The following is a 57,671-nucleotide window of genomic DNA, read 5'->3' as shown; positions in this document are numbered from 1 at the left end:
TCGAATACCGCACCGTGCGCGAGAACATCGTTAACGGCAAGCCGCGTATCGACGGTCGTGACACCCGCACTGTGCGTGGCCTGAACATCGAAGTCGGGGTTCTGGACAAGACCCACGGCTCGGCACTGTTCACCCGCGGCGAAACTCAGGCGCTGGTCGTTGCCACTCTGGGTACTGCCCGTGACGCGCAACTGCTGGACACCCTGGAAGGCGAGAAAAAAGATCCGTTCATGCTGCACTACAACTTCCCACCGTACTCGGTAGGTGAGTGTGGTCGTATGGGCGCCACTGGCCGTCGCGAAATCGGTCACGGCCGTCTGGCGCGTCGTTCGGTGCAGGCCATGCTGCCGGCCGCTGACGTGTTCCCGTACACCATCCGGGTGGTTTCGGAAATCACCGAGTCCAACGGTTCCTCGTCGATGGCTTCCGTCTGCGGTGCTTCCCTGGCGCTGATGGACGCTGGTGTGCCGATGAAGGCGCCAGTGGCCGGTATCGCCATGGGTCTGGTTAAAGAAGGCGAGAAATTTGCCGTTCTGACCGACATCCTGGGTGACGAAGACCACCTGGGCGACATGGACTTCAAAGTAGCCGGTACCGCTAAAGGTGTGACCGCGCTGCAGATGGACATCAAGATCCAGGGCATCACCGAAGAAATCATGGAAATCGCTCTGGGCCAAGCCCTGGAAGCGCGCCTGAACATCCTCGGCCAGATGAACCAAGTGATCGCCCAATCCCGTAGCGAACTGTCGGCTAACGCGCCGACCATGATCGCCATGAAGATTGACCAGGACAAGATCCGCGACGTTATCGGTAAAGGCGGCGCCACCATCCGTGCGATCTGCGAAGAAACCAAAGCTTCGATCGATATCGAAGACGACGGCTCGATCAAGATCTTCGGTGAAACCAAAGAAGCTGCAGAAGCGGCTCGTCAGCGCGTTCTGGGCATCACCGCTGAGGCCGAAATCGGCAAGATCTACGTCGGTAAGGTTGAGCGCATCGTCGACTTCGGTGCCTTCGTTAACATCCTGCCGGGCAAAGACGGTCTGGTGCACATCTCCATGCTCAGCGATGCGCGCGTAGAGAAGGTCACCGACATTCTCAAAGAAGGTCAGGAAGTCGAAGTACTGGTACTGGACGTGGACAACCGCGGCCGTATCAAGCTGTCGATCAAAGACGTGGCGGCGGCGAAAGCTTCCGGCGTCTAAGTCGCTAGTGCTAGCAATGGCCTATGGCCTTGCTAGCACAGACTGATACACCCTTAAAAAATGGCCCTTCGGGGCCATTTTTTTTGCCTTTTTAGCGGGTAAATGCGTGCAGATTGATCGCCACCAAGCTAAGGCTGAAGTGTCGTGCAATATGCCTTAGCGGATAGGGCTAAACATGCAGATTGCACGGTTAAAGCTGCTGAGGGATATTTTTAACTTATTGATTTATATAGGTTAAAAATGATTTTGTGAGTTGGCATAAGGCTTGCGCTAGTACTTTAGCGCTGCCGCTCATAAGAGCAGTGGCTTGTTCACTATTTGCAGGAGGCAATACCTATGAAGAAGTCCATTAAGCAGGTTTTTACCGCTACCGCTCTGGGCCTGCTGCTGGCCGGTCCTGTTCTGGCCCAGCCGACTACCGTGGCTGCTAACGAAACCCTGAACAAAGCTGAAGATGCAGTGAGTGATACCTGGATCACCAGCAAGGTTAAGTCGACGTTCTTGGCTGACAGCCAACTGAGCGGCATCGACATCAAAGTCGAAACCAACAAGGGTGTGGTCAGCCTCTCGGGTGTGGTGAAAAACTCCGATGAGCGTGATCTGGCAGTCGCTAAAGCCAAAGAGATCAAAGGCGTCCGGGCGGTATCTGCCGAGGCGCTGAAAACCGCTAACTAACGCTTAACCGGCGGCTGGGCGCTTGCGCGCTTGGCCGTCGGCTGAGGGGGTAACTGTATGAATGCCGATATTGTGAAAGGCAAGTGGAAGCAAATCAGCGGTCGGATTAAAGAGCGCTGGGGTGATTTGACCGATGACGATCTGAATGTGGCTGAGGGCCATAGCGAATACTTAGCCGGCAAGCTGCAAGAGCGCTACGGCTGGAGCAAGGAGAAGGTGCAAGAGGAGCTGCGCGACTTCACTAAGGATCTCTAGGCTGTACACCTGACAAGCCCCAGGCCATTGCCTGGGGTTTTGCTTTTAACGCTTAGCCAGAACTCTAGAATTAAGGCCCAAGCCAGCAGGGGCGAAGCGAGGAGCCCCCAGCGCCTAGTTGCCGCGCTTGCTGTCGATTTTGACCAGGCGGTTACCCTCAAAGCGCAGGTAGTGGTACATGCCATTGTTAGGCCCGTAACTCCACTCCTGCACCTCGACCTCATGGCGAAAGCCGTAGTCGTCGCTGATTTCGCGATAACCGACCAGCTCTTGGCTACGTGGCTCGCCACATTTGTTGGCGACTTGCCCTGCCGTGTCATTGAGGCTCACCAAGGCACTGCCGCAGCGCCAGGTGGAGGAGGCTTGGCTAGTGACCGGCAACGCCACCAGCAGGGCGCTGACCAGCCACAGCTGGGATTTAACGGCGGCCATTAACGGCTGCGCCGGCGTTCGATGGCGCGCAAGCGCGTGCCTTCGAAGGTGAGGATGCTGAACATGCCGTTGTCCGGGCCGTAGAGCCATTCTTCAAGCTGATATTCGCGCCGGTCGTAACTGCCCAAGGTGTAGCCGACGAGATCGCGGGACACCGGCTCGCCGCATTTTTCCTGCACTTCGAAGCGCCGGTCGCCCAGGCTGATCAACTGACTGCCACAGCGCATGCTGCTGTCGGCTTGGGCTACCGCGCTAAATGCGGCGAGCAGCCCGAGGCTTAGCAGAGGTGCAGCCTGCATGGCTTACTCGCTGTCCAGGTGCAGGGCGGTGGCTACGCTGCCATCGGCTGCGGCCTCCGCCTTGCCGGTGTCGAGTAGATACAGGCGCTGGTCGGCCAGGCCGCCACGCTCAACCAGATAGCTCTTGATCTGTCCGGCGCGGGCTTGGCCCAGCTGGCGCAGCAGGGCGTCGCTGGCTTGCCAAGACTGCAGGATCGCCTCGCGCATTTTGCCGCGCCGTTCATCGTCTTTAAGCTGCGCCCACTCGGCTGGCGGTTGTTGTTTCAGACGGCTGCGGTAGATGCCTTCGAGCAGAATGGCTTTGTCACCATCGGCCACTTCCAGCTCGCTGGCACTGGCCGGGACTTTATCGCCACGGCGCTGCAGCATCTTGTACCAAGTGGTCTGGTATTCGCGCTCCAAACGCTCGGCCGCGAGCAGCGGGCCGTCGCTGCTGACCGCGCTCATGCCTTCGATTTCCAGACGCAGGCTCGGACGCTCTTTGAGGGCGCTGGCCAGGGTGTCCAGAGTGCTTTGCGCAGGCCCGTCCAGCTCGCTGCTGCCTGGGCCGAAGCGCACGCTGCTGAGGTCCACATCCGCACCGCCGGCGACCAGGCCGCCGATAAACTTGAAGGGCGCCTGCACGGCGCGCAGCAGCAGGTTGCGCATGGTCTGCCAGACGATGGGCATGACGCTGAACTCTGGGTTGTTCAGGTCGCCTTTGACCGGCAGCTCAATTTCGATATTGCCCTTGGTGTCTTTCAATAGAGCCACGGCCAGACGGATCGGCAGGTCCATGGCGTCTTTGCTGTCGACCTTCTCGCCGAGCTGGAGGTTTTCCAGCAGCAGTTTGTTCTCGGCGTTGAGCTGACCTTTCTCGATTTGATAATGCAGGTCGAGGTTCAGGCGACCCTTGCGGATGCGCATGCCGGCGAACTTACCGGAGTAGGGGGTGAGGGTGGTCAGCTCGACATTCTTAAAGCTGGTGGCGATGTCCAGGCTGTTGAGCGGATCAAAAGGCGTCAGCTTGCCCTTGATGGTCACCGGCGCGTACTTATCCACCTTACCGTCAATCGACACCGTGGCTGCCTGCGGGCTCTGATTATCCAGTGTGCCGATCTGGCCGTTGAGTTGGCCAATGGCGGTCGCGAAGTTCGGCGTCAGGCTGAAGTCGGCAAAGTTGGCCGAGCCGTCTTTGATGCTGATGCCGCCAATGCGAATCGGCAGTGGCTTGCTCGAAGACGCCGCCTTGGCAGCGGGAGCTGGAGCTTTGCTCGGCGCCGCACTGGTTTCATCTTTGACCAGCAGGTCATTGACGTTGGTAGTCAGGTCTTCGTTGATGATGAAGCGCACATAGGGCTGTTGCAGCTTGATCTGGCTGATGGCCAGGCCTTTCTCATGCTGGTAATTCAAGCCTTCGACCAGCACTTGATGCCACTTGAGGAAGTCACGGTCTTTCAGGGTGTCGAGGGTGTGCAACTGGTTGATCTGGGCATTACCGGTGATACCGAACGCCAAGGGCTCAACGCTGGCTAGATCGACGTTCAGGTCGCTGCCCAGTTTGCCGCTACGCAGCTCCAGGTGGACGAAGGGCGAGATGTAATCTTGCGCCACGCGCAGGTCGAGATCGCGGGTTTGTACTTTGAGTTTGGCGGTGGTCGGCGTCAGTTGCACCTGACCTTCGGCGCCGAGCTGGCCGGTTTTGTTGACCTTGGTATCGAGCTTGAGTTTAAACGGCGAGGTACCGAGGCTGTCGAAGTCGCTGAGGTCGAGATTAAGCGGGGCCAGATCGATCTTCACATCGGGACCGGCCGCACGGTCGGCCAAATGGATGCTGTAGTCGCGCAGCTGGACATCCCGCAGCAGCACTTGCCACGGCTTGCTCTCGGCGGCTGGCTCTGCGGCAGGGGCAGGGGCAGGGGCAGGGGCTGCGCTGCCGTCGGCAACGGTGGCTTTATCGGTCGCCGGGGTTGCCGTTGCTGCCGGGCTTGCCGGAGCCTGCGATGCGGCTGGTGTGGCGGCCACTGCTGCGCTGGCTTCAGGCTGGCTTGGTGCAGGAGCAGGAGCAGGAGCAGGAGCAGGCTTAGCTTTAGGTGGCTGGCTGGCAAACAGCTTCTGCCAATCCAGTTGGCCATCGGCCTCACGGGCGGCCCAGGTTTCCAGTTGGCTGCTGCGCACCTTGCCAATCACCACTTGCTGTTTGGCCAGGTCCAGGCTGGTTTCGCTGACATCCAGGCTGGCGACGCGCAGCAGGGGTTTATCGGCTGGGTTCTTGATGGCGAAGTTACGCAGGTTGATCTGGGCGTTGTTGAGCAGCAGTTCGGTGCCTTTGCTCAGATCGAGCTGGTAGTCACTGGCTATGTCCACACTGCCGTCTTCCAACACCAGCGGCACGGCGTCGCGCACATAGGGCCAGAAGGCTTTAAGTTTGCCGTCGGTAACCTTCAGGCTGCCGCTGGATGTAAAGGGAATCAGGCTCAGGTTGCCTTTCCAATCGATCCGCCCACCGGCCGGGCCGTTGGCGATCAGACTCATTTCGGCGTTGTCGTCGGGCAGGGTGCTGAGATTGAACAGCTCAAAGCTTAGGTCGTCGTAGAGGAACTCGATCGGCTCGCTAGGGCGCAAATCCTGGAAGTGCACGTTGCCGGCACTGAGCGCGATGCGGTCGATGCGCAGCGGAAACGGCTCGCTGGGCGGCGCATTAGGATCTTCCGGCGCACTGGGCGGCAGGTTGAACAGCTGGGTGAGATTGAGCGTGCCGTCCTTGTTAAACAGGATTTCGCTGTGCGGCTTGTCCAGCTCGACGTCGGCCAAGTGCAGCAGGCCCTGCCACACGCTGTCGATTTGCAGGTTGGCGTACAGTCGCTCAAAAGCCACCTGCTCTTGTTCGGCCTCGCCAATGCGCAAGCCCCACAAACTTAGCTCAAGGCTAAAGGGGTTGAACTGGATGCGTTGCAGGCTGGCTGGCACCGCCGCGTAGTTGGCTAACTGTTGGTTAGCGATACGCAGGCCGATGCCCGGCACGATCAGAAAGCCCAACAAGCTGTAGAGAATGAGGGCAATGGCGGTGGCGCTCAACGCGCGCTTTAGTCCTTTAAGCATATGGGCGTCATTTGTCCGACTGTAAATGCCTTGGAGTATGGCATGCAGACACAGTTCCGCGCAGGCTAGAGCCTCAGATTCGCAGTGACCGATTACTCAGAATTGCAGAATGAGGGTCTTCAGCGGTGGTTGACCGTCATGGGAAGGGAAGTCCGCCGCCGGTGGTAACACCTGCCACTGACGCACGGGGCGACCGAGTTTGTCGGCGCAGCGCAGCACTTGCTCGCGCCAGTCGTCCATGGCCACTTTCGCCAGGTTGTTGCAGCAGATCAGCACGCCATCCTCGGCGGTGGCGAGGATGGCCGGCTTCAGCAGGCTTTGGTAGTCGCGCAGCAGGTCGACCGTGCCGAAGGCGCTCTTGGCCCAGGCCGGTGGGTCGAGTAGGACTAAGTCGAATTGGCGCTGCTGCAAACGTGGGTAATGCGGCAGCTTTTGCCCACGGCGTGCGGAGATCGACAGGCCGGCTAGCTGGCGAATCGCCGGGAAGTAGTCGGACTGCACAAACTGCATGGCTGGCAGTTGCGGATTAAGCAGGCCGTTTTCTTTGCCGACGGCTAGGTTGCCCTCGGCGAAGTCCAGGTTCACCACCTCTTGGGCGCCACCGGCAGCGGCGCACAGACCGACGCCACAGGTGTAGGCAAACAGGTTGAGTACCGTCTTGCCGGCACTATGCTGTTTAACCCAGCCGCGGGCATTACGCAGATCGAGAAACAGCAGCGGGTCTTGTCCGGCGTGGCGGCCGCGCACCCGGTAATTGAGGTCCCACTCGCGGCCGACCATATCTTCCAATGCCGCCGCCTCTGGCTGATAGACGCTGTCTGTGCGATCAACCCGCGAGTTACTGCGCGAGCGGTCGTTGTAGACCAGCAACAGGGGCAGATCGAGATGCGCGCGGCATTGCTCGGCGACCATCATCAGCTCATCGTTGCTCAGGCTCTGATGGAAGCTCTGCACCATCAGCTGTGGGCCGTAACGGTCGACGGTCAGGCCGCCGGCACCTTCTTGGCTGCCGTGGAACAGGCGGTAACAGTCGGTGCCTTGTGCATGCAACTCGCCCAGCAAGCGGTCACGGTTCAGCAGGGCGGCGCGCAGCGCCTGATTCAACGAGGGCATGCAAGGCGCCTTGGGGGAGAAGAATAAGGGCCGCGCAGTTTAGCAGAGTCGCTAGCGGCGTAAGCTTTGCCGGTAAAACCGGGGGGATTTGCAACCAGACTGAAGTCGCCAGTCATTTCTGCTAGACACGTGCGCAGCATTGCCGTGCAAGTCGTAGGGGGCAACCGCGCAGCGTTTGCACCGATGGTACTGCACGGTGTTACCGCAGCGGTTGTGGTGGGGCGGTCTTTACTTTTTCGGCTCCCGGATTACGCCGCTGCGCGGCTAATCCAGGCTATGGGGGGATTCAGGCTACGGGCAGGTATGTTCCATAAAAAATGCCGGCGACTAAGGCCGGCATTTCTCGTGGCAGCCTGGGTTTAACGCTCGATGGCCAGGGCTACGCCTTGGCCGCCGCCGATGCAGAGGGTGGCCAGGCCTTTTTTCGCATCGCGTTTGATCATCTCGTGCAGCAGGGTTACCAGCACGCGGCAGCCCGAGCCGCCGATGGGGTGGCCCAGGGCAATGGCGCCGCCGTTGACGTTGACCTTACTGGCGTCCCATTGCAGTTCTTTGCCTACGGCCAGCGCCTGGGCGGCGAAGGCTTCGTTGGCTTCGATCAGGTCCAGGTCGCTCAACGCCCAACCGGCTTTGCTCAGGCAGCGCTGGGTGGCGCTGACCGGGCCGATGCCCATGATGGCTGGATCAACGCCGGCGTTGGCGTAGCTGGCGATTTTCGCCAACACCGGCAGGCCCAGCTCAGCGGCCTTGCCCGCGCTCATCAGCAGCACGGCGGCGGCGCCGTCGTTAAGGCTGGAGGCGTTGCCGGCGGTAACGCTGCCGTCTTTCTTAAAGGCCGGTTTAAGTTTGCCCAAGGACTCGGCGGTGGTGCCGGCGCGCGGTTGTTCGTCGGTGGCGAAAGCCAGCGGGTCGCCTTTGCGCTGGGGGATCAGGATCGGCGTGATCTCGTCGGCAAAACGCCCGGCTTCGATGGCGGCCACGGCTTTTTGCTGGGAAGCAGCGGCGAAAGCATCTTGCTCCTCACGGCTGATGCTGTACTTGTCCACCAGGTTCTCGGCGGTGATGCCCATGTGGTAGTCGTTGAAGGCGTCCCACAGACCGTCGGTGATCATGGTGTCGATGACTTTGCCATGGCCCATGCGCAGGCCGGTGCGGGCGCCGGGCAGGACGTAGGGCGACAGGCTCATGTTTTCCATGCCGCCGGCAATCACGACTTCGGCATCGCCGCAGCGGATGGCTTGGGCAGCCAGGTGCAGGGCTTTCAGGCCCGAGCCGCAGACCTTATTCAGGGTCAGCGCGGGTACGGCGTGGGGCAGGCCGGCCAGGATCGCCGCCTGACGCGCCGGGTTTTGCCCCGAGCCTGCGGTCAGCACTTGGCCGAGGATCACTTCGTCCACTTGCGCGCCATCAATACCGCTCTGCTCAAGCAGGCGGCGGATGACCGCAGCGCCTAACTCAGGCGCTGGGATAGAGGCCAGCGAACCTTGAAAGCTGCCAATGGCAGTGCGGGTGGCAGCAACGATAACGACGTCTTGCATAACGCGATCCTTAAGCTAATAAGCGCCTGGCGGCGCAGGAAAAGCCAGTCAGCCAGCGGGGCTGGGCCAGGCTCGAAACTCATTTCAGCGCAGCGCCGGTAAACCCAGGCGAATACGCGCGTGGTGCGCCGCACCGTTGCGCACGGCCCAGCGCAAAGTCGGCGCCAAACCATTCACGGTACGTTGAATCAGCCGGCTGCGCAGCGCGCCAACCGGTTCACCAAACAGCTGTTGCGCCCAGCAAGGTAACAGGTCGAATCCGGCCTGCATAAAAACTTTACCGGCCTGTGCAGCCATTGCACTGGGCGCGGGGGCGCGGCGCAGAATCTGCAGGATTTCTTGGGAGCGCTCATCGCACACAAGCTCTGGGCGCACACGCTCGATATAGGCGGCGATCTGGGCGCGGCTTTTCGGCACATCTTCGGCGCCTAAGCGCTCAGCAATCAAGGCCACTTCGGCGTAGTAACGATCCTGCTCGGCGCCGGCAAGTTTAGGGTTGCGGTAACGCAAATGGGCTTGGAGAAAACTGAAAACTTCCGCCACATGCACCCAGGTCAGCAACTCGGGATCACTGGCGGCATACGCTCGGCCATCGGGGGCGGTGCCGGTGACGCGCAAGTGAATGGTTTTGACTTTGTCGATCAGCCAGTCGGCATCGGCCCGGGCGGCGAAAGTGGTGCCGGAAATAAACTGGCCGGTGCGGCGCAGGCGCCCAAGCAAATCTTCACGGAAATTGGAATGGTCCCACACCCCGGCTAAGGCCAATGGATGCAGGGCTTGCAGCAGCAAGGCGCTGACCCCGCCGATGAGCATGCTGGTGAAGTCGCCATGCACCTGCCAGCACATGGACTGGGGGCCAAACAGGCCGGGATCACCCTTGGGGTTTTTAAAATCGATTTGTCCCAAGGCAATGCCACTTAGGCTCAGCACTTGGTTTTCAATGCGGCGGCGCAGCAGTTCCATACTCAACCAGTTCAGGAGGCTGACGCCGGGCCGGGAGCGCACTCCCGGCCACCACGTGCAGCGGTTTTAGCGATTTAGGCGCTGCTCGACCAGGCTGTCGACCACGCTGGGGTCGGCCAGGGTCGAGGTGTCGCCCATGTTTTCCAGTTCGTTGCAGGCGATCTTGCGCAGGATACGCCGCATGATCTTGCCAGAACGGGTTTTGGGTAGACCGGGGGCCGATTGGATCAGTTCGGGCTTGGCGAAGTTACCAATCTCCTTGCCGACCAGAGCCAGCAGGTCTTTCTTCAACTCATAGGTTAGCTCCACGCCGTTCATCGGCGTGATAAAGGCGTAGATGCCCTGGCCCTTGATGTCGTGGGGGTAGCCGACCACCGCGGCCTCGGCGACGGCATCGTGCAGCACCAGCGCGCTCTCCACTTCGGCGGTACCGATACGGTGGCCGGAGACGTTGATCACGTCATCCACCCGTCCGGTGATCCAGTAGTAACCGTCTTCATCGCGGCGTGCGCCGTCGCCACTGAAGTAGTAACCGGGGTAGGGCTTGAGGTAGGTGTCGATCATCCGTTGGTGATCGCCGTAAACGCTGCGGATCTGGCTCGGCCAGGTGCTCTTGATCGCCAGCACGCCGCTGCCGGCGCCTTCGATGACCTTGGCTTGTTCATCCAGCAGCACCGGCTCCACGCCAAAGAACGGCCGGGTCGCTGAACCGGGTTTGAGGTCAGTGGCGCCGGGCAGCGGGGTGATGAGGATGGCGCCGGTTTCGGTCTGCCACCAGGTATCGACGATCGGGCAACGGCACTCGCCGACTACCTGGTAATACCATTCCCAGGCTTCCGGGTTGATCGGCTCTCCGACGCTGCCGAGCAAACGCAGGCTGCTGCGCGATGTGCGCTTAACCGGCGCGTCACCCTCACGCATCAAGGCGCGCAGGGCGGTGGGCGCGGTGTAGAAGATATTGACCTGATGCTTGTCGATCACCTGCCAGAAGCGCGAGGTGTCCGGGTAGTTCGGCACGCCCTCGAAGATCAAGCTGGTGGCGCCGTTGACCAGCGGGCCGTAGACGATATAGCTGTGGCCGGTGACCCAGCCCACGTCGGCGGTGCACCAGTAAATATCGCCGTCGTGGTAGTCGAACACGTACTTGTGGGTCATGGCCGCCATCAGCAGGTAGCCGCCGGTGCTGTGCAGCACGCCCTTGGGTTTACCGGTGGAACCCGAGGTGTAGAGGATAAACAGCGGGTCTTCGGCGTCCATCGGCTCGGCCGGACAGTGACTGCTGACCTCGGCAGTTGCTTGGTGATACCAGAGGTCACGGCCTGCGACCCAGTCGATCTGGCCTTGGGTACGCTGCACCACGATCACGCTGCGGACATCCGGGCAGCTGTTTAAGGCTTTATCGACATTGGCTTTCAGGGCAATGTGCTTGCCGCCGCGTACGCCTTCATCGGCGGTGATGACTGCCCGGCAATCGGCATCGAGAATACGGTCACGCAGGGCATCCGGGGAGAAGCCGCCGAACACTACCGAATGCACGGCGCCGATGCGGGCGCAGGCGAGCATGGCGTAGGTGGCTTCAGGAATCATCGGCATGTAGATGCAGACCCGGTCGCCCTTGCTCACGCCCCGGGCTTTGAGCACGTTGGCCAGCCGGCAGACCTGCTCGTGCAACTGGCGGTAAGTGATCTTGGCCGAGTCGTTGGGGTTATCGCCTTCCCAGATAAACGCCACTTGCTCGCCCCGACTGGCCAGGTGGCGGTCGATGCAGTTGTGGCTGACGTTAAGCTGGCCGCCGGCAAACCAAGCGCCTGCGCCTTGCAGCAGATTGCCGCTGCGCACGCTGTGCCAAGGTGCTGACCAGTCGAGAAATTGTTTGGCTTGCTCGGCCCAGAAGCTGTCCGGGTCGCTGATGGAGTGCTGGTACAGGCGCAGGTAATCATCGTTATTCAGATGGGCACGCTGGCGCACGGCGTCAGTCACGGGGTGGCGGGAGATCTCAAACATGGCGGCTCCTTTATTGTTGTGTTCCGCAATGCTCACAAGGTTGAACCAAGCAAGCGCTTGGTTCAAGTGTTGTCTCAGGCTATTCCTTGTATTTAGCCTCTGTTAGCCACGATGACGATCACGGAAGTGATCAATCAAGCCTTGGGTCGAGGCATCACTGGCTGGCTCTTTCAGCTCGCCGGTGAGGCGCTGATAGACACCTTTACCCAGTTCTTTGCCCAGCTCCACACCCCATTGATCGAAGGCGTTGGTGCCCCAGATGGCGCTTTGCACGAAGACCTTATGTTCATACAGGGCAATCAGGGCGCCGAGGGTGAGTGGGTCGACACGGTTGAGCACCAGCATATTGCTGGGGCGGTTGCCTGGAATCACCTTATGCGGGGCCAAGCGCTGCACGTCGGCTTCGCTTAAGCCCTGCTGGCGCAGTTCGTCTTCGGCTTCGGCGCGGTTTTTGCCGTGCATCAGCGCCTGGCTTTGCGACAGGCAGTTGGCGAACAACCACTGGTGGTGGTCGGCCAGCGGGCTAAAACTGTTAGCCGGGACGATAAAGTCGGCCGGGATCAGCTCGGTGCCTTGGTGCAGCAACTGGTGGTAGGCGTGCTGACCGTTACAGCCAACGCCACCCCAGATCACCGGACCGGTGCTGAAGTCGACACTGCTGCCGTCCTGGCGCACGGATTTGCCGTTGGACTCCATATCCAACTGCTGCAAGTGCTTGGTGAAGTTACGCAGGTAGTGGTCGTAAGGCAGGATCGCCTGGCTCTTGGCGCCCCAGAAGTTGCCGTACCAAATGCCTAGCAGCGCCAGGATGACGGGCATGTTTTGCCCCAGCGGCGCTTGGGTGAAGTGCTGGTCCATGGCGTAGGCGCCGGCCAGCAGCTCTTTGAAGTTGGTGATGCCGATGGCCAGGGCAATCGGCAAACCGATGGCCGACCACAGCGAGTAACGCCCGCCGACCCAATCCCACATGGGGAAGATGTTCTCGGCCTTGATGCCGAACTCAATGGCCGCCGGAGCGTTGCTGGTCACCGCAATAAAGTGTTTGTGCAATTCATCGCGCGGGCCGCCCAAGGCCAGGTACCAATCGCGGGCGGCGAGGGCGTTCTTCAACGTCTCCAAGGTGCCAAAGGATTTCGACGAGACGATAAACAAGGTGGTCTGCGGGTTGAGGCGGGCGGTCAGTTCCCGGAACTCACTGCCGTCGATATTGGCCAGGTAATGGCACCACACACCGCGCTGGGTGAAGGGGCGCAGCGCCTCGGAGACCAGCTCCGGGCCTAGGAACGAGCCACCGATGCCGATGTTGACCACGTCGGTGATCGGCTTGTCGGTGTAGCCGCGCCACAGGCCGCTGTGGATGCGCCCGACCAGCTCGGTCATTTGGTTGAGGACACGGTGGACTTGTGGAATCAGATCCACGCCATCGAGCTTTAAGGTCCGCCCGATGGGGCTGCGCAGGGCCGTGTGGAGTGCGGCGCGACCTTCGGAGGCGTTGACCTGCTCGCCTTTGAACAGGCTTTGGATCGACGCCGGTAGCTGGCTTTGCTCAGCTAGGTCGATCAGCAGTTGCAGGGTTTGCTCGCTGATCAGGTTTTTCGAATAGTCCAACAGCAGGCCGCATTGGTTGAGCGAGAACTGCTCGAAGCGCTGCGCGTTATTGGCAAAGGCATCGCGCATGCTGAAGCCAGCCATTTGCTGGCGATGCTCGCGCAAAGCTTGCCAAGCTGGCAGGCCAGTCACGTGATGCGGCTGTTGGTAATAGGCCATGATGGGGTGGTCCTTGTCCTTATTCGACGGTTAAACAATTGTACGGTTTGGCATAAAAAAGCCCGGGTTGACCCGGGCCTTGAGTTTAACTGGCAGGTGTAGGGGGCTGGCAACCTGCCTAACGCCTGACTTAGACCGACTTGGACAAATCCACGCTCAAGTTATCGATCAGGCGGGTTTTGCCCAGGTAGGCCGCGAGCACAATCACCACTTGCTGATCATCGGCAGTGGCCGGTTGCAGGCTATTGGCTTCACGAATTTCCAGGTAGTCAGGGCTAAAGCCCGCCGCAGTCTGTTGCGCCTGCGCGTGTTGGATCAGCTTTGCGTAGTCACGATCTCCCGCGCTGAGCGCCGCAGCGATCTCTTGTAGGGTGCGATACAGCAGCGGCGCGACGGCGCGCTGCTCAGCCGTCAGATAGCCATTGCGCGACGACAGCGCCAGGCCGTCTTCGGCGCGTACCGTGGGCTCGCCAATGATCTGAATCGGCATATTGAGGTCGCGCACCAAGGTGCGGATCACGGCCAATTGCTGGAAGTCTTTCTCGCCAAAGAAGGCCAGATCCGGCTGGACCATGTTGAACAGCTTGCTCACCACCGTCGCGACGCCCTCAAAGTGCCCGGGACGGCTGGCGCCGCACAGCCCTTCTGAGACGCCGGGCACGCTGACGCGGGTCTGGCCGTCCATGCCGTGGGGATACATCTCCTCCACGTCTGGGGTGAACAGCAGGTGGCAGCCGGCATTGACCAGTTTCTCCTGGTCAGCCAAGAGCGTGCGCGGGTACTTGTCGAGGTCTTCGCTGGCGCCGAATTGCAACGGATTGACAAAAATGCTGGCGACGACAAAGTCAGCGCGCTGCACCGCCCGCTGGACGAGGGCGGCGTGGCCGGCGTGGAGGTTACCCATGGTCGGTACTAAGGCGATTTGTTTGCCTTCGGCGCGGGCCTGGGCAACGGCGGCGCGTAGCTCGCGCACGCTTTTTACAGTGTTCATGCACTAAATCCGTGTTCAGCCGCGGGGAAGCTTTGCTCTTTAACGGCCTTCACGTAGGCGCTCATGGCCCCGACGATGCTGCCTTGGCCATGCATAAAGTCTTTGACGAACTTCGGCGTGCGACCGCTCAGGGACAGCCCCAGCATGTCGTGCAGGACCAGCACTTGGCCGTCGGTGGCGCTGCCGGCACCAATGCCAATCACCGGGATTTTTACCGCTTGGGTGATCTCTGCGGCCAGTTCACTGGGGACGCATTCGAGCAGCAACATGGCGGCGCCGGCTTGCTCCAGGGCCATGGCGTCGGCACGCATCTGGCGGGCTTGGGCGTCCTGGCGGCCTTGGACCTTATAGCCACCGAGGATATTGACCGCTTGTGGGGTCAGACCCAAGTGGGCACACACGGGTACACCGCGTTCGGCCAGTTGCCGAATCGGTTCGGCCAGCCAAGCAGCGCCTTCCATCTTCACCATATGGGCGCCGGCCTGCATCAAGGCCGCGCTGTTGCTCAGGGTCTGCTCCAGGGTGGCGTAAGCCATAAAGGGCAGGTCGGTGATGATAAAGGCGCCTTGGTTGCCACGTTTAACACTGGCGGTGTGGTAAGCCATGTCTGCCACGCTGACAGGCAGCGTGCTGTCGTGGCCTTGCAGAACCATACCCAGGGAGTCACCGACCAGTAGCACATCAACCCCTGCTTGGCAGGCAGCGTGGGCGAAGGTGGCGTCGTAACAAGTGAGCATGGCGATTTTTTCGCCGCTCTGCTTGAGGCTTTGCAGGGTGGTCAGGGTTATATCAGGCATCAAAACTGTCCTCACTCAGGCGTTCAGGCGGCAGTTGTACTGCTTCAAAGTGGCCTGCCTTGGCCTAGGATTGCACCGGTGCGGGGCAACGGGACGCCTATAGTCGTGATGGGGGGGCTTGAAGTCAATTGCGGGTGTTACTGCTTTGTTACTGGCGTTACCGCCAAGACGGCGGGCGCACGGCTCTATTTTGCGGCTTAGGCCTGTGTTGCCAAGCGCTCAAGGCCGACATAAGGGCACTGCGCTAGCAACTGGCTGAGCGGGCGACCATCGGGTAACACCAGCTCGGCGGCGATCTCGGCTAAGGGATACAGGACAAACGCACGGGCGTGCATGTGATAGTGCGGCACCTGCAGGCGCGGCTCATCTATTTGCCGATCAGCGAACAGCAGAATATCCAGATCCAGCGTGCGTGGGCCCCAGCGTTCATCTTTGCGCACGCGGCCTTGTTCCAGCTCGATGCGCTGTAAGGCATCGAGTAACGCCAGGGGCGTGAGCTCTGTGTCCAGCGCGGCCACGGCATTGACGTAGCGCGGCTGATCCGGCGGACCCAGCGGGTCGCTGGCATATAAAGAGGACTGGGCGACTAGCTGGGTGTGCGGCAGCCCCGCCATGGCGGCGAGGGCGCTACGCAGTTGCTGCGCCGGGCTGGCCAGATTGCTCCCCAGGCCGATATACACGCGTTCCATTATTCGCCTGCGCTGTTACTGCCAGTGGCGCTTTTACGCTTGGGGCTGCGTTTGCGCTTGCGCGGGGCGCCGGCGCTGTCGTCTTTGCTGCTCAGATCGCGGATCATGCTGCGTCGTTCGCTGTCGCTGACATCTTGGTAACGCGTCCACCACTCACCCAGACCATGGGTTTGCTCGCCCGCGCTTTCGCGCAGAAGGAGGAAGTCGTAACCGGCGCGAAAGCGTGGGTTCTCCAGCAGCAGATCGGCGCGTTTGCCGCTGCGCCGCGGCAGGCGCTCCTGCATATCCCAGATTTCCCGGATCGGCATCGTGAAGCGCTTCGGCACGGCAATGCGTTGGCATTGTTCGTGGATCAAATCGTGGGCGGCTTCCTGCATGGCCGGAATCGGTGGCATGCCACGCTCCTGCAGCTTCAGCACGCGTGCCGGTAGCGCAGGCCAGAGCAGGGCGGCGAGGAGGAAGGCGGGAGTGACAGGCTTGCCTTGGGCAATGCGCTCGTCGGTGTTGTGCAGCGCATTACGGATCAGTTGATCGGTGTACTCAGGGTTGTACTTCAGCGCTTCGGCGCTGGCCGGGAACAGTTGGCCAAACAGGCCGTAGTCCACCAGCAGGTCGTAGGTGTACACCGCGTAACCGGCGAGGAACAGCTTGAGCACTTCATCAAACAGGCGTGCGGCGGGGATTTCACGCAGCAGTGGGGCCAGTTTGTAGATCGGCGCGGCCGAGTGTTTCTCGATGTCGAAGTCCAGTTTGGCGGCAAAACGCACGGCACGCAGCATGCGCACAGGGTCTTCTTGATAGCGCTGGGTCGGATCGCCGATCAGGCGGATCAGATGATTGCGGATATCGTGCACGCCGTTGGCGTAGTCGAGGATACGTTCGCTGCTCGGATCGTAATACAGCGCATTAATGGTGAAGTCGCGGCGCTGGGCGTCGTCTTCTAAGGTGCCATAAACGTTATCGCGCAGAATGCGGCCGCTCTCGTTACGCGAGGCGAGGTTGCTGTTTTCTTCTTCATCACCTTGCGGGTGGTTGGCGCGGAAAGTAGCGGTTTCAATAATTTCGCGGCCAAAGTGCACATGCACCAGCTTAAAGCGCCGGCCAATTACCCGCGCATTACGAAACTCGGCACGTACTTGTTCCGGCGTGGCGCTGGTGGCCACGTCAAAGTCCTTAGGTTCGATATCGAGCAGTAAGTCGCGTACACAACCACCGACCAAATAGGCTTGATAGCCCGCTTGTTGCAGGCGTTCCACCACGCTGATGGCGTAACGGCTGATCTCGCCGCGCTCGATCGGATGTTGACTACGGCCCAGCACTTCAGGGCTGCTGTGGGCATGGTTGCCACGGCGAATGGGCTTACGAAAGGACTTGAACAGCTTTTTCAGCATGGGAGGCACTGTTTAACGAAATGACTGACCAGAGTATATGCCGGCCGCAGGATTGGCGCGGATTCTAACATTGAGTGGGGAAAAGTTGCAGAAAAGGCTGGGAAATGAGTACAGGAGGGGAGTTTGAAGGCACTGGGGGAGCCGAAGCTCCCCCTTAAATTGATGCGTGCTCTTTTTTTATTATTATTGCGGGCTTATTGTTTTTGTTCAGTTGCCCGTTCCATATAGTCAAAGACTTAGGATTGACCGCCGAGGTAGGGGTCGAAGAGCAAACGGATTGCTTTGGATGCTGACTTTGCCATGATCAATATGCGATCAAACCAGTTCGGGCGCTGTCTTAGGACAGTTTTATTGTTCTCGGCCTGGTCTTGGGTCTAACCCCTAAGGCAATTCCTTTCCAAAAGAATCAGTTAGCTGCGCCTCCACAGTTTTGTTTTTATTGTGCTGGAGTCGATATGTCTTATTTTTGTTATTAGGCTCATGCTTATTATTGTTGTTGTGCAAGCTATAAAGCATTTGCCGTGCCAGTTTTTCAAAACCCTTTAAAATCAACGGCTTGAGTTTTTTGTCTGTTGGCGACGGGCATAAAAAAGCCGGGTTCTCGTTACCTTTAAACCCGGCTTTTGTTACTAGCTGCTATGTGGGGTAACAGGTGCTGGAACCAACTGCCAGCTTGTCTGTCACCTTTGCGGTAACGCTCTAGTCCGCGGTTATCCCGCTGGTCTTGCGTCGTGGAATGCCCAGGCGCTGACGACGTTCCCACAGGCATTTACGGCTGATGCCCAGTTTGCGTGCCAGTTCGGTCTCGGTCATATGGTCTTGGTGCTCCAAGACGAAGTGCTGGAAGTAGTCTTCTAAGGACAAATCTTCGGTTGGCTCGCTGGCCTCGTGGCTAATCCCGCTGCTTTGTGGCGGCAGACCGGCAAAGGCGTCATCCAGATCATCGACTTCTATATCAATGCCCAGTAGCTCCGCAGAAATGCTGTTGCCCTCGCAGAGGATCACGGCGCGCTCGATGGCGTTTTCCAGTTCGCGTACGTTACCTGGCCAGGGGTACTGGCGAATCGCTTGCTCGGCGCTCGGGGCAAAACCCAGCTCCGGGCGCCCTTGCCGGGTGCGCTGGCGCACTAAGAAGGAGCGAGCGATTTCCACCACGTCTTCACCGCGCTCGCGCAGGGCGGGCAGCTTGAGGGCGATGACGTGCAGGCGGTAATACAGGTCTTCACGGAACTGGCCAATTTTCGCCAGGGTTTTCAAATCGCGGTGAGTCGCGGCGATCAGACGCACATCGACCTTTTGCGATTGCACCGAACCCACGCGGCGGATCTCACCTTCTTGCAGCACGCGCAGCAGGCGCGCCTGGGCTTCCAATGGCAGCTCGCCGATTTCATCGAGGAACAAGGTGCCACCGTCGGCCGCTTCGACTAAGCCGGCGCGGCCCGCGTTAGCCCCGGTAAAGGCGCCTTTTTCGTGGCCGAACAGTTCAGATTCAATCAGGGTTTCCGGAATGGCTGCACAGTTGACCGAAATCAACGGCGCCTTGGCCCGTCGCGAGAGGTTGTGCAGGGCGCGGGCGACCAGCTCTTTACCGGTGCCGGACTCGCCTTGCACCAGCACGTTGGAGTCCGTCGGCGCGACCTTGCGGATCTTGCTATAGAGATCCTGCATGGATGGGCAGGAGCCGATAATGCCAATCTCGCCGTTACTGTTAGCGCTGCCTTTGTCTTCACTGACTTTGCTGACGCTGGCCGGGCTGCTTGCGGCCTGCTGATGGTCACGCAGAATGCGCGCCACGGCCTGGAGCATTTCGTCATGGTCAAACGGCTTGGCGATGTAATCGACGGCACCCATCTTCATCGAGTCAACCGCTGAGCGCAGGCTGGCATAGCTGGTCATGATCAACACCGGCGTGCCTTGACTGTGCTTGATCAACTCGGTGCCAGCTGCGCCAGGCAGGCGCAGGTCGCTGACAATCAGATCAAAGCTGGGAATATTGAAGCGCTCTTGAGCTTCCTGGACCGAACCGGCTTCGCTAACTTCATATTGATTGCGTTCCAGCAAGCGACGCAGGGCAGAGCGGATAATAGTTTCGTCTTCGACGATCAGAATATGAGGCATCAATTCGGTCTCTCACAGTTTCGGAGCAAGTCGCTAAGCAATCGCTCTGCAGGCCTGCTGTTCACTGGTTTAAGTCGCAAGGGGCGCATCGACATGCCGGGGCAAACTGACCCGAATACGGGTCCCGGTTTGCTCTGCGAAGTTAGTCGGGCTGTCGATTGTTATGTGTCCATAATGCTCTTCCACGATCGAATAGACCAGTGCGAGGCCAAGGCCGGTGCCCTTGCCCGGATCTTTGGTGGTCAGGAAGGGCTCAAACACGCGGTCTTGGATCGATTTGGGGATACCACTGCCTTCGTCCTCGACTATTAAGTCCACTGTGTGCTCAAAGGCTTCGCTCTTCACCCGGATGGCGGAACCGGCTGGTGACGCATCGCGAGCGTTGGACAGTAAATTGATCAGCACTTGGGCGAGGCGCTGTGGATCGCCAATGACCCAATGCTCGGCATCGCACAGATTGAAGAAGTGCACTTCATTGCTGCGCCGATTCAGCGCCAGCAGGCCAATGGCATCCTGCGCCACCTCGGCCAGGCACACCGGCTCTTCACTGTGCTGATGACTGCCGGAGTGGGCGAAGCTCATCAGCGACTGGACGATGCGCGAAACCCGCTTGGTTTGCTCGATGATCTGCTCGCTGACCTCCGTGATCTCGCCATCCTCTTCGCGTTCTTCGCGAAGATTTTGCGCCAAGCAGGCGATGCCGGTGATGGGGTTGCCAATCTCGTGGGCCACGCCCGCAGCCAGGCGACCGATGGACGCCAGGCGTTCGGAGTGGATCAGTTTGTCTTCCAGTAACTGGGTTTCTGTGAGGTCTTCGACCAGTACCACAAGGCCGCTGTTACCGACCGCCAGCGGTTCATCGATGGCGGCTTTGTGCAGGTTGATCCAACGGGTTTGCCCATCCAGCGGCAGGCGCTGTTTGTGCAAGTGCTCATCGGGCAGTTCGATAAAATTCTGCAGCATGCTGCGCCATGGCTCGCTGAGGGTACTCAGGCGTGAGCCGACCACCCGTTGCGCGGGGATATCGGTGAGTTCCTCCATGGCCTTGTTCCACATCAGCACTTCTTGGTCGGTGGCCAGCGAGCACACGCCCATGGGCAGATCCTGCAGAGTCTGCCGGTGGTAACGGCGCAGGGTGTCCAGCTCGGCAGCGAGGCCGGTGAGACGCGATTGGTAATCCTCTAAGCGGGTCTCAATAAAGTGGATGTCTTCGCTGACGTAAGTTTCGCTGGCGGTCTTATAAGGCAGAAAGGTTTCGACCAGATCCTGTGCCACGCTCGGCCCCATCAGGCCGGAAAGGTTGGCTTCGATGCGGTCGCGCAGGCGCCGCAAGGCATAGGGGCGCGCCTCGTCGAAGGGCATATGCAGGTCGCGCAGGGCTTGTTCGATTTCATGCTGGGCAGTTTTCGCCCCCAGCGGCTTGGCCAGTTGGGTAGCAAATTCCTGCGGTGAGGCGGCGAGCAATTCACGCCGTTGCGGCCGGCGTACGTTATCCACGGCGCAGGCTTCGGCGGCGCTGCGCTCTTCGCTGCTGGCTTCGGTGAACAGCGAGATCAGGGTGAAGACGATGACGTTGGCCGCCAGCGAGCCGATGGCCGCAAAGTGCCAGCTGCTGTCGTCCATCACATAGATGATGTCCAGCCATGGCACGTACAAACCCTGCAAGTTGCCCAGCATCGGCAGGAGCATAGTCACTACCCAGACGCCGATCCCGGCCAGCAAACCGGCGATAAAGCCGCGCCGGTTGGCGGTCGGCCAATACAGCACCGACAGCACCCCAGGGAGGAATTGCAGGGTGGCGACAAAGGCCACGATGCCGAGGTTGGACAGGTCCTGCTCCGCGCCTAGCAGCAGGTAGAAGCCGTAGCCGGCGAGGATGATCAGCACGATCAGAGCGCGCCGCGTCCACTTCAGCCAGCGGTAAATATTGCCTTCGGCAGGCGGTTGATACAGCGGTAACACCACATGGTTGAGGACCATGCCTGACAAGGCCAGGGTGGTTACGATGATTAAACCGCTGGAGGCCGACAGGCCGCCGACATAGGCCAGCAGGGCCAAGGTCGGGTTATTCAGGGTCAGCCCCACACCTAAGGTGAAGTACTCCGGGTTGGTGGTGACCCCAAGCTTTAAACCGGCCCAGAGAATCACCGGCACGGCCAGGCTCATCAGCAGCAAGAACAGCGGCAAGCCCCAGCTGGCGCTGACCATGGCGCGGGGGTTGAGGTTCTCGGTGAAGGTCATGTGATACATGTGCGGCATCACCGTGGCCGAGGCGAAAAACACCAGCAGCAGGGTGCGCCACGGGCCTTCTTGCAGCGGCGTGTGCAGGTTGCTCAATGACGCTTGGTTATGCACCAGCCAGGCTTGTAAATCCTGCGGGCCATCGAATACCCCATATAAGGCATAGAGGCCGATGGAGCCGATGGCGAACAGCTTAACCACCGATTCAAAGGCAATGGCGAATACCAGACCTTCGTGTTTTTCCCGCGTGGCGATATGCCGTGCACCAAACAAAATGGTGAACAGAATGATCAGGGCGCAATAGGCCAGAGCCACTCGCTCCTGCACGGGTTCACGGGTGAGGATGCCGATGGAGTCGGCCACCGCTTGAAACTGCAAGGCCAGCAGCGGCAGCACGGCGATCAGCATAAAGACCGTGCTCAGGGCGCCGGCCCAGGTGCTGCGAAAGCGGAAGGCAAACAGGTCGGCCAGAGACGACAGCTGATAGGTGCGGGTGATGCGCAGAATAGGATAGAGCAGCACCGGGGCGAGCAAGAACGCACCGGACACGCCAAGGAAGCAGGCGAGAAAGCCATAGCCATATTGATAGGCCAAACCCACCGTGCCGTAGTAAGCCCAGGCGCTGGCGTAAACGCCCAGGGACAGGGTGTAAATCAGCGGGTGCCGGATGATCCAGCGCGGGATCAGGCCGCGCTCACTGATCCAGGCTACGCCGAACAGCAACAACAAATAGGCGGCGCTGATTAGCATCAGCTGGCTAAGGCTAAAGCTCATCAGCATCACGTTGACTCTGCAAAATAAAGGTTACGACGATCAGGATCAGCCACAGCAAATAGGGGCGATACCACGCGCCATTGGGGTCGACCCACCAGTCCATGATGGCCGGAGAAAACAGGTAGATCCCCACCACCAGGATCAGCACCAATCGATAGATATACATGCCGCATCTCTTCGCCTATATGCCGCGATGGTAACGGATGCGCACCGCGAAGCGTAGATCGGTAGATGGCCAGGGCAGTCGTCTGGTGGCACAGGGCTACGTATGGCCGTGTACGGGTGCGGGCTTTAGCGGTTTTTCAAGGCGCTGAACTGTTGTGGTGCGTAGCGCCAAACGCGGCTGCGCTCTGGCGCTGTTGTGGTGCGTGCCGGCCGCACATTTGCCGGCGCAGCCGCGCTGGCGCGGGCTGCGGCCACTGGCATAAGTCTTGCGCGGGGAGGTTATCGCCATACTCCGCAGGAGGCCCGCTGTGTCGATCCATATTGCCTTGCACCATGTCAGCCACTACCGCTACGACCGTGCGGTCAATCTGGGCCCGCAAGTGGTGCGCCTGCGCCCGGCACCGCATTGCCGTACGCGCATTCTGTCCTATGCCTTGCATGTCGAGCCGGGGCAGCACTTTATTAACTGGCAGCAAGACCCTCAGGGTAATTATCTGGCGCGCTTGGTGTTCCCGGAGAAAACCCACGAGCTGAAAGTGGAAGTGGATTTAGTCGCTGAGCTGGCGGTGTTTAATCCCTTTGATTTTTTCCTTGAGCCCTATGCGGAACAAATCCCCTTTGCTTACACCGCGGCCGAGCAACTGGAGCTGGCGCCGTATTTGCGCAAATTGCCGGCCACGCCGCTGCTCAGTCGTTACCTGGCGACGATCGAGCGCAGCCCAATGCCGAGCATGGATTTTTTGGTGGCGCTCAATCAGCGTTTAGCCGCTGACATCAATTACCTGATTCGTCTGGAGCCCGGGGTACAGAGCCCGGAGCAAACCCTGGAGAAACACTCCGGCTCCTGTCGCGATTCGGCTTGGCTGCTGGTGCAGTTGCTGCGCCATTTGGGCTTGGCCGCGCGTTTTGTGTCCGGTTACCTGATCCAGCTGACGGCCGATGTGAAGGCCTTGGACGGCCCGTCCGGCACCGAGGTGGATTTCACCGACTTGCACGCCTGGTGTGAGGTGTATCTGCCCGGCGCCGGCTGGATCGGCTTAGACGCCACCAGCGGGCTGCTCGCCGGCGAAGGTCATCTGCCCTTGGCCTGCAGCCCGGAGCCAACCTCCGCGGCGCCGATCAGCGGGGCGGTGGATGAGTGCGAGTGTGAGTTCAGCCACAAGATGTGGGTCGAGCGCGTGTGGGAAGCGCCGCGGGTGAGCAAGCCCTATAGCGAGGAGCAATGGCAGGCGATCCTGGCCTTGGGCGATAAGGTCGATGCCGACCTGCAGAGTCAGGACGTGCGCCTGACCATGGGTGGCGAGCCGACCTTTGTCGCCCTCGACTATCCCGATGATGCGGAGTGGAACACCGCCGCGTTGGGGCCGAATAAACGCCGTCTGGCCACTGACTTATTCCAGCGCCTGCGCGCGCACTACGCCGAGCACGCGCAGGTGCACTTTGGTCAGGGTAAGTGGTACCCCGGTGAGCAGTTGCCGCGCTGGTCACTGAATGCCTTTTGGCGGCGCGACGGTCAACCGATCTGGCAGGACCCCAGTCTGTATGCCGATGAGCAGCAGGACTATGGCGTCGATGCGAGCAAGGCGGCGGACTTTCTAAGCCTGCTGGCGGAGCGCTTAGGGGTGGATGCGCAGTACCGTGTGCCGGCCTATGAGGATCGCTTCTATTACCTGTGGCGCGAGGGCAAGCTGCCGGATAACGTCGGCCCGGAAGATGCGCGCTTAACCGATGCACAGGAGCGGGCGCGTTTGCGTCAGGTGTTCAGCCAAGGCTTGGATAAGGTGGTCGGCTATCTGCTGCCACTGGCGCGTAATCCCAAGCAGCAGGGTTGGCAAAGTGGCAGTTGGTTTTTGCGCGATAAACACTGCCGCCTGATCCCAGGCGACTCAGCCATGGGCTATCGCCTGCCGCTGGATTCGCAGCCCTGGGTCAATGAAGCCGACTTCCCCTATGTGGTCGCCGAGGACCCCAGCCAGAGCTTTGCGCCGCTGCCCAGTGCTGCGCAAATCAAGGCTCAGGCCCGTGGCGTGTGGACTAACCAACAACACAGCAGCAAGCGCCCCGGTTACGGCCAGTCGGCGGCGGGCATTGTGCGCACCGCGCTGTGCGCCGAGCCACGCGGTGGCCGCCTGTATCTGTTCATGCCGCCGTTGGTGCGTTTGGAAGATTATCTGGAGTTGCTCTCGGCCATCGAAGCCACCGCCGCTGAGCTGAAGTGTCCGGTGTTACTGGAAGGCTATGAACCGCCTTTGGACCCACGCTTGCAGTGGTTCCGCGTAACCCCGGACCCAGGGGTGATCGAGGTCAATATCCATCCGGCGCAAAGCTGGCGCGAGCTGGTCGAGCGCACCGAATTTCTCTATGGCCAAGCCCGTGAATGCCGCTTAAGCAGCGAGAAATTTATGCTCGATGGCCGCCACACCGGCACCGGCGGCGGTAATCACCTGGTGCTCGGTGGCGCCACGCCGGCCGATTCACCGTTTTTACGCCGGCCTGACCTACTGCGCAGTTTGCTCAGCTATTGGCACAATCATCCGTCCTTGTCGTATCTGTTCAGCGGCCTGTTTATCGGCCCCACGTCTCAGGCGCCACGGGTCGATGAGGCGCGTAACGATGCGCTCTATGAACTGGAGATCGCCTTCGCGCAAATGCCCGAGGCAGGTCGCGATTGCCCGCCGTGGTTGGTTGATCGATTGCTGCGTAATCTGTTGGTGGATGTCACCGGTAACACTCACCGCGCCGAGTTCTGCATCGACAAGCTCTACTCACCGGATTCCGCCTCCGGGCGCTTGGGCTTGCTGGAGCTGCGCGCCTTTGAAATGCCGCCCCATGCGCAGATGAGCCTGGCCCAGCAACTGCTGCTGCGCGCCTTGCTCGCGCGTTTTTGGCGTAAGCCCTATCAGCCGGCGCGCTTGGTGCGTTGGGGCACCGAGCTGCATGACCGCTATATGCTGCCGCACTTTATTGCGCAGGACTTTGCCGATGTGCTGCAGGAACTCACGGACTGTGGTTATCCGATGCCAGTCGAGTGGTTTGCTGCCCATCTGCAATTTCGGTTTCCGAAAATTGGCGACTTCAACGTCAAGGGCATCGAGTTGGAGTTGCACCAAGCCCTGGAGCCTTGGCATGTGCTGGGCGAGGAGGGCAGTGGCAGCGGCACGGTGCGTTATGTCGATTCATCCCTGGAGCGCTTGCAGGTCAAGCTCAGCGGTATGGCCGGCGAGCGCTATGTGCTGAGCTGTAACGGCGTGCCGGTGCCGCTGCGGCCGACGGGCAAGGTCGGCGAGTATGTTGCCGGCGTGCGTTACCGCGCCTGGCAACCGGCTAACTGTTTACACCCGACCATCGAGGTGCATGCGCCGTTGGTGTTTGACCTGTTCGATAACTGGATGGGGCGCTCCATCGGTGGCTGTCAGTACCACGTGGCCCATCCCGGTGGGCGCGATTACGACAGCTTGCCGGTGAATGCCTATGAGGCCGAAAGCCGGCGTTTGGCGCGCTTCTTCCGTCTCGGTCACAGCGCCGGTAAACGCCAGCTGGCCAGCGCGATTGATAACCCGGAACTGCCGATGACTCTGGATTTGCGTCAGAGCTGAATAGATTGACTAACCTTGCTTGCGAGCGCTGTTTTGAACGAGCCTGCCATGCCCGACTTGCTTGATCAGTACCGGTTAACCCCGGGTAGTTACGACGAATTGTTGGATGCCCAGGGCAATGTGCGGCCCCATTGGCACAAGCTGCTCAGCCGCATGCAGCGCAGCAGCGCCGAGCAACTGAACCAGCGCCAGGCGGCGGTGGCGCGGCAGATTCAGGACAATGGCGTGACTTACAGCGTCTATGCCGATCCGGACGGCGCCGATCGCCCATGGGAGCTGGACCTGCTGCCCAATTTAATTCCGGCCCAGGAATGGCAGCAGATCGCTGCCGGGGTGGCGCAGCGCGCCAGTTTGCTCAACGCGGTGCTGGCCGATATCTATGGTGAACAACAACTGTTGGCCGAGGGCTTACTGCCCAGTGAGTTGGTGTTTGGTCACAACAATTACCTGTGGCCGTGCCAAGGTGTCACGCCGGTGGGCGGTACTTATCTGCATCTGTATGCGGTGGATCTGGCCCGTGCTCCGGATGGCCGCTGGTGGGTCACGGCGGACCGTACCCAAGCGCCGTCCGGGGCTGGCTATGCCCTGGAAAACCGTATCATCGTTTCCCGCGCCTTCCCCGATATGTACCGCGACTTGCGCGTGCAATATATCGCCGGCTTCTTTCGTACCTTGCAGGAGACGCTGGCGCGCCAGGCACCGGCCGAAGGCGAGCCGGCGTTGGTGGTGTTACTGACACCGGGGCGCTTCAACGAGAGTTACTTCGAGCATCTGTATCTGGCCCGCCAGCTTGGCTACCCCTTGGTCGAAGGCAGCGATCTGACCGTGCGCGAGGCCAAGGTCTATCTGAAGACCCTGGCCGGGCTGCGCCGCGTGCATGCGGTGTTGCGCCGTTTGGACGATGACTTTTGCGATCCGCTGGAGCTGCGCACCGACTCGGCGTTGGGCGTGCCGGGGCTGCTGGAGGCCGTGCGCCAAGGCCATGTATTGGTGGCCAATGCTTTGGGCTGCGGGGTGTTGGAGTCGCCCGGCCTGCCGGGCTTTCTGCCGGCCATTGCGGAAAAACTCTTGGGCGAAGAACTGCTGCTGCCCAGCGTTGCCAGTTGGTGGTGCGGCGAGCCGCCGGTGCTGGATAAGGCCCTGGAGCAAATGGAGCAGTTGTTACTGCGGCCTAGTTTCCCTTCGCAAAGTTTTGCCGCGGTGGTCGGTCGCGATTTAAGCGCAGCTGAGCGTGCTGAGCTGATCGAACGGATCAAGGCACGGCCCTATGCCTATGTCGCCCAAGAGCTGGCGCAACTGTCGCAAGCGCCGGTGTGGCACAGCGAGTCGGCCAGCCTGGCGCCGCGGGCCATTGGCATGCGGGTGTTCGCGGTGGCCAGCGCCGAGGGCTATCGGGTGCTGCCCGGCGGCCTGACCCGGGTGGCGGCTGAGGCCGGCGCGGAAGTGGTGTCGATGCAGCGCGGCGGTGCCAGTAAAGACACCTGGGTGTTGGGCGAGCGGCATAACGCCGGCGAGCCTTGGCAAGGCATGCGCAGCTTGGGGGTGGCGGACTTGGTGCGCAGTGACCCCTTTCTGCCTTCGCGGGTGGTGGAAAACCTCTATTGGTTCGGCCGCTACAGCGAGCGCTGTGAAGACCATGCGCGTTTGCTGCGGATCATGCTGGCGCGCTATGTCGATGATGACGACGATCCGCAAACCCTGCATACCGTGATCAGTCTGGGCGAGAGCCTGGGCTTGCTGCCCGAGGCCGACTTCGGCGAGTTGCAGCAACGCCTGCTCGAAGCCCTGCACGGCACGCAGTGGGACGACAGCCTGTTGGCCAATGTGCAGCGTTTGCAGTGGGTGGCCGGCAGCGTGCGCGGCAAACTATCCCAAGCCAACTGGCAGGCTTTGCAGGAGCTGCAACGGGACTGTCAGGGCTTGAGTGCAGGCCAGGGCGATTTTGGTCAGTGGCTGGAGTTTCTGGATCGTCTGTTGCTGTCACTGGCGGCGTTATCCGGCTTTGCCCTGGACGACATGACGCGCGATGACGGCTGGCGCTTTTTGATGATTGGCCGCTGCATCGAGCGTCTGCAGTTCCTTTGCGACAGTCTGGTGAATTTCCTTCACTCAAGCGCCGTGCAGGATCAAGCCTCGTTGAGCTGGTTGCTGGAGTTGGGTAACAGCAGCATTACCTACCGCACCCGCTACATGGCCAGCGCGCAGTTGATCCCGGTGCTGGATTTGCTCCTGTTGGATGAGCAAAACCCCCATGCCGTGCTGTTCCAACTGCGCACCTTACTGCGCTCGTTGGAACGCTTGGCGGAGCATTACGAGTTGGCCCCGGAGCGGCGCTTGCAGCACTTGGAGCAACAACTGGCGCAGTTCAATCTGGCCAGTCTGGAGAACCCTTTATTCGGGGCTGGCAGCGTGCAGGATGTGCTCGGCGGGTTAGCCGCCTTGCTGAATAACATCAGCCATTGCAGTGCGGAAATTTCGGATCGCCTGGGCCTGCGTTTCTTTGCCCATGTGGATGCCAGCCAGCGGACCCAATCGTCATGAGCAGTGCCTTTTATCAAATCCTCCACGACACCCATTACCGCTACGCCAGCCCGGTGTCGTTGGCCCAGCAGTTGGCCCATTTGTGGCCGCGCCGCTGCCCCTGGCAGCGCACGTTGCAGCAGCAGTTAGTGGTCAGCCCGCAGCCTGGTCAGCGTGAGGACACCCTCGATGTATTCGGTAATCCGCTGACGCGCCTGGTGTTCGAGCGGCCCCATGAGCAGCTCAAGGTCAGTGCCCAGTTGCAGGTGGAAGTACTGCCCCGTGCGCCGGTGGATATCCACGCCTCGCCGGCTTGGGAAGAGGTCTGCGCACACCTGCGCTATAGCGGTAAACCCATGGATCAGGGGCAATTGCAGGCTTGCCGGTTTCGTTTTGAGTCGCCCTACGTGCACCTCAAACAGATGTTCAGTGCCTACGCGGCCGACTGCTTTAGCCCCGGCCGGCCCTTACTGGCGGCGGTGGATAGCTTGATGCAGAAGATCTTCAGCGAGTTTCGTTTCGATGCCGCCGCCACCCAGGTGGCTACGCCGTTGGCGCAGGTGTTGGAAGAGCGCCGTGGCGTGTGCCAGGACTTTGCCCACCTGATGCTGGCGTGTTTGCGTTCGCGCGGGCTGGCTGCCCGTTACGTCAGTGGGTATTTGCTGACTCAACCGCCACCGGGGCAGCCGCGTTTGATTGGCGCGGACGCCTCCCATGCGTGGATCAGTGTGTATTGCCCGAAGCAGGGCTGGGTGGATTTTGATCCGACCAACAATGTGCGCCCGGCGCTGGAGCACATCACCTTGGCCTGGGGCCGCGACTTCGCCGATGTATCGCCGCTGCGCGGGGTGATTCTCGGCGGTGGCAGCCATGACCCCGAGGTGCAGGTCACGGTGCTGCCGCTGGCTGGGGGTTAGGCCTGTGGATGGCTGGGCCGCAGCGCCTGCCAGACTCGTTTGCCGAGGCTGACCACTGCGAGCACCACGCCACCGGCGATGACGCCCAACACCACGTTAAACAGGCTCGGCAGAACGGAGGCGAGCAGGCTATTTCCGCCAGCGAGCTGCTCGCTCAGTTGCGTCAGCCACGCATACACCTCGTGCACCCCGTGGGCGAGGATGCCGCCACCGACCATAAACATGGCCACGGTGCCGATCACGGTCAGGGCCTTCATCAGATAAGGCGCGGACAAGACCAAGCGCTTGCCAAGACGGCGCAGCAGCCCGAAGAACAGGTTGTTGCCTTTGAGCTGACTCAGATACAAGCCCAAGTCATCCAGCTTAACGATGCCGGCCACCAAGCCATACACGCCGATGGTCATCAGCAGGGCAATGCCGGTGAGCACTGTCACTTGCTGGGCAAAGCTGGCGCCGGCCACGGTACCTAAGGTGATGGCGATAATTTCGGCGCTGAGAATAAAGTCGGTGCGGATCGCCCCTTTGATTTTGTCTTTTTCGTAGCTGACTAAATCAATCTCGCTGTTGGCCACCGCCTCCAGGCGCTGCTGACGGTTGTGCTGTTGCTCGTCTTTACTGTGGAAAAGCTTGTGGCTGACTTTCTCAAAGCCCTCGAAGCACAGAAACGCGCCGCCAACCATCAGCAATGGGGTGATCGCCCAGGGCGCGACGGCGCTGATCAGCAGCGCCGCTGGCACCAAAATCAATTTATTGCGCAGCGAGCCCAGGCCCACAGCCCATACCACGGGCAGTTCACGGTCAGCGCGTACGCCGCTGACTTGCTGGGCATTGAGGGCGAGGTCGTCACCCAGTACACCAGCGGTTTTCTTCGCCGCGACTTTGGTCATCAGGGCGACGTCGTCAAGCACGCTGGCGATGTCATCAAGCAGGGTTAAGAGGCTGGCGCCGGCCATGCAGAATTCCTTTTCATAAGTGGGGGTACAAGCTGGCAGGGCTATCGAGAGCGCGGCGCTAAGCACGTCACACAGGATCAACCCATAACCAACCCTGGTTAATGTATAGCTGATGACCGGACAGCAAAACCATTAGACGTCGTACAAGGGTTTTTTCTACTTGACCAGTTGGTCAACAAATACCGATCAAACTGGCGAATTAGCCCGTTTGGACCCGCTTTTACTGGTTTTGTACACAAAGACTGTGGAGGGTGTTGTGGATAATATGCGGGCAACTCGCTGCAGCCTTAGTTAAGCCTGCGCTGGAGGTCCTTGAGCGTTTTTTGATCAGGACTTTTTTCACTTAAAAACAGCAGCTTAGCTGCGCCAAGCGAGGGCGAGGAGTTGTCCACGAATGCTGTGGGTAGTTTTGTTGATAAGTGCTGTATGTCTGTGGCGAGGCCTACTGCGCCTTAGCTTGTTACAGATTGATGAATTTTTAATCAGTTGTGGGCAACGCTAAAAAAGCCCATCTTCACGCCTCTGCGTCAAGCCAAAATCGCCGCTGAATCATCCACAAGCCAGGGGGCGGTCGGGGCTTTGTTGCGCTGGCTCACGCTTGCCCGGCAGGTTTATGCATAGTTTCTGTGGGGCGATCTGTGGATAAGCTGCGCGCCTATTGCTAAGAGCCAGTCATCACGGGGTTTGTCGCGTGCTGGTTATTTTTTAGGCAATTCTCTGAGTTATCCCCGGTTAACCCCTGAAAGCCCCAGTCGGTTTTTAAAAAGTCAGCAAAATCAGGTGCTTGCTTAACCTTGCAGAGGCTTATCCATGGTTTCTGTGGAGCGCTCTGTGGATAAGCTGCGGGCCATTAGCCACAGGCCAGAGCCAGCCTAGTGCACAGGCTGCTGAGCGTTTTTTGATCAGTTGGCCGCCTGTGGCAGGTGCCGCCTACAGCGCTTAGCCGCAGCGGCCAGATTGCGCCTATTTGCCGAAGGTGATGTTGATCCCGGCAAACAGGGTGAACTGCGGTAAGCCATCGCCCTTGCGCGCCACCGTCCACTGCGGTTCGACGAAGGCATTAAGAATATTGCCGCCTGACTGCCAGGCCTTACCCACACCCAAGCCGATGGGGATGTAGTGGGTGTCATTCTTCAGGTCGAAGGTCCAGGTGCCGGTGGAGCGCAGATACCAGCCTTTAGGCAGGTTGTGGATGATAAAGGGCTGGAAGGTCGCGCTTTCGACGTGCTGACGATCACTGTCGCCGGCGAACGAGCTTTGATACTGCACCAGGGCGCCTTTAAGGCCTTGCGGTGAGGCATCCACTGCCACAGCCGAGAGGCCGGCCTGCCACTTGCCGGTGCCCAGCTCATCCTCGGCGGCCGTCGGCGCAGTGATCTGCGGGCCGATGCCTAGCTGCAGGCCGTCAGTTTTAAGCAGAAAGATATCGAATAGGTTGAGGTCGCCGATACCGGTGCTGTAGCCATTATGCGGATCAGGCCGGGTGCTGATCGGCAGGCTGGCGCGCAGAATCTGCGGTACGCCGATTAGCTCACCGGGGGCCACCGGCAAGATGCCGCGCACAACGGCATCGTTACTGTGGGCATTGCTGTCATAGATTTTCGGCGTGTAATAGTTTTGCAGGTTAAGACCCGGGGCGAAGTTGAGCGGGTTGTTACTTTGGTTGGCGGTATCGGCAGTATCGGCCCAAGCGAAACTTTGGCTGGCGTAGAGCAGGCTAAGAACAAGTAGTTGCTGGCCGCGTTTAATCATCATGGTCACTCCCCTAATTAGTTTAATTTTTGAGTTGGCAGTTGCTTAGTGGCGCAAGTAGGAGAGCGCTAAGTCGATAAGATTCATTTTAGTTATTCAGCATGTATTAACTAATACTGACTAATAGACCCGGCCATGCGCCGGGCTCGCAGCGGCCTACGAGGCTCACCTGGATAGTTTTATTGGCACGCAGTCACAGGTGTATCTGTTATTGCCCTGCGCCTTTATGTAGCCTAGGAGGCTATTGCCCAGTGCCTTAGATGCATTGGAGATAGCAACTAGAAAAGATTGCAGAGAAGTTACTGGTCATTAGGCCAGGCAGATAATGTTTAACGGATTTCGCCGCGCGAAGTTTCAGGCGGTGAGTTGTAACGGATCTTTTTAAGAGAGCTTGGTTGCTTCGCTTGGGCGATTAGCCTGAGTGAATCGGCCGAGTGGATAAGTCAAACACTTCACCCACTTTGCTGCGTTTAGTTCTTGGGCGGGGGGGAATTAGCGTTGATAGGCCTGCGCGCGCTTCAGGCAACGCCGCCTGCCAGAGCGCCCTGCAGATAGCCAGGCGTTGAGAAAAACTTCATTAGCTTCAAGGGCTTGTGCATAAGTGCGGAGGTACTTATCCCGTGTAACTGTGGAGGCTTCTGTGGATAAGCTGCGTGCCTATTGCTACAGGCCACGGCTGGTATGGCTTGCACGGTGCTGGTTGTTTTTTGCGCAATACTGCTTGGGCAGAGGAACTTCAAGGATGGAGGGGCAGGCCATATGGCGGCCTGACCCTCAGCTCTGGCCTAGCCGACCAGCATCCAGGCACCGCCGGCGGCTGCAAGCGCGCCGAGCACGCGGATCACCCCAGCTGCGGCTTGTGGCAGCAGACGCACCAACCCATAGCCCGCAGCATGCAAGGCGGCGGTGGCCAGGACGAAGCCCAAGGCGTAGCTGGCCGGGCTGGCTAATTCCGGCAGCTCCAGGCCGTGGGCCACGCCATGAGTCAGGGCGAAGAGTGCGGTCAGGCTCAGGGCGATGATCATCGGTAGGCGGATGGCCACGGCCACCAGTAACCCGAAGGCCAACACCGAGGCCGTAATGCCGCCCTCGATATAGTTGAAGCTCAGCCCTTCAAAGCCCAGCAAGCCGCCCAGCAGCATGCTCGCAACAAAGGTCAACGGCAGCGCCCAGCGCGCCGCACCACGTTGCTGCGCCGCCCACAGGCCGACGGCAAACATCGCCAGCAGGTGATCCAGCCCCAGCAATGGATGGCTCAGGCCCGCGAGCAGGCCGCTTTCATGGTGGCCCGGATGGGCGAAGGCGACGGCCGGGGTAAGAAACAGCGCAAGGCTGAAGAAGATTTTTCGCAAGTGCATAGTGGCGCTCCTTTAAATTGTGCGGTTCAGGCATGCAGGGCTTTAGGCGGCGTTGAGCATGCCGTGGCGTTCGATAAAGGCGATGATCTGCTCAAGGCCCTGGCCGACTTTCTGGTTACTGAAGACAAAGGGTTTGTCGCCGCGCATCTTCAAGGTGTCGCGCTCCATCACCTCGAGCGAGGCGCCGACCATGGGCGCAAGGTCGACCTTGTTGATCACCAGCAGGTCCGACTTGCAGATACCCGGGCCGCCTTTGCGCGGCAGCTTGTCACCGGCCGATACGTCGATCACGTAGATGGTCAGATCCGACAGCTCCGGGCTAAAGGTGGCGGACAAGTTATCGCCGCCTGATTCGACGATGATCAGGTCAAGGCCCGGGAAGCGCTGATTGAGTTGCTCCACGGCCTCTAGATTGATCGAGGCATCTTCGCGGATGGCGGTATGCGGACAGCCGCCGGTTTCCACGCCGATGATGCGCTCCGGCGCCAGGGCTTCGTTACGCACCAGAAACTGCGCATCTTCCTGGGTGTAGATGTCATTGGTGACCACCGCGAGGTTGTAGCGCTCGCGCAGGGCCAGACACAGCGCCAGAGTCAGCGCGGTCTTGCCGGAGCCGACCGGGCCGCCAATGCCGATACGCAGGGGTTGGCTGTTCATAGTGGAAGCTTCCTTATGCTCAAGAACGGAATAAACGGCTGTATTGGCGCTCGTGCGCCATGCTCGCCAGGGTTAAGCCAAAGGCCGCGCTGCCCCAGTGCTCGGCAGGCCGTTCAACGGCCTGTTGTTGCGCTTGTTGCAGCAGCGGGATCAGTTGTGAGGTCAGGCGCTGGGCGGCTTGTTGACCCAGCGGCAGGGTCTTCATCAATACCGCCAGTTGGTTCTCCAGCCAGCTCCACAGCCAGGCCGCCAACGCATCTTGTGCGCTGATCTGCCAGGCCCGCGCGGCCAACGCCCAAGCCAAGGCAAAGCTCGGCTCGGGTAATTGGGCAAAGGCTGTCTGCGCCGCCTGATCCAGCTCGGGCAACTGGCTGAGCAATTGCTGCAGGGAGTAGCCCATTTGCCGGCTTTCTAAATGCAGCTCACGGGTCTCGCGACTGGCGCGGTGCTGGGCGCTGAGTTGCGCCAAAGCCATCCAGTCTTGCTGGGCGGCCGCTTGGCAATGGGCATATAGCAGCGGTGCCTCAAAACGCGCGAGGTTCAGCAGTAACTGATCACGCAGCCAACGCTCGGCGCTGTCAGCGTTGTGCACCAGGCCTTGTTCAACGGCCATTTCTAAACCTTGGGAATAGCTGTAACCACCAATCGGTAGCTGCGGGCTGGCCAGGCGCAGCAGTTGCCAGGCACCGGTAAACGCGCTGGCAAAGGTGCTGGCGCTCACTGACGCACTCCAAATTGATGCAGGCGCGGCGCGTAGCTGAATTCGGCATCGCCGGCATGGGAGTGGTGATGTCCACCGCCGTAGGCGCCTTGCTCGGGTTGGTAAGGTGCTTCGATCAGCTCAACGTGGGCGCCGAGTTGTTCGAGCATGGCCTTGAGCACGTAGTCATCGGGCAGGCGCAGCCAGCCATCACCCAGTTGTAGGGCAACATGCCGGTTGCCTAGGTGATAGGCCGCGCGCATCAGCTCAAAGGCATTGGCGCAGGTGACATGCAATAAGGCTTCGGGCTTGGCCAGCACGCGGACGATGCGGCCGTCTTTAGCCTTGAGGTACTCGTCGTGCTGCAGCGCCGGTTGGCCACGCTCAAGGAATAAACCGACTTCTTCGCCAGCTCGGGTAAAGCAGCGCAAGCGACTTTTGCTGCGCGCCTCAAAGCTCAGTTCTAGCTCAGCATCGCATGTGGGCTGTTGGGCAATGCGCTCGTGAATCACCAACATGGGGCAAGTTCCGGTAGAAATGTACCGGCAATAGAGCAAGGGCCTTGCCAAGGCAGGTGGTTAGCCCAAGTAGCGGGCTAGAGCGCAGGGCTGCTGCAGCCATGCGCACCGTTATTGTGCGCCTGCTTAATGCCGTGGGTGGTGTTCGCCTGTTTTTGGTGCGTCAGTCGCGGGTGTGCTGCAAGCCTTGCCAGGTTTTTGCACCAATAAAGATAAAGCGCAGTTGCTCGATCATTTTATTTTGCGGCCAAGCGTGTTCGGGCAGCTCTGTGGCGGGGCTGTCGATCAGTTCGGGGAGGGTGGCGAACACGGTCTTGACCACCAGATCCGCCAGCACGGTCAGCGCGTCTGGGGGCAGGTGCCCAAGCTTGGGCTTGAGGCTTAGGTCGGCCACCAAGTCCGCGCTGATTTGCTCGCGCAGGCGGGCCACGGCTTGGCGCACCGGCACGCTGCCGCCGTATTGCTCACGGGCAAGAAACAAAAACTGCGAGCGATTGGCGCTGACGGCAGTGAGAAAAATATGCACCGAGGCGTCGATCACGCCGCTGTTCTCGAATTGGTGCCGGCGCACTTGGCGAATCGCCGCGCGAAAGGTGGCGCCGACCTCTGCCACCAGGGCCAGCCCGAGGGCATCCATATCCGCAAAGTGGCGGTAAAAACCGGTGGGCACGATGCCGGCGCTGCGCGTGACTTCACGCAGGCTCAGGCTGCAAAAGCCACGGCCCGTTGCCATCAGGCTGCGCGCAGCGTTCATCAAGTTATTGCGGGTTTGCAGCTTTTGTTCGGCACGGCCTAGGGGCAATTTCACGCAAAAGGGCTCGCAGGGTGAAAACAGTCGGACATATTAATCAATAGCTGCCTGAGGCCAAGCCCAGGCTTAGCTTTGCCGGAACACACAGGTCAGGTAGCGGTTGCTAAAGCCATAGCGCAGCATCGCCGCCAGCCGGCCCAACAGGTACAGCGGATGCTTGCGGTAATACTGCAGCACCGCATTGCCCACGCCTTCACTGCGGTGCTGCTTTTGCTGATCGGGTTTACGCGAGAACAGCCCCTTGAATTGCCACCACTGAATCTGCTCCAACTGCTGGCGCGCCTGCAAACCTTGCTGGCCGAGCAGGCGATAGAAGCTGCGCTTGGTGAAGTCGTGCAAGTGATGGGGGTTGCCGTCCAGCGTCGGGGTAATCGGCACCGAGGCCACCACCAAGCCGCCAGCCTTGAGCAGGCGGGCGTAATTGGCCACGAGCAGGTCGGGGCGCGGCAGGTGTTCGATGGTTTCTAAACTGACGATGCAATCAAAGCCCTGCTCGCTAGCGAACTGCTCGGCATCGGCACACACATAGCGCAGGTTGGGCAACTGATAATGGGCCTGGGCATAGGCAATCGCCGCCGGATCAATATCCACCCCCGTGACCTGTTTATCCGGATGCTGCTGTGCCAACAGCGCCGTGCCATAGCCACAACCGCAGGCCATATCGAGCACGTGCTCGCCGCTTAGGTGCTCGGCGGCAAACTCATAACGCTGCATATGGATGGCGAGGCTGGCTTGATCATCGGCGTTGCTGGGATCGAGATCCTTGGGGTAAATCCGTTCGATGGTGTGCATAGTGGGGGACATTGAGATAGAGGTCCCGACTATAAGTGAGTGTCTTATTGCTGCACAGTGTCTATGTACGACCGTGCTGGGATAGCCCGATGTTTTAATCCGCCGGCAGCAGCCAGATCGTGCCATCGTTTTCAATGATGGCCAGCGCCTCTAGACTTTGCCCGCTGCACGGGCCGGCTACGCATTCGCCGCTTTCAAGCAAAAACAACGCGCCGTGGTGGGCGCATTGCAGCAGGCTGGCGCTGCTGTCGAGAAACTCATCGGCCTGCCATTCCAAGCGCACTGCGCGATGGGGGCAGCGGTTGCGGTAGGCGTAGCACTGGCCATGTTTGCGCACGAGCACAAGGTCGATGCCGGCGATGCTAAAACCGCGGCTTTGCCCTTCGGCCAGTTGTTGCGATGCACAGATTGCGAACACAAGCGCCCCCCATAAATAAGCCCGGCATTATGCCGGGCTTAGCTGCATTACGCAGCGCTGCACAGAGGGGCGGCGCGTCCCTGCGCCAATGCTGCTCAGTACTGCCAGGAGGCCGAGACGCGCAAGTTACGCCCGACTTCACTGTAGAAATCATCCGGCTGGGCCAGACTGCCGGTGGGCACGTCGAGGGCGTTCCAGTATTTCTTATCGAAGGCGTTAAACAGACCGGCTTGCAGTTTGATCCCTTTGAGCTGCGCCGGCTGCCAATAAGCGGTGAGGTCGACCACGCCATAGCCCGGTGCCTTGAAGTCGCCTTGGTCCTGCACCTTATTGCGCGCGGCGGCCGTGCGCAGCATCAGATCGGCGCCTAAGTCATCGCGGGCATAGCTCAGGCCGAGCAGGCTGGTGATCGGCGCCACCGTGCTTAGGCGCTGATTGGTTTCGCGGTCTTCACCATTGGCCCAGGCCACCGAGCCCCAGACCTTCCAGTGCGGCACGAACTCCCAGTGGGCGGCCAGCTCGGCGCCGTAAATCTGCACTTTGCTGCGGTTGCCGGTACGGGTCACGCCCAGCGGATAGTCGCTGGCATTAAGGCCCAGCTCGGCCAGCTCGCCAGCGCTGATCGGCAGGTTTTCGTCGATAAAGTTTTTGTAGTGGTTATCGAACAGGCTGATCGAGCCCCCCAACTGTTGGTTGCCCAGCTGCGCGCCAATCTCGTAGCCGTTGCTTTCTTCGGGTTTGAGGTTGGGGTTACCCAGACGCAGGTAGCTGCTTTCAGCACCGTAATTCATATACAGCTGGGTCGCGTCCGGTGCTTTAAAACCTTGCGCCCACTGCGCATAGAGCTTGACCTGCTCCACCACCTGCCAGGTGGCCAGCAAACTGCCGGAGAGCTTGTGGTCTTTGCTGCTGCTCAGGCTTTGGTTGTTGTTGGGGTTGGCGTTGTTTTGATAGTCGCGGGTGGCTTTCGGGTCTTGTTTGTAATGGTCGTAACGCAGGCCTGGCGTGAGTTTGACGCGACCATCGGCCAGGCTGATTTCGTTGTTGGCAAACACGGCCCAACTGGTGCCTTCGGCCTTAGGCATATCGGCCTGGTTGGTATGCAGGAAGTCGCACGCCGCCGGGCCCATATACATCGGGTTACTGGCGCTGATGCCAAAGCCTGGGCAGTTGTCATAGCCCTTGGATTGTTGCTCGGTATTGATTTGATAAACCTCGCCGCCGAGGGTCAGGGTGTTGGCGATGCCGGCCACCTCATAGTGCTTGCCGAGATTGCCGGAAAAGCCATACAGCTCTTTCTCGATGCGGTTATTGCGCCCGTATGGGCCGCTCGGATACTTGTAGGGGTTGCCCGGCAAACCGAAGCGCTGGAACAGAAAGTCTGGGGCTCTGCCGCGGGCGTCCATGCTGCGCACGCCATCCTGATCGTCCTGACGGCGCAGCTTTTGCCAGTAAACCACGGCGCTGGCGCTGTCGAGGAAGTCGTCCGCGTCCTCGCTCTGGAAGTTGTAATCCAGCGACACGCGTTGGCGGCGGCTGACTTCATTGGTGCTGTTCGCGCCGAGCAGATAGGTGCTGCCCTGGTTGCTGCGGCTGTCGATGTCGCGCTGGCGCTCAAAGGTTTCGGCGGTAAAGCCAAGCTTGTGGCCGCCATCAAAGCGTTGCTGCAATTTCACCAACAGGCTGTCCTGCTCGGTATCCGCCGGGTTGGCCTCGGTGCGTTGGCTGCCGTAGAGGTTGCCGTGCCCGGCGTTTTCCAGCTCATGGCCACGGCGTTGGCCGCCTTGCAGCAGCCAGTAGGTGTTGTGCATGCGGCCGGCGATGGCGGCGTTGAGGCCCCAGCTGTCATCGCTGCTGTCGTAATCGCTTTTCAGCAGGCTGCCGAAGTCTTTGCCCGGCGCCAGTAAGTCCTCGGGGTTGAGGGTGAACAACTGCACGGCGCCGCCCAAGGCGCCGGAGCCGATCTGGCTGGAGTTGCTGCCACGCACGATATCCACCGCTGACAGGCTGTTGAAGTCAAACGAATCCAACCCGCCCTGGGCACCGCCAGTCGGTCCTTGGCTGCGCGCGCCATCGGTCATCCACGGCACGCGGATGCCGTCGATGGTGGTCAGCACGCGGTCACGCTCCAAACCGCGGATGTTGATGCTCTCGCTGCTGCGGCTGAAGTTAACGCCCGGTTCGGCGCGTTTGCCCAAGTCTTCAAAGCTGCGGATAAAGCGGTTTTCCAGGGTCTTGGCAGCGGTCGAGGTCGTGGTGGGCAGGCTCTCCTGCTCAGCCGTTGCATTGACTTGTGCGGCGTCGAGATTGACGGCTTGCTCCGCCAAGGCGAGGGACGGGCATAGCAGCAGTAAGCCTAGCCAGGGACGGCGGGCAAAGGGCGGACGACTCAGCATGGGGGCAGCTCCAATTGCGTGTGCGTGACGGTTTCTAGGACCGTTGTTGGTGTTTTTAGCGGTCAAAACCATAATAGGATTGACAATCATATGCAAATGATTATCAATTGATATGTATTCCGCAGCATGCACAACTGCGCCCGCACTGATCTGCCCCTGTCACCGTCAATGGCAGGGCGGGTGGTTATCGGTGAGAGGTTGTGAATGAGCGCCAGCGCCTTGCGCACTAACGAGCAATTACCTGTGATAAAGGAGCAAATCATGAGCACCCTGGCCCCGCCCCGTACTGCGCCACAACTCTATGCCGCTTGGCAGGCGCTCAAGGCGCAACAACCCCGGTTGCGTGCTCGTGAGGCGGCTGCCGTGCTGGGTGTGAGCGAGGCGCAGTTGACCGCCAGCCGCTTGGGCGTCGATAGCCGCCGCCTGTGCCCGGACTGGGCGGTGTTACTGCCGGCCTTGGGTGAGCTGGGTTACATCATGGCGCTGACCCGTAACGAGCACTGCGTGCATGAGCGCAAGGGCTATTACCGCGACGTTACCGTCACGGCCAATGGGCAAATGGGTTTAGTGGTCTCCCCAGACATCGACCTGCGCCTGTTTTTGGCGGGCTGGCACAGCGTGTTCGCCGTCGAGGAGCAAAGCGACAAGGGCGCCCAGCGCAGCGTGCAGATCTTCGATAAACAGGGCAATGCCGTGCACAAGGTGTACCTGACGGCCGACAGCAATCTGCAAGCCTGGGCTGCGCTGATCGAACGCTTCGCCGCGGCTGAGCCAAGCCCGGAGCCCGAACCGCAACCCTTGCCGGCTAAGCCCGCGCTGCAGGCCGACAGCGCCATCGATGTGGCGGGCCTGCGCGAAGGTTGGGCGGCACTCAAAGACACTCACCACTTTTATGCCCTGCTTAAACAACATGGCGTGAGCCGTACCCAAGGCCTGCGCCTGGCCGGTGAGCAGTGGGCGCAGCCGCTAGCGCTGGCGGCGCTGCCGCAGTTGCTGGAGCAGGCGGGCGCGAGCCAGGTGCCGATCATGGTGTTTGTTGGCAACGCCCACTGTATCCAGATCCATACCGGCACGGTGAGCAACCTGCGTTGGATGGACAGCTGGTTCAACGTGCTCGACCCGGAATTCAATTTGCATCTGCAAACCCAAGGCGTGACTGAGCTGTGGCGGGTGCGTAAGCCCAGCACGGATGGCCTGATCACCAGTTGGGAAGCCTTCGATGCCGATGGCGAGCTGGTGCTGCAGTTGTTCGGCGCGCGCAAACCTGGGGTGCCGGAGCTAACCAGCTGGCGCGAGTTGGCTGAGCAAGCCGCGCCGCTAGAGGCCTAAGGATGTCCCAGCCTGCGCAAGAGGCAGGTAGGGCAATTTGGATAACCGTGTTCAGGCCGAAATCGCCATGAAATTAAGCAACAAAGTGCTCGCCATCGCGGCGGGCTTATTCAGCAGTGCCTGGCTTCAGGCCGCAGAAACACCGCGTTGGGTCAGTGCCGGTGGCTCTCTGAGCGAATGGGTCGTGGTTTTGGGTGGCGAAAGCCGTTTGGTCGGCGTCGATAGCACCAGTCGCCATCCTGCGTCGCTCACGAATCTGGCCAATGTCGGTTATCAACGGGCCTTGGCTGCTGAAGGGATTCTAAGCCTGCGTCCAGATCTGCTGCTTGGCAGTGAAGAAATGGGCCCGCCTCCCGTGCTTGAGCAACTGCGTGGCGCCGGGGTCAAGATCGCCGTGTTACCGGCCCGGGCTGACCTCAACAGCTTGCACAGCAGCTTGCAGCAGATCGGTGATTTACTTGGCGACCGAGCCAAGGCGGAGCAGGCTTTTACTCAATATCAGGCGCAGCTGAGCGAGCAAGCGCAGTGGGTCAAAGCCGCCCAGGCTAAACAGCCCGCGCCGGGGGTACTGTTTCTGATCGGCCATGCCGGTGGCAGCCCCATGGCTGGCGGGAAAAACACCTTGGCCGATTGGATCATCAGCCAAGCAGGCGGGCGCAACTTAGCCACGCAGGCGGACTATAAAGTGCTGTCCACAGAAGCGCTGATTGCCCTCGACCCAGAAGTGGTGGTGCTCGCTGACCGCCAGTTACAGGGGGAGGCAGCCCGCGCCGCGCTGCTTAAACAAAACCCAGCGTTGGCGCAAACCCGTGCCGGGCGCAGTGGCCGTTTGTGGGTGATTGATCCGACCTTGCTGATCGGTGGTCTGGGCCCGCGTTTACCCGCGGCGCTGAGCGATCTGGCCCAGGTGTTTTATCCCTCCAGCAAGCCAAGCGCACCGAGTGCTAAGCCGGCACCATGAGTGGCAACCATCGCGCGCGCTGGTTGTTTCTCGGCCTGGGCCTGTTGCTGCTGACGGCGCTCTGGGCGTCGCTGGCTTTAGGGCCGGTGAGTCTGACCATCGGCGATGTGGGCCAGGCGCTGCTGGCGCAACTCGGCCTGCCGCTGGGGGCTGAGAACAGTCAGGCGCAGTTGATCATTAGCCAGATTCGGCTGCCGCGCACCTTGCTCGGCTTGCTGGTGGGCGCGGTGCTGGCGGTGTGTGGCGTGGCGATGCAGGGCTTGTTTCGCAACCCCTTGGCCGATCCTGGCTTGGTCGGCGTGTCCGGCGGTGCCGCCCTCGGAGCGGCGCTGGCGATTGTTGGCGGCAGCCTTTGGACGGCTATTCCTGAAACGTTCAGCCCTTATCTGCTGACCAGCGCGGCTTTTGCCGGCGGTTTTGTGGTGACCGCGCTGGTTTATCGCCTCGGCCGCAGCAATGGCCAAACCCATGTGGCGACCATGCTGCTGGCCGGTATTGCCTTGACCGCGTTGGCCGGCGCGTTGATTGGTTTGCTTACCTATATTGCCGACGACGCCACCCTGCGCACCCTGACGTTCTGGAACCTGGGCAGCTTGAACGGTGCCAGTTACAGCCGCATGTGGCCGCTGCTGCTGGTGGCGCTGCTGGTGCTGCTGTGGCTGCCGCGCCGGGCTAAGGTGCTCAACGCCTTATTGCTGGGGGAGTCGGAGGCGCGCCATCTGGGCTTTGCGGTAGAGCGGGTCAAGGCCGAGCTGGTGTTCTGTACTGCCTTAGGAGTGGGGGCGGCGGTCGCGGCGGCGGGCATGATTGGTTTTATCGGCCTGGTGGTGCCGCATCTGGTGCGGTTACTGGTGGGGCCGGATCATCGCGTGCTGTTACCCGCCTCAGCCTTGGCTGGCGCCAGTTTGCTGCTGCTGGCGGATTTGTTCGCGCGGTTGCTGGTGGCGCCGGCGGAGCTGCCGATTGGCATCATCACCGCACTGATTGGCGCGCCGTTCTTCCTCTATCTATTAATCCGGGGCCGGACCTGATGTTGCGTGCCAAGCAGTTAAGCGTCGAGCGCGCCGGCAAAAGCGTGCTCAGCGAGATCAACCTAAGCCTAAAACCCGGTGAGGTGCTCGGCGTGCTCGGGCCCAATGGTGCCGGCAAAAGTACCTTGCTCGCCGCCTTGTGTGGGGAGCTGCCTTGCAGCCAAGGCGAACTGTGGCTCGGTCCGCGGTTATTGCAGGATTGGCCGGGGCAGCAACGGGCCCAGCGCTTGGCCGTGTTGCCGCAACTGTCGACGCTGAACTTTGCTTTTCGGGTGGAAGAAGTCGTCGCCATGGGTCGCTTACCCCATGCCAGCGGCCAGGCACGCGACCAGCACATTATCCAGCAAGCGCTGGCGGCGGCCGATGCCGAGCACCTTATCGGGCGCAACTATTTGCAGCTCTCTGGCGGTGAACGGCAGCGGGTGCACTTAGCCCGGGTGCTGGCCCAGCTGTGGCCGGGTGGTGAGGAGCAGGTGCTGTTATTGGATGAACCGACTTCCATGCTCGATCCTTTGCACCAGCACACCACCTTGCAAGCGGTGCGCGATTTTGTCGGCCACGGCGCAGCGGTATTGGTGATTTTGCACGACCTGAATCTGGCCGCGCGTTACTGCGATCGCCTATTGTTGCTGCACAACGGTCAGGCCCATGCTTTGGGCAGTCCCGCTGAGGTGTTGCAAGCCGAGGCGCTGCGCACGGTGTTTGGCTTAGAGGTGTTGGTGCAACAGCATCCCGAGCGCGGTCATCCGCTTATCGTCGCGCGCTGAGTGCTTTTTTCATTTAAGGATTGATATGCGATTCGCTTGTTTGCTTCTAAGCCTGTTGCTCAGTGCTTGCCAGACCCAGGTGCCTGTATTGCCGGCGTGGCAAGGTGAGCAGGCGCAGGTGTCGGCTGAGGTCGGGCAGATCATTGAGCTGCGCACTGGTCAGGTGCTCAGCCCGCAACAGTTGGTTGAGCGCTTGGCGAGTGCGCCGCGCGTATTAGTCGGCGAGCGCCACGACAACCCCGATCATCACGCCTTGCAGCTGTGGTTGCTGCGCGCCTTGGCGGCCCAGCGCGAGCAGGGCAGTGTGCTGCTGGAGATGCTCACGCCGGATCAACAGGCCAAGGTCGATGCCGCTCACCGTGAGGTGCAAGACGGCCAGCCGCCGGCCGATATGCTCAACGCCCTGGCTTGGCAGCCAGGCTGGCCGTGGTCGCTGTACGGGCCGTTGGTTCAGTATCTGCTGCGTCAGCCTTACCCGTTGTTAGCGGCTAACTTGGAGCGCCGCGAGGTGATGCAGATCTACCGCCAGCCGCCAGCCTTACAAGGCCGGCAGTCGACTGCCAGCGCTGTGCGCGAGGCCTTGGCTGAGCAGATCCGCAGCTCCCATTGTGATCGGCTGCCCGCCAGCCAACTACCGGCCATGCTCGCCGTGCAACAGCAGCGTGACCGGCGCATGGCCCAGGCCCTGTTGGCCGCGCCGCAGCCGAGCTTGCTGCTGGCTGGCGCTTTCCATGTCCGCCGCGACTTGGGCGTGCCGCTGCACCTGGCTGATCTGCAAGCAGGGCAGGGCACGCAGGTGCTGATCCTGGCTGAAGCCGGCAGTGAGGTTAAGCCTGAGGCCGCCGATTATCTGTGGTACACCCCGGCTCAGCCTGAGCAGGATTACTGCGCCAAGCTGCTGGGCAAATAACCTCTGGCAGGTTTCCCTAAGCCGCGGCCTGGTGCTGCGGCTTAGTCGTTTCTGCGCCTAGCATAGTGAGCGTGTAGCTGTGCTAGGCGCGTTCCAGCTTGGCAGCGAGTCCTGGCGTATGGTGTGTAAGGCCAGATGCCGTGCAGAGGAGAGGGGGCGGCACTTTTCTGCAGGCAAAAAAAGACCCGGCAAGTGCCGGGTCAATAACCGTGATTAGCCTGATGAGGAGATAATCTGCAGAGTCCGACTGAGGTCCCTAGAGCTTATCGGCTGATCTCGCGACCAGTTGAGGTAATAATAACAATTATCATTTACAAGTCAACGCCAGATGCAAAATATTTTCATTTGACTGTAAGCCCTGTCACAAAACATCCTCGACCACTGCCCGCCAAGGCCCATATTCAGTGGCCTTAGCCGTTGGTCGGGGCTGCTCGTTGCGTGCTCAGGCTTCAGCCGGCAAGCGCAGCTGAGTTATTTCTTTATTGAGCAGGTCAATACGCCGCGCCATGCTCTCGATCAGGCTGTGGGAGATGCGTGGGTTGCTTTGCATCAAACTCAGGAACTGCTCCTTCGGAATCACCATCACCGTGCACGGCTCGCTGGCCACCACGCTGGCGCTGCGCTTCTCGCGGGTAAACACCGCCATGGCGCCGAAAATCTCGTCCTTCACCACATCGCCGACTTTGTGTCCGTCGACGAAGGCTTCGGCATGGCCTTCGATAATGATGAACACGTTATCGGCGATATCACCCTGGTGGATGAGTTCTTCCCCGGCGGCAAAATGCTGGAAGCCCGTGGCCGGGCGTACATCCGGTTGTTTGAGGCGGGCCAGCGCATCGCTGAGCAAGGCGGTGTGGCCAATCAGGTAATGCAGGAACATCTCCTGGCGCTCTTCGCTGGCGTAGATGTGCTTGAACACCTCACTGCGCTGGTAAGGAATCAGGCTGATGTTTTCCTCACTGCTATAGCGGCAGCTGGGCATATCCAAGCCTTGGCGCAGCCCCAGCAGATCGCCTTCTTGCAGGTAAAACAGCGGGCGTTCGTCGACCACCGCGTGGAGCAGTCCGCTCTCGATAATAAACAGCTGATTACCGGGGAGGCTCTGCGCCAGATCATCTGTGCGTTGCACGTGCAGGGGCGTGCCGCTGGGAGCCAAACCTTCGAGCAGACGCACTGGAATACTTTGCAGGTGATTGATCAGTTGATCGGCGTAGGCCGGTTGCTCCCCCAGTAAATACATTGGCGATTTTCCTTGTGCTGGCTGGCATTCTTATTGGTACTTTCGTGCGTTAAAAAATACGTGGCGCTGCCAGTCAGGTAAATCGTCGAACAAGGAGGTTGTGAGCTAGCTCTTGTTGTACCCCTAAGTTTGATCCAGGCGGTCATTGAGCTGGGCCTTATGCCCGGGCGGCAGATCGTTCCAATGCACGCCCAGCAGGGCGCCCTCGATCGCGTACAGCAGCACCTTGGATGCGCGGAATCCCCGGGCGCGTACGGCCTGATAGGCGCTGACGGCACCTAAACGGCGCAAGTCGTTGGCGTTATGGATGCCCACCGCATGCAGCCACTGCGCGGAGGTCTTGCCGAGGTTTTTCAGCTCTTGCAGTTCATCGTTCATCACAGCTCCTGGCAGCACGGGGTGCTGCGGACGGATTAATGGAGAACACGGAGGTCCTCACCGATAGGGGCTTGGACCGTTCTGCACCGATTAATTCAGCCACGCCTGCAACGCCATCTGCGCGGCAGTGCTGGACAAGTAATAGCGGATAATTCGGCCGGCGTTGCAATCTCAGGCTCAACGGCGCTAACCGCTGCACAAACTGCCGCGATTAACGGGTGTTGTAGCGCAGGCGAGTGCCGAAATTTACCGACATCAGAATCTCGTCAGCGCTCAGTTGCGCGGGGAAGTAACTGCCGGAAATTTGCGCGTGGGCCAGACTCGCGCCCTCCAGCTCACAGGTGCGTAAGTCCAGGCCGCGCAGATCGGTGCCGCGAAAGTAGGCGTTACGAAAGTTGATGTCGGTGGCGTCGAGGGTGCGCAGGTCTAAGCCGCGAAAATCACCATCACTCAGGTCGACCGTACTGGCCGGACGCTGGCTGTTGAACGCGGCGATGTCTTCGTTGTGCAGCAGGGTGTACAACGGATCATCCAGATGACGGGGCGGGTTCATGGCAGACCTCGGGCAACTAAGGTCTTAGCAGTATAGAAGCTGCGGCGCCATCTGCTTGCGCCGCAGCCTTACAGCGTGGGCCTTAGAGGCCCGGCAGGCGTTGGCGAATCTGCGCCACCAAGCTATCCACGCTGCTGCTGATGTGGGTGTCGACCCGCTTGCTGCGGGGCAACTCACTCTCTTGCAGCGGCTCACGCTTGGCTTGTTGCGCGCGTACCACCTCGATGGTCGCATCGGAGGGGTCAGCGCCCTCGGCCTGGCGTTGTTGCAGCCAGCCGGCGATGACTTCATCCGGCGCGTAGCAGTCGAGGATCAGGAACGGCGCGGCACTGTCAGCGGCCACATGCTCGGCAGCCTGGCGCTGAGCCAACTGCAGGTAAGTGGCATCGATCACTACCGGGTAGCCGGCAGCCAAAATCTTGCTGGCCAGTTGATGCAGGTGGGCGTAGGTCGCCGCCGAGGTTTCTGCGCTGTAGATGCCGGTGTGCAGTTCGCCTTGCTGGGCTGGCGCTTGTTCGCCGAACAGACGCTTGCGTTCCACATCGGAGCGCAAGCGAATAGCGCCCAGTGCCTCGACCAAACGCATGGCCACTTGGCTTTTGCCCACAGCGGAAACGCCATGGGTGATGGCCAGCAAGCGCGAGGGGATAGCGCTGTAGCTTTCCGCCAGGTTGGCGTAGTTGCGGTACTGGCGCAGGGTCACGGCCTTTTGCACGGCATCGGTCTGGTGGGCCAGACTGAACAGGGCCACTTTGGCCCGTACCAGCGCGCGGTAAGCCTTGTAGAAGTTCATCAACTGCAGCGCCGGATAGTCGCCGGTGTGCTCCAGCCAAGCGTTGAGGAAGCGCCGGGCGTGAGTCTTCAGGCCACGATCTTCCAAGTCCATGATCAAAAACGCCGCATCCGAGGCGATATCGATCAGGCGGAACGGTTCGTTGAACTCGATGCAGTCAAACAGCACCACTTGCTCATCCAGCAACGTGGCGTTGCCTAAGTGGATATCGCCGTGGCATTCGCGGATGGCGCCGTTTTCAGCGCGCTTGGCCAGCAGTGGCTCAAGCCGCGCGTAGCTGGCTTCGGTCCAGTGTTCCAGTGCTTCGAGCTGTTGCAGGTCGGCCGCATCGCTGAGCATGGCGCGGATCTGCTCAAAGTTCTGGCGCATCGGCGCCATGATCGCCGTCGGGCTGGCCAGAACATGGCTGCTGGGCACCGCCGGGGTGGTGGCGTGGAAGTCGGCAATTTGTTTGGCCAGGGCATCGATATGGGCGCTGGTCAGTTCACCACGGGCTTGCACCGCGCTGAGCAACTGGCTCTGCGGGAACTGCCGCATCTTCAGGGCGTACTCGATAGCTGGGCCTTCACCGCCGAGTTGCGGCGCATCTTCGCTACCTGTGATCGGCAACACTTCCAAGTACAAGCCTTGTGTCAGGCGCTGGTTTAGACGTAGCTCTTCCTGGCAGAAGTGCGCGCGGTCTTTAAGGCTGGTGAAGTCGAGGAAACCGAAGTTCATCGGTTTTTTGATTTTGTAGGCAAAGGGACCGGTGAGTATGACCCACGAAATATGCGTCTCAATGACCTGAAATTGCTCTACCGGATGCGGATAGAGCGCCGGATTCTGCAATGCGTTGATCAGAGCTTGGCTCACGGGCGATCCTTGTACTTAGGACTGATAAGAGTGGGCCATTATGGCCGCTGGGCGTCTGTCTGCAAACCTTGGGCTGGTCTGATGGTAAAGCTGCAAAGTGCGTATAATGCCGCGCCATGACTCGTAAGCGAACTTCCCGACCCCGTACTAAACGCCGTTCCTCTGCTATGCGCCCCTGGCTGGGCTGGGCTCTCAAGCTCGGTCTGGTGGGTTTGGTGGTGCTGGCCGGGTTTGCGGTTTACCTCGATGCCGTGGTGCAGGAGAAATTCTCCGGCAATCGCTGGACTGTGCCCGCCAAGGTCTATGCCCGGCCCTTGGAGTTGTTCGTCGGCCAGAAGCTGGCTAAGGACGACTTCCTTAAAGAACTGGATGCTCTCGGTTATCGCCGTGAGGCGGCTGTCAGCGGCCCAGGCGGGGTGTCGATTGCCGGCAACAATATCGAGCTGCATTCGCGCGGCTTCCAATTCTATGAAAGCACTGAGCCGGCGCAGCGCGTGCGCGTGCGTTTCTCTGGTGACTATGTCGCCGGGCTAAACCAGGGCAACGGGGCTAACTTGGCGGTGGCGCGTTTGGAGCCGCTGCTGATCGGTGGCCTGTATCCGGCCCATCAGGAAGATCGGGTGCTGATCAAGCTCGACCAGGTGCCTCCTTACTTAGTCGAAACCCTAGTGGCCGTTGAGGATCGCGAGTTCTTCAAGCACTTTGGCGTATCGCCTAAGGGTATTGCCCGCGCCATGTGGATCAATGCCAGCGCCGGGCAACTGCGCCAAGGCGGCAGTACCCTGACTCAGCAGTTGGTGAAGAACTTCTTCTTGACCAATGAGCGCAGCCTCACCCGGAAGGCCACCGAGGCCATGATGGCGCTGCTGCTGGAACTGCATTACGACAAGCAGGACATCCTTGAGGCCTACCTCAACGAAGTGTTCCTCGGTCAGGACGGGCAGCGCGCCGTGCACGGCTTTGGTCTGGCCAGTCAGTACTTCTTTAGCCAGCCCTTATCTGAGCTGAAGTTAGACCAAGTGGCCTTGCTGGTCGGCATGGTCAAAGGGCCGACTTACTACAACCCGCGGCGCAACCCGGAGCGGGCGCTGGAGCGGCGTAACCTGGTGCTTGATCTGCTGGTCGAGCAGGGAGTGGTTACGGCTGAGCAAGCGGCCGCCGCCAAGCAAAAGCCGTTGGGCATTACCCAGCGCGGCACCATGGCCAACAGCTCTTATCCGGCGTTCCTGGATCTGGTGAAACGCCAGCTGCGCGAAGACTACCAAGACCAGGATCTGACCGAAGAAGGCCTGCGCATCTTCACCAGCCTCGATCCGATTCTGCAGCACAAAGCCGAAGGCGCTCTGACTGACACCATGAAGCGTCTGTCCGGGCGCAAAGGGGTGGATCAGGTCGAAGCCGGCATGGTCGTCACCAGCCCGGAAAGTGGCGAAGTACAGGCCATTATCGGCAGCCGTTCGCCACGTTTTGCCGGCTTTAACCGAGCCTTGGATGCGGTGCGGCCGATTGGTTCGTTGGTTAAGCCTGCGGTGTATCTGACGGCGTTGGAGCGTCCAAGCCGCTATACCCTGACCAGCCGGGTCGAGGATCAGTCCTTCTCGATCAAAACCGGTAGCGGCCAAGTGTGGACGCCGCAAAACTACGACCGCAAGCCCCATGGCACGATCTTCCTTTACCAGGGCTTGGTGAACTCCTACAACCTGTCGACGGCCAAAATTGGTCTTGAGGTGGGCGTGCCGGAGGTGCTGAAAACCCTCGGTCGCTTGGGCGTGGAGCAAGACTGGCCGGCCTATCCGGCGATGCTGTTGGGCGCCGGTGGCCTGAGCCCCATGAGTGTGGCCAACATGTACCAGACCATCGCCAATGGCGGCTACAACACGCCGCTGCGGGCCATTCGCAGTGTGCTCACGGCAGACGGTCAGCCGCTTAAGCGTTATCCGTTCCAGATTCAGCAGCGCTTTGATAGCGGCGCCATTTATCTGCTGCAAAACGCCATGCAACGCACCATCAGCGAAGGCACCGGGCGCTCGGTCTATAACCAGTTGCCGCGCTCGCTGAAACTGGCCGGCAAGACCGGCACCAGTAACGATTCCCGTGATAGCTGGTTTGCCGGCTTTGGTCAGGACTTGCTCGCGGTGGTCTGGTTGGGGCGCGATGACAACGGCCCAACGCCGCTAACCGGCGCGACTGGTGCGCTGCAGGTATGGACCGATTTTATGCGCCGCGCTGATCCGCTGCCGCTGGATATGCCGCTGCCGGATAACGTGGTGCAAGCTTGGGTAAACGGGCAGACAGGGCAGGGCACTGACCCGAGTTGCCCGAATGCTGTACAGATGCCGTATATTCGCGGCAGCCAACCCGCCCCTGGACCGGCCTGTGGCATACAGGCGCCGGTGAATGAGGTGATGGATTGGGTTCGCGGATGGTTGGACTAACTGAGAGGGTAAACAGTGAATAAGTGGTTGATTTCAGCTTTAGCGTCTTCGCTGGTGCTGGCCGGCTGTAGCAGTGTGCCCAGTGGTTCGATCCCGGTGGTCGAAGGCGGCACCCCTGCCGGGCGCATTCAAGGTGCGACGGTGACCAGCAATCCGCAAACGACTCAGGCGCAAAGCATTCCAGAGGATTCCGGGGTGGTGGTGATGGTGCCGGGTGGTGTCAGCACCACGCCGATTCAAAGCGCTCCGATTACTAGCAGCATCGACACCAGCGGCTCAGGTCAAGCCTGGACGCCACCGGCGGCGACTAACTACAGCGCCCCGGCCGCCAGCGGCATCCCGTCCACGGGCGGTGGCTTGTCAGTAGATGAGCAGTTGGACGGCCCCGTGCTGGCCTTGCTCACCGCCGCGCAACAGCAGCAAGGTGGTGGTGACCTCAATGGCGCCGCCTCCAGTTTAGAGCGCGCCCAGCGCATTGCACCGCGCGAGCCACAAGTGCTCTATCAACTGGCAGAAGTGCGTCTGGCCCAAGGCGATGCCGCCCAAGCTGAGCAATTTGCCCGCCGTGGCCTGAGCTACGCCAATGGCCGCCCGGCCTTGCAAGCCAGTCTGTGGGAGTTGATTGCCAAGGCCCGTGAGAGTCAAGGAGATGCCGCCGGTGCGGCGCAGGCCCGTCAACAGGCGCGAGTGAGTTCTTAATGGCCAGTCAAATTCCAGTGGATTCCCGCAGCGCTGCTATTGCCGAGCTGTTGTTGTTGATTGAGCGCGAGTTGCGCGTACAGGGCTGGTGGGCTGAGGAGTCACCCACTGCCGAGGCGTTGGCCAGTGTCGAGCCATTTTGTGTCGACAGCATGGCTTTTGAGCATTGGTTGCAGTGGATCTTCTTGCCACGCATGAAGCTGCTACTGGAGGAGGGTGCGCCGCTGCCAGCCGTCTCCGGGATTCAGCCCATGGCTGAGCAGGTCTTCACCGGTGCCTTGCAGGCTAAGGCGCAGGGTTTGATTCAGTTGCTCGGTCAGTTTGACCAGCAGATCGCTGGCGCGGTGTAAACCGCGCCACTGCGTCTTAAGGCTTGCAGGTTTCGGCGATCGATTTGCTCAGCTCTGCAATCTGCGCCTGACGTTCATCTTCCCCTAAACGCTTCACTTCACCCGCGACTTCCATACGGATGCGCGGGTTGTTCTGCAGCTGCGCTAAGTTATTGCGCGCGCTTTCGCAGTACTTCTTGATCTCGGCCTCTTTGGCGGCGACCTCTTCTTTGACCTTCTTATCGATGGCCGCTTGCTCTGGGTCGGCGATGTCATTGAAGCTTTCGCGTTGTGCCGGCTCAGCGGCTGGCGGCTCCTTGCTGACGGGCACGTTGGTGTTAATGCTGGTAGCGGTTTGACCTTGCGGCGGCTGGGCGCTGAAGTGGGTCGTGCCATTGCTGTCCACCCACTTGTACACCTGACTGGCCATAAGAGACGGTGACAGGCAAAGCAAGAGGCAGCTGGCGATCACAAAACGGCGCATAGGACATCCTTAAAGAGCGCGGAAAGATGAACTAGCACTATAACCAAATTGCGAGTCACGGGTTTCTGCGCTAGGTCACAGGCATAAGCAGCTGCTTATTTGGTGTTAAATTGCGCTGTATCCTGAAATCCGGGGGATTCTGCTAGTTTTCTCCTAATTAGTGCACGTCCTATTGACTTGTTTCGGCCAAAATCGAACAATTCACCAATCGCTGTAGTGGAGTCCGCCGCAAGCAGGCTTTAGCTCAGTAGACATGAGGCGCTACCCGCGCCGACCTGATGCACCCGCAACGCGTTACCTCGCGCTGGGTGGGAGGGGCCCGCAAAATCACAGGGCGCTCCCAATACTTGCTCAGTAGATGCTGACGTAGTCGGCGACCACCGTCGCTCATGCTCTGCTAGCAGTAAACCTATCTTAGGCCGTCCCTTGGTTGGGCGGTTTTCTAGCGTTTTAGAGGTGAACAACGTGGAGCTTTTATCCGGCGCTGAAATGGTCGTCCGCTTTTTGCGTGACGAAGGCGTTAAGAACATCTACGGGTACCCAGGTGGTGCTCTCCTGCATATTTATGACGCCCTGTTCAAAGAACCTGAGGTGAACCACATCCTGGTTCGTCACGAGCAGGCGGCAACCCATATGGCCGACGGTTATGCCCGTGCCACCGGTAAAGCCGGTGTGGTACTGGTGACTTCCGGTCCAGGCGCGACCAATGCCATTACCGGTATTGCTACGGCCTATATGGACTCCATTCCGATGGTGGTGTTGTCCGGTCAGGTGCCGAGCACCATGGTCGGTACGGATGCCTTCCAGGAAACCGACATGATCGGTATCTCGCGGCCAATCGTGAAGCACAGCTTCATGATCAAGCATCCGTCGGAGATCCCGGACGTCTTGAAAAAAGCCTTCTACCTCGCCCAGTCTGGTCGTCCTGGTCCTGTCGTTGTCGACATTCCAAAGGACATGACCAACCCGGCGGAGAAGTACGAATACGTCTTCCCGAAAAAGGTCAAGCTGCGCTCCTACAGTCCGGCTCTGCGTGGTCACTCCGGGCAGATCCGTAAAGCGGCTGAGTTGCTGCTCAGCGCCAAGCGCCCAATCGTTTACTCCGGTGGTGGGGTGATCATGGGTGGTGCTGCGGCGCCGCTGACTGAATTGGCGCAAATGCTCAACGTACCTGTCACCAACACCCTGATGGGGTTGGGCGGCTACCCAGGCACTGATCGTCAGTTCCTCGGCATGCTCGGCATGCACGGCAGCTACACCGCCAACTTGGCCATGCACCATGCTGACGTCATCTTGGCTGTCGGTGCGCGTTTCGACGACCGCGTGATCAATGGCGCGGACAAGTTCTGCCCGAATGCCAAGATCATCCACGTCGATATCGACCCGGCGTCCATTTCCAAAACCATCAAGGCCGATATCCCAATCGTTGGCCCGGTGGACAGCGTAATGACCGAGATGGTCGCGATCCTCAAAGAGATCGGCGAGCAGATCAACAAAGAAGCACTGACCAGCTGGTGGAAGCAGATTGACGAGTGGCGCGCCGACGGCTTGTTCCCTTACGACAAGGGCGACGGCAGCGTGATCAAACCGCAAGCGGTGATCGAGGCTCTGTCTGAAGTCACAGGCGGCGATGCCTTCGTCACCTCCGACGTTGGTCAGCACCAGATGTTTGCGGCGCAGTACTACCGCTTTAACAGGCCTAACCGTTGGATCAACTCCGGCGGCCTGGGCACCATGGGCTTCGGTTTCCCCGCGGCCATGGGCGTCAAGCTAAGCTTCCCGGATGCTGACGTCGCCTGCGTAACAGGTGAGGGCAGTATTCAGATGAACATTCAGGAGCTCTCCACCTGCATGCAGTACGGCCTGCCGGTGAAGATCGTGAACCTGAACAACAGCGTGTTGGGCATGGTGCGTCAGTGGCAAGACATGATGTACAGCAGCCGTCACTCGCACTCGTACATGGAGTCGCTGCCTGACTTCGTCAAGCTGGCCGAGGCCTATGGCCACGTGGGTATTCGCATCACTGATCTAAAAGACCTCAAGCCGAAACTGGCTGAAGCCTTTGCGATGAAAGATCGCTTGGTGTTCCTGGATATCAAGATTGATCAGAGTGAGCACGTCTATCCGATGCAAATCAAAGACGGTGCAATGCGCGACATGTGGCTGAGCAAGACGGAGCGGACCTAATCATGCGACACATTATTTCCCTGCTGCTGGAGAACGAACCCGGCGCATTGTCCCGCGTGGTGGGTCTGTTCTCGCAGCGCAACTACAACATCGAAAGCCTGACCGTGGCGCCTACCGAAGACCCGACTCTGTCGCGTCTGACGTTGACCACCATCGGTCATGATGAGGTCATCGAGCAGATCACCAAAAACCTCAATAAGTTGGTTGAGGTGGTTAAGCTTGTGGACTTGTCGGAAAGCGCCCACGTCGAGCGTGAATTGATGCTGGTTAAGGTCAAGGCCACTGGCGCCCAGCGCGCTGAGGTTAAACGCACCACGGATATTTTCCGCGGCCAGATCGTCGATGTGACCAGCAGCGTGTACACCATTCAGTTGACTGGCACGAGCGACAAGCTGGACAGCTTTATTCAGGCCATCGGCACGGCGTCGATCCTGGAAACCGTACGCAGTGGCGTTACTGGCATTGCCCGTGGCGACAAAGTACTCAGCATCTAACTCATTTAACGAATGGCCTAGTGGCCAGGTAAGCAGGAGTTTTCCATGAAAGTGTTTTACGACAAAGACTGTGACCTCTCGATCATCCAGGGCAAAAAAGTAGCCATCATCGGTTACGGCTCCCAAGGTCACGCCCACGCTTGCAACCTGAAAGACTCCGGCGTTGACGTTACTGTAGGTCTGCGCGCTGGTTCTACCTCGGTAGCTAAAGCCCAGGCTCACGGTCTGAAAGTTAGCGAAGTTAAAGAAGCTGTAGCTGCTGCTGACGTCGTCATGATCCTGACTCCTGACGAGTTCCAAGGCCGTCTGTACCGCGACGAAATCGAGCCGAACCTGAAAAAAGGCGCCACCCTGGCCTTCGCTCACGGTTTCTCCATTCACTACAACCAAGTAGTGCCGCGCGCTGACCTCGACGTGATCATGATCGCGCCGAAAGCGCCAGGTCACACTGTGCGTAGCGAATTCGTCAAAGGCGGTGGTATCCCTGACCTGATCGCGGTTTACCAAGATGCTTCCGGCAATGCCAAAAACGTTGCTCTGTCGTACGCTTCGGGCGTGGGCGGCGGCCGTACCGGTATCATCGAAACCACTTTCAAAGACGAAACCGAAACTGACCTGTTCGGCGAACAAGCCGTACTGTGCGGCGGTACTGTTGAACTGGTTAAAGCGGGCTTCGACGTGCTCGTTGAAGCAGGCTACGCACCAGAAATGGCGTACTTCGAGTGCTTGCACGAATTGAAACTGATCGTTGACCTGATGTTCGAAGGCGGTATCGCCAACATGAACTACTCGATCTCCAACAACGCTGAGTACGGCGAGTACGTAACCGGCCCAGAGGTCATCAACGAGCAGTCCCGTCAGGCTATGCGTAACGCTCTGAAGCGCATCCAAGACGGCGAGTACGCCAAGATGTTCATCAGCGAAGGCGCCACCAACTATCCTTCGATGACTGCCTACCGTCGTAACAACGCGGCTCACGGCATTGAAGTAGTTGGCGAGAAACTGCGCGCGATGATGCCGTGGATTGCGGCTAACAAAATCGTCGACAAAACCAAAAACTAAGCGGTATTTAGGTTTTTGTGACATAGAAAAACGCGGCCAAGGCCGCGTTTTTTTATGGTCGGCCAAGGCTTCTGGTATAAAGCAGGGGTTAGTTGTTGGTGCCGCCCTGAATCGCTGTGGTTGGTGCCTGTCGAAATTTTCCAAATCCGTTGCAAGGTGTTGTTCATGAATGAGCGTCCAGATGAGTCGCAATCACCCGTCGATGCCGAGAGCCTGTTACCCATCGATGAGCATATAGAAGAAGGTCATGACGACGAGGGCCGTAAGGTCCGTCATCGTGGCATCTACCTGCTGCCTAACCTGTTCACCACTGCCAACCTGTTTGCTGGTTTCTACGCCATCATCAATGCCATGAACGGCAACTTCTACGTGGCCGCTGCGGCGGTGTTCGTTGCCATGGTGTTGGATGGTCTGGATGGTCGCGTAGCTCGCCTGACCAACACCCAAAGTGCGTTCGGTGCGGAGTATGACTCGCTCTCCGACATGGTCGCCTTCGGTGTGGCGCCGGCGCTGCTGGCGTTCGAGTGGGCGCTGGGCAGCATGGGTAAGGTCGGTTGGATGGTCGCCTTCATCTATGTGGCGGGGGCGGCGCTGCGTTTGGCGCGCTTCAATACGCAAATCGGCAGTACCGATAAGCGCTACTTTATTGGTCTGGCCAGTCCGGCCGCGGCTGGTGTGGTGGCCGGTACTGTGTGGGCCTTTAGTGATTTCGGTATCCAGGGCTCGAACATGTCCTTCGTGGTGGCGCTGTTGGTGGCTGCTGCGGGTGTGCTGATGGTCAGCAACATCAAGTACAACAGCTTTAAAGAGTTGGACCTCAAAGGGCGTGTGCCATTTGTGGCGATCCTGGTCGTGGTGCTGTTGTTTGCGGTGGTGTTTAGCGATCCGCCGCGCATCCTCTTGCTGATCTTCCTCGCTTACGCCGCATCTGGTCCGATCCAGTACTTGCTGCGCCTGCGTCGCAAGAAAGCCTAATAGCGGCGCAGCAGTCATAACAAAGCCGTTGAAGCGTCAGCTTCAACGGCTTTGTCGTTTCTGCAGGCACCGCTTTTGTGCGTCTTTCTCTATGGCGCGAGCTGTATTCGATTAAAAATCTAATCAAATCATTGACCTACAATTTTTCCTGCCTATAATGCGCCCCTCTTGAAGCGTATCTGCTCCTGGAAATTTCTTATTAATCAATAAGTTAGTTTGAAATTAAGGGTTGCAAGTCAGTGAAAACTGCGTACAATGCGCCGCTCTGGCAGGGTGTTCAAAGATGCGCTGCTGGTGCTTAGATCA

The 57,671-nt window shown here is 59.9% G+C and carries 48 protein-coding genes (1 of these 48 running past the window's edge); 18 read left to right on the top strand and 30 right to left on the bottom strand.

Features of this window, described 5'->3' with window-relative positions:
* From pnp to NTD81_RS16870, 3 genes are all read left to right on the top strand, one after another.
* Positions 1-1,205: the 3' portion of a polyribonucleotide nucleotidyltransferase gene (gene pnp, locus NTD81_RS16880; RefSeq protein WP_262183828.1), read on the top strand. Its footprint begins 901 nt before the window's first position; the window shows 1,205 of its 2,106 coding nt (coding positions 902-2,106); the start codon falls outside the window, past its left edge; it ends in the stop codon at positions 1,203-1,205.
* A 336-nt stretch (positions 1,206-1,541) separates the two neighbouring features.
* Positions 1,542-1,880, top strand: a complete 339-nt coding sequence (locus tag NTD81_RS16875; RefSeq protein WP_262183827.1) for a BON domain-containing protein — start codon at positions 1,542-1,544, stop codon at positions 1,878-1,880.
* Positions 1,881-1,937: 57 nt separating this feature from the next.
* Positions 1,938-2,135 (top strand): CsbD family protein, encoded by a 198-nt coding sequence (locus NTD81_RS16870; RefSeq protein WP_262183826.1) that lies wholly within the window; start codon positions 1,938-1,940, stop codon positions 2,133-2,135.
* A 114-nt stretch (positions 2,136-2,249) separates the two neighbouring features.
* Here the strand turns inward: NTD81_RS16870 and NTD81_RS16865 are convergent, their stop codons facing one another.
* From NTD81_RS16865 to NTD81_RS16795, 15 genes are all read right to left on the bottom strand, one after another.
* The gene (locus NTD81_RS16865) at positions 2,250-2,567 is read right to left on the bottom strand and encodes a DUF2845 domain-containing protein (protein ID WP_262183825.1); all 318 of its coding nucleotides are present in this window, start codon (positions 2,565-2,567) and stop codon (positions 2,250-2,252) included.
* Entirely contained in the window at positions 2,567-2,866 is a 300-nt protein-coding gene (locus NTD81_RS16860; RefSeq protein WP_262183824.1) for a DUF2845 domain-containing protein, read from the bottom strand. The genes NTD81_RS16865 and NTD81_RS16860 overlap by 1 nt, the downstream gene beginning before the upstream one ends.
* 3 nt (positions 2,867-2,869) lie before the next feature.
* A complete protein-coding gene (locus NTD81_RS16855) occupies positions 2,870-5,947 on the bottom strand; it encodes a DUF748 domain-containing protein (protein WP_262183823.1) in 3,078 nt (1,025 codons plus the stop codon).
* Positions 5,948-6,043: 96 nt separating this feature from the next.
* Positions 6,044-7,060, bottom strand: a complete 1,017-nt coding sequence (locus NTD81_RS16850) for a class I SAM-dependent rRNA methyltransferase (RefSeq protein WP_262183822.1) — start codon at positions 7,058-7,060, stop codon at positions 6,044-6,046.
* Positions 7,061-7,419: 359 nt separating this feature from the next.
* Positions 7,420-8,598 (bottom strand): acetyl-CoA C-acetyltransferase, encoded by a 1,179-nt coding sequence (locus tag NTD81_RS16845; RefSeq protein ID WP_262183821.1) that lies wholly within the window; start codon positions 8,596-8,598, stop codon positions 7,420-7,422.
* An 84-nt stretch (positions 8,599-8,682) separates the two neighbouring features.
* A complete protein-coding gene (locus NTD81_RS16840; protein WP_262183820.1) occupies positions 8,683-9,561 on the bottom strand; it encodes an oxygenase MpaB family protein in 879 nt (292 codons plus the stop codon).
* A gap of 66 nt (positions 9,562-9,627) precedes the next feature.
* The gene (gene acs / locus NTD81_RS16835; protein WP_262183819.1) at positions 9,628-11,565 is read right to left on the bottom strand and encodes an acetate--CoA ligase; all 1,938 of its coding nucleotides are present in this window, start codon (positions 11,563-11,565) and stop codon (positions 9,628-9,630) included.
* A 102-nt stretch (positions 11,566-11,667) separates the two neighbouring features.
* Entirely contained in the window at positions 11,668-13,332 is a 1,665-nt protein-coding gene (gene pgi / locus NTD81_RS16830) for a glucose-6-phosphate isomerase (RefSeq protein ID WP_262183817.1), read from the bottom strand.
* Between the two features lie 130 nt (positions 13,333-13,462).
* Positions 13,463-14,323 (bottom strand): pantoate--beta-alanine ligase, encoded by an 861-nt coding sequence (gene panC / locus NTD81_RS16825; protein WP_262183816.1) that lies wholly within the window; start codon positions 14,321-14,323, stop codon positions 13,463-13,465.
* A complete protein-coding gene (panB, locus tag NTD81_RS16820) occupies positions 14,320-15,120 on the bottom strand; it encodes a 3-methyl-2-oxobutanoate hydroxymethyltransferase (protein WP_262183815.1) in 801 nt (266 codons plus the stop codon). Before panB ends, panC begins: the two co-directional genes overlap by 4 nt.
* Positions 15,121-15,317: 197 nt before the next feature.
* A complete protein-coding gene (gene folK / locus NTD81_RS16815) occupies positions 15,318-15,809 on the bottom strand; it encodes a 2-amino-4-hydroxy-6-hydroxymethyldihydropteridine diphosphokinase (RefSeq protein ID WP_262183814.1) in 492 nt (163 codons plus the stop codon).
* Complete coding sequence (locus NTD81_RS16810; protein WP_262183813.1) at positions 15,809-17,200, bottom strand: polynucleotide adenylyltransferase PcnB; 1,392 nt, start codon at positions 17,198-17,200, stop codon at positions 15,809-15,811. Before NTD81_RS16810 ends, folK begins: the two co-directional genes overlap by 1 nt.
* Positions 17,201-17,899: 699 nt before the next feature.
* A complete protein-coding gene (locus NTD81_RS16805) occupies positions 17,900-19,318 on the bottom strand; it encodes a sigma-54-dependent transcriptional regulator (protein WP_262183812.1) in 1,419 nt (472 codons plus the stop codon).
* A 69-nt stretch (positions 19,319-19,387) separates the two neighbouring features.
* On the bottom strand, positions 19,388-22,339 hold the full coding sequence (locus NTD81_RS16800) for a sensor histidine kinase (protein WP_262183811.1): 2,952 nt from the start codon (positions 22,337-22,339) through the stop codon (positions 19,388-19,390).
* The gene (locus tag NTD81_RS16795) at positions 22,323-22,499 is read right to left on the bottom strand and encodes a hypothetical protein (protein WP_262183810.1); all 177 of its coding nucleotides are present in this window, start codon (positions 22,497-22,499) and stop codon (positions 22,323-22,325) included. The genes NTD81_RS16800 and NTD81_RS16795 overlap by 17 nt, the downstream gene beginning before the upstream one ends.
* A gap of 307 nt (positions 22,500-22,806) precedes the next feature.
* Here NTD81_RS16795 and NTD81_RS16790 point away from each other — a divergent pair, with 307 nt between their 5' ends.
* The 3 genes from NTD81_RS16790 to NTD81_RS16780 are packed head-to-tail and all read left to right on the top strand — an operon-like array spanning position 22,807 to position 29,531.
* Positions 22,807-26,094 (top strand): DUF2126 domain-containing protein, encoded by a 3,288-nt coding sequence (locus NTD81_RS16790; protein ID WP_262183809.1) that lies wholly within the window; start codon positions 22,807-22,809, stop codon positions 26,092-26,094.
* 48 nt (positions 26,095-26,142) lie between these two features.
* A complete protein-coding gene (locus NTD81_RS16785) occupies positions 26,143-28,635 on the top strand; it encodes a circularly permuted type 2 ATP-grasp protein (RefSeq protein WP_262183808.1) in 2,493 nt (830 codons plus the stop codon).
* Positions 28,632-29,531 (top strand): transglutaminase family protein, encoded by a 900-nt coding sequence (locus NTD81_RS16780; protein WP_262183807.1) that lies wholly within the window; start codon positions 28,632-28,634, stop codon positions 29,529-29,531. Before NTD81_RS16785 ends, NTD81_RS16780 begins: the two co-directional genes overlap by 4 nt.
* On the opposite strand, the gene NTD81_RS16775 is transcribed toward NTD81_RS16780, so the two are convergent.
* From NTD81_RS16775 to NTD81_RS16730, 10 genes are all read right to left on the bottom strand, one after another.
* On the bottom strand, positions 29,528-30,484 hold the full coding sequence (locus NTD81_RS16775; protein ID WP_262183806.1) for a DUF808 domain-containing protein: 957 nt from the start codon (positions 30,482-30,484) through the stop codon (positions 29,528-29,530). The genes NTD81_RS16780 and NTD81_RS16775 overlap by 4 nt on opposite strands.
* A 963-nt stretch (positions 30,485-31,447) precedes the next feature.
* The gene (locus NTD81_RS16770; RefSeq protein WP_262183914.1) at positions 31,448-32,236 is read right to left on the bottom strand and encodes a hypothetical protein; all 789 of its coding nucleotides are present in this window, start codon (positions 32,234-32,236) and stop codon (positions 31,448-31,450) included.
* A 785-nt stretch (positions 32,237-33,021) separates the two neighbouring features.
* Positions 33,022-33,594 (bottom strand): HupE/UreJ family protein, encoded by a 573-nt coding sequence (locus NTD81_RS16765; RefSeq protein WP_262183805.1) that lies wholly within the window; start codon positions 33,592-33,594, stop codon positions 33,022-33,024.
* Between the two features lie 42 nt (positions 33,595-33,636).
* Positions 33,637-34,251 carry an urease accessory protein UreG gene (ureG, locus tag NTD81_RS16760; protein ID WP_262183803.1) on the bottom strand — a complete coding sequence of 205 codons (615 nt, stop codon included), beginning with the start codon at positions 34,249-34,251 and terminating at the stop codon, positions 33,637-33,639.
* A 19-nt stretch (positions 34,252-34,270) separates the two neighbouring features.
* Positions 34,271-34,972, bottom strand: a complete 702-nt coding sequence (locus NTD81_RS16755; protein ID WP_262183802.1) for an urease accessory protein UreF — start codon at positions 34,970-34,972, stop codon at positions 34,271-34,273.
* The gene (gene ureE, locus NTD81_RS16750; RefSeq protein ID WP_262183801.1) at positions 34,969-35,469 is read right to left on the bottom strand and encodes an urease accessory protein UreE; all 501 of its coding nucleotides are present in this window, start codon (positions 35,467-35,469) and stop codon (positions 34,969-34,971) included. The genes NTD81_RS16755 and ureE overlap by 4 nt, the downstream gene beginning before the upstream one ends.
* A 163-nt stretch (positions 35,470-35,632) precedes the next feature.
* A complete protein-coding gene (fabR, locus tag NTD81_RS16745) occupies positions 35,633-36,271 on the bottom strand; it encodes an HTH-type transcriptional repressor FabR (RefSeq protein WP_262183913.1) in 639 nt (212 codons plus the stop codon).
* A 75-nt stretch (positions 36,272-36,346) separates the two neighbouring features.
* Complete coding sequence (locus NTD81_RS16740) at positions 36,347-37,084, bottom strand: class I SAM-dependent methyltransferase (RefSeq protein ID WP_262183800.1); 738 nt, start codon at positions 37,082-37,084, stop codon at positions 36,347-36,349.
* Between the two features lie 82 nt (positions 37,085-37,166).
* Complete coding sequence (locus NTD81_RS16735) at positions 37,167-37,490, bottom strand: Rieske (2Fe-2S) protein (RefSeq protein WP_262183799.1); 324 nt, start codon at positions 37,488-37,490, stop codon at positions 37,167-37,169.
* Positions 37,491-37,585: 95 nt separating this feature from the next.
* Complete coding sequence (locus NTD81_RS16730) at positions 37,586-39,886, bottom strand: TonB-dependent hemoglobin/transferrin/lactoferrin family receptor (protein WP_262183798.1); 2,301 nt, start codon at positions 39,884-39,886, stop codon at positions 37,586-37,588.
* 261 nt (positions 39,887-40,147) lie between these two features.
* On the opposite strand from NTD81_RS16730, the gene NTD81_RS16725 reads away from it, so the two are divergent.
* The 5 genes from NTD81_RS16725 to NTD81_RS16705 all read left to right on the top strand — a co-directional run bounded on the left by NTD81_RS16725 (position 40,148) and on the right by NTD81_RS16705 (position 44,884).
* A complete protein-coding gene (locus tag NTD81_RS16725; protein WP_262183797.1) occupies positions 40,148-41,215 on the top strand; it encodes a hemin-degrading factor in 1,068 nt (355 codons plus the stop codon).
* 67 nt (positions 41,216-41,282) lie between these two features.
* Entirely contained in the window at positions 41,283-42,176 is an 894-nt protein-coding gene (locus NTD81_RS16720) for a hemin ABC transporter substrate-binding protein (protein ID WP_262183796.1), read from the top strand.
* A 50-nt stretch (positions 42,177-42,226) separates the two neighbouring features.
* Complete coding sequence (locus NTD81_RS16715) at positions 42,227-43,207, top strand: FecCD family ABC transporter permease (protein ID WP_262183912.1); 981 nt, start codon at positions 42,227-42,229, stop codon at positions 43,205-43,207.
* On the top strand, positions 43,207-43,974 hold the full coding sequence (locus NTD81_RS16710; protein ID WP_262183795.1) for a heme ABC transporter ATP-binding protein: 768 nt from the start codon (positions 43,207-43,209) through the stop codon (positions 43,972-43,974). Before NTD81_RS16715 ends, NTD81_RS16710 begins: the two co-directional genes overlap by 1 nt.
* Positions 43,975-43,999: 25 nt before the next feature.
* Positions 44,000-44,884, top strand: a complete 885-nt coding sequence (locus NTD81_RS16705; protein WP_262183794.1) for a ChaN family lipoprotein — start codon at positions 44,000-44,002, stop codon at positions 44,882-44,884.
* A gap of 442 nt (positions 44,885-45,326) precedes the next feature.
* Here NTD81_RS16705 and NTD81_RS16700 read toward each other — a convergent pair whose 3' ends face one another.
* From NTD81_RS16700 to NTD81_RS16685, 4 genes are all read right to left on the bottom strand, one after another.
* Positions 45,327-46,124 (bottom strand): cyclic nucleotide-binding domain-containing protein, encoded by a 798-nt coding sequence (locus tag NTD81_RS16700; RefSeq protein WP_262183793.1) that lies wholly within the window; start codon positions 46,122-46,124, stop codon positions 45,327-45,329.
* A 123-nt stretch (positions 46,125-46,247) separates the two neighbouring features.
* Positions 46,248-46,502 (bottom strand): TfoX/Sxy family protein, encoded by a 255-nt coding sequence (locus NTD81_RS16695; protein ID WP_262183792.1) that lies wholly within the window; start codon positions 46,500-46,502, stop codon positions 46,248-46,250.
* A 211-nt stretch (positions 46,503-46,713) separates the two neighbouring features.
* Entirely contained in the window at positions 46,714-47,055 is a 342-nt protein-coding gene (locus NTD81_RS16690) for a pentapeptide repeat-containing protein (RefSeq protein WP_262183791.1), read from the bottom strand.
* 82 nt (positions 47,056-47,137) lie between these two features.
* The gene (locus NTD81_RS16685; RefSeq protein WP_262183790.1) at positions 47,138-48,700 is read right to left on the bottom strand and encodes an AAA family ATPase; all 1,563 of its coding nucleotides are present in this window, start codon (positions 48,698-48,700) and stop codon (positions 47,138-47,140) included.
* Positions 48,701-48,816: 116 nt separating this feature from the next.
* On the opposite strand from NTD81_RS16685, the gene mrcB reads away from it, so the two are divergent.
* Genes mrcB through NTD81_RS16670 form a run of 3 tightly spaced genes read left to right on the top strand, consistent with a single transcriptional unit; the run spans position 48,817 to position 52,184 of the window.
* Complete coding sequence (gene mrcB / locus NTD81_RS16680) at positions 48,817-51,135, top strand: penicillin-binding protein 1B (RefSeq protein ID WP_262183789.1); 2,319 nt, start codon at positions 48,817-48,819, stop codon at positions 51,133-51,135.
* 15 nt (positions 51,136-51,150) lie between these two features.
* Entirely contained in the window at positions 51,151-51,834 is a 684-nt protein-coding gene (locus NTD81_RS16675; protein WP_262183788.1) for a tetratricopeptide repeat protein, read from the top strand.
* 17 nt (positions 51,835-51,851) lie between these two features.
* On the top strand, positions 51,852-52,184 hold the full coding sequence (locus NTD81_RS16670; protein WP_262183909.1) for a YqcC family protein: 333 nt from the start codon (positions 51,852-51,854) through the stop codon (positions 52,182-52,184).
* 16 nt (positions 52,185-52,200) lie between these two features.
* Here the strand turns inward: NTD81_RS16670 and NTD81_RS16665 are convergent, their stop codons facing one another.
* A complete protein-coding gene (locus tag NTD81_RS16665; protein ID WP_262183787.1) occupies positions 52,201-52,647 on the bottom strand; it encodes a DUF4124 domain-containing protein in 447 nt (148 codons plus the stop codon).
* A 465-nt stretch (positions 52,648-53,112) separates the two neighbouring features.
* On the opposite strand from NTD81_RS16665, the gene NTD81_RS16660 reads away from it, so the two are divergent.
* From NTD81_RS16660 to pssA, 4 genes are all read left to right on the top strand, one after another.
* Positions 53,113-54,834, top strand: a complete 1,722-nt coding sequence (locus tag NTD81_RS16660; protein ID WP_262183786.1) for an acetolactate synthase 3 large subunit — start codon at positions 53,113-53,115, stop codon at positions 54,832-54,834.
* A 2-nt stretch (positions 54,835-54,836) separates the two neighbouring features.
* The gene (gene ilvN / locus NTD81_RS16655; RefSeq protein ID WP_262183785.1) at positions 54,837-55,328 is read left to right on the top strand and encodes an acetolactate synthase small subunit; all 492 of its coding nucleotides are present in this window, start codon (positions 54,837-54,839) and stop codon (positions 55,326-55,328) included.
* 45 nt (positions 55,329-55,373) lie between these two features.
* Positions 55,374-56,390: a ketol-acid reductoisomerase gene (gene ilvC, locus NTD81_RS16650; protein ID WP_262183784.1), complete on the top strand. Its 1,017-nt coding sequence runs from the start codon at positions 55,374-55,376 to the stop codon at positions 56,388-56,390.
* Positions 56,391-56,555: 165 nt separating this feature from the next.
* A complete protein-coding gene (pssA, locus tag NTD81_RS16645) occupies positions 56,556-57,365 on the top strand; it encodes a CDP-diacylglycerol--serine O-phosphatidyltransferase (protein ID WP_262183783.1) in 810 nt (269 codons plus the stop codon).
* Positions 57,366-57,671: the final 306 nt, after the last annotated feature.

It is taken from the genome of Pseudomonas sp. 5P_3.1_Bac2, assembly GCF_025465995.1.
In the GTDB taxonomy this organism is placed as follows: domain Bacteria; phylum Pseudomonadota; class Gammaproteobacteria; order Pseudomonadales; family Pseudomonadaceae; genus Aquipseudomonas.
Note: the sequence above shows the minus strand (reverse complement) of the source record. Positions and strands in the feature narration are given on the sequence as shown.

Coding starts and splice junctions, on each gene's coding strand:
- NTD81_RS16875 (WP_262183827.1), top strand. CDS start 1,542: ATGAAGAAGTCCATTAAGCAGGTTTTTACCGCTACCGCTCTGGGCCTG.
- NTD81_RS16870 (WP_262183826.1), top strand. CDS start 1,938: ATGAATGCCGATATTGTGAAAGGCAAGTGGAAGCAAATCAGCGGTCGG.
- NTD81_RS16865 (WP_262183825.1), bottom strand. CDS start 2,567: ATGGCCGCCGTTAAATCCCAGCTGTGGCTGGTCAGCGCCCTGCTGGTG.
- NTD81_RS16860 (WP_262183824.1), bottom strand. CDS start 2,866: ATGCAGGCTGCACCTCTGCTAAGCCTCGGGCTGCTCGCCGCATTTAGC.
- NTD81_RS16855 (WP_262183823.1), bottom strand. CDS start 5,947: ATGCTTAAAGGACTAAAGCGCGCGTTGAGCGCCACCGCCATTGCCCTC.
- NTD81_RS16850 (WP_262183822.1), bottom strand. CDS start 7,060: ATGCCCTCGTTGAATCAGGCGCTGCGCGCCGCCCTGCTGAACCGTGAC.
- NTD81_RS16845 (WP_262183821.1), bottom strand. CDS start 8,598: ATGCAAGACGTCGTTATCGTTGCTGCCACCCGCACTGCCATTGGCAGC.
- NTD81_RS16840 (WP_262183820.1), bottom strand. CDS start 9,561: ATGGAACTGCTGCGCCGCCGCATTGAAAACCAAGTGCTGAGCCTAAGT.
- acs (WP_262183819.1), bottom strand. CDS start 11,565: ATGTTTGAGATCTCCCGCCACCCCGTGACTGACGCCGTGCGCCAGCGT.
- pgi (WP_262183817.1), bottom strand. CDS start 13,332: ATGGCCTATTACCAACAGCCGCATCACGTGACTGGCCTGCCAGCTTGG.
- panC (WP_262183816.1), bottom strand. CDS start 14,323: ATGAACACTGTAAAAAGCGTGCGCGAGCTACGCGCCGCCGTTGCCCAG.
- panB (WP_262183815.1), bottom strand. CDS start 15,120: ATGCCTGATATAACCCTGACCACCCTGCAAAGCCTCAAGCAGAGCGGC.
- folK (WP_262183814.1), bottom strand. CDS start 15,809: ATGGAACGCGTGTATATCGGCCTGGGGAGCAATCTGGCCAGCCCGGCG.
- NTD81_RS16810 (WP_262183813.1), bottom strand. CDS start 17,200: ATGCTGAAAAAGCTGTTCAAGTCCTTTCGTAAGCCCATTCGCCGTGGC.
- NTD81_RS16805 (WP_262183812.1), bottom strand. CDS start 19,318: ATGCCTCATATTCTGATCGTCGAAGACGAAACTATTATCCGCTCTGCC.
- NTD81_RS16800 (WP_262183811.1), bottom strand. CDS start 22,339: ATGCTGATGAGCTTTAGCCTTAGCCAGCTGATGCTAATCAGCGCCGCC.
- NTD81_RS16795 (WP_262183810.1), bottom strand. CDS start 22,499: ATGTATATCTATCGATTGGTGCTGATCCTGGTGGTGGGGATCTACCTG.
- NTD81_RS16785 (WP_262183808.1), top strand. CDS start 26,143: ATGCCCGACTTGCTTGATCAGTACCGGTTAACCCCGGGTAGTTACGAC.
- NTD81_RS16780 (WP_262183807.1), top strand. CDS start 28,632: ATGAGCAGTGCCTTTTATCAAATCCTCCACGACACCCATTACCGCTAC.
- NTD81_RS16775 (WP_262183806.1), bottom strand. CDS start 30,484: ATGGCCGGCGCCAGCCTCTTAACCCTGCTTGATGACATCGCCAGCGTG.
- NTD81_RS16770 (WP_262183914.1), bottom strand. CDS start 32,236: ATGATTAAACGCGGCCAGCAACTACTTGTTCTTAGCCTGCTCTACGCC.
- NTD81_RS16765 (WP_262183805.1), bottom strand. CDS start 33,594: ATGCACTTGCGAAAAATCTTCTTCAGCCTTGCGCTGTTTCTTACCCCG.
- ureG (WP_262183803.1), bottom strand. CDS start 34,251: ATGAACAGCCAACCCCTGCGTATCGGCATTGGCGGCCCGGTCGGCTCC.
- ureE (WP_262183801.1), bottom strand. CDS start 35,469: ATGTTGGTGATTCACGAGCGCATTGCCCAACAGCCCACATGCGATGCT.
- NTD81_RS16740 (WP_262183800.1), bottom strand. CDS start 37,084: ATGTCCCCCACTATGCACACCATCGAACGGATTTACCCCAAGGATCTC.
- NTD81_RS16730 (WP_262183798.1), bottom strand. CDS start 39,886: ATGCTGAGTCGTCCGCCCTTTGCCCGCCGTCCCTGGCTAGGCTTACTG.
- NTD81_RS16725 (WP_262183797.1), top strand. CDS start 40,148: ATGAGCACCCTGGCCCCGCCCCGTACTGCGCCACAACTCTATGCCGCT.
- NTD81_RS16720 (WP_262183796.1), top strand. CDS start 41,283: ATGAAATTAAGCAACAAAGTGCTCGCCATCGCGGCGGGCTTATTCAGC.
- NTD81_RS16710 (WP_262183795.1), top strand. CDS start 43,207: ATGTTGCGTGCCAAGCAGTTAAGCGTCGAGCGCGCCGGCAAAAGCGTG.
- NTD81_RS16705 (WP_262183794.1), top strand. CDS start 44,000: ATGCGATTCGCTTGTTTGCTTCTAAGCCTGTTGCTCAGTGCTTGCCAG.
- NTD81_RS16700 (WP_262183793.1), bottom strand. CDS start 46,124: ATGTATTTACTGGGGGAGCAACCGGCCTACGCCGATCAACTGATCAAT.
- NTD81_RS16695 (WP_262183792.1), bottom strand. CDS start 46,502: ATGAACGATGAACTGCAAGAGCTGAAAAACCTCGGCAAGACCTCCGCG.
- NTD81_RS16690 (WP_262183791.1), bottom strand. CDS start 47,055: ATGAACCCGCCCCGTCATCTGGATGATCCGTTGTACACCCTGCTGCAC.
- mrcB (WP_262183789.1), top strand. CDS start 48,817: ATGACTCGTAAGCGAACTTCCCGACCCCGTACTAAACGCCGTTCCTCT.
- NTD81_RS16665 (WP_262183787.1), bottom strand. CDS start 52,647: ATGCGCCGTTTTGTGATCGCCAGCTGCCTCTTGCTTTGCCTGTCACCG.
- ilvN (WP_262183785.1), top strand. CDS start 54,837: ATGCGACACATTATTTCCCTGCTGCTGGAGAACGAACCCGGCGCATTG.
- ilvC (WP_262183784.1), top strand. CDS start 55,374: ATGAAAGTGTTTTACGACAAAGACTGTGACCTCTCGATCATCCAGGGC.
- pssA (WP_262183783.1), top strand. CDS start 56,556: ATGAATGAGCGTCCAGATGAGTCGCAATCACCCGTCGATGCCGAGAGC.